The following is a 54642-nucleotide window of genomic DNA, read 5'->3' as shown; positions in this document are numbered from 1 at the left end:
CCTGGCCTGCGTGAACGCGCTGTCGCAGTGGTTGCGGCTGGACGTGTGGCGGGACGGCGCGCACCACAGCGAGTCGTTCGCCCGAGGCTCGATCGAGACCCCGCTCAAGCGGGTCGGCGACAGCAGCCGCCGCGGCACCCGGGTGTGGTTCCACCCGGACCCGGAGATCTTCTCCTCCTGCGTGCTCGACGCGGACCTGGTGCACGCCCGGCTGCTCGACATCGCGTATCTGCACCCGGGCCTGCGGGTCGATCTCATCGACCACCGCACCGGGCGGCACGAGTCGCTGTGCGAGACGACCGGGGTGCGGGGCCTGCTCGCGTACCGCGCCCGGGACGCCGAGAAGGTGCACGCCGAGCCGACCACCATCACCTGGGCCGGGGACGGGTGCGTGATCGACGCCGCCGTCCAGTGGACCGAGGGGTACGCGGAACAGGTCTTCAGCTACGTCAACACCATCCGCACCGACCTGGGCGGGTCGCACGTGGACGCCCTGCGCGGCGCACTGGCCGGGGTGGTGGCCGATCACCTCGGCCCGTCCGCGGAGAAGATGACCGTGGTCGACATCCTGGAGGGGTTGACCGCGGTGATCGCGATCCGGATCCCGGACGCGCGGTTCGACGGCCAGACCAAGCGCACCCTGCGCAACGACGACGCGGGCGCCCGCGTGTTCGACGTCGTCACCGATCAGGTGCGGCAGGCGCTCGCGGCCGACCCGGAGCTGGCCCGCCGCATCGCCGAACGGGCCATCGACGCCAGTCGGGCCCGGCTCGCCGCGCGGTTGGCCGGGCGGACGGCCCGCTCCCGGACCCGGGCCGTCGAGGTCGACTACGCGGTCTACCAACGACAGTTCGGAATCCGCTCGAAGGACTGGCACGACTCGTGCTCCTGGCTCACCGACGAGGACCTGCTCGGCAAGCACGCGGAGCTGTGCGAGGTGCCGCCGGACGCGCGGATGCTGGACGTGTGCTGCGGCAGCGGTGTCGTCGGCGGCGCGTTCCGCGGCCGGGTCGGCGAGATGGTCGGGCTGGACCTCACCCCGGAGATGGCCGCGCTCGCCGCGACCCGGCTGGACGTCGTGCACCAGGGCACCGTCTACGACCTGCCGTTCCCCGACGCCAGTTTCGACCTTGTGGTCACCCGGGAGGTGCTGCACCTGCTGCCCCAGCCGGAGCGGCCGGTGTCGGAGATCTTCCGGGTGCTGCGGCCGGGCGGGCAGTTCATCGTCGGGCAGATCGTGCCGTACGCGGACGTGGACGCCTTCTGGATGTTCCGCGTGTTCAAGAAGAAGCAGCCACTGCTGTACCAGATGTTCCGCGAGGAGGACTTCCGGGCGTTGCTCACCGGCGGCGGGTTCACCGACGTGCGGATGGAGGAGTACTTCCTGTGGGAGTCGATCGACCGGTGGATCGACACCCACGAGACGACACCGGCGAACCGGCAGGAGATCTACCGCCTCTACTACGACGCGCCGCGCGAGGTGCGCGCCGTGCACCCCTTCGAGGTGCTGCCGGACGGCTCGGTGCGCGACCGGTGGCGTTGGTGCGTGTACTCGGTGCGGAAGCCCGACCATGCCTAGCCGCACCGTGGATCACCCGGCCGCCGAAGTCGTGCGCGGGCTGGAGGTGCTGCGACCGCTGCGGGGCACGCCGGTGCCGCACTTCTGCGCGAAGGTGCGTGACCTCGTCGTCGTCGCGTCGAGTTCGCGGGGCGGGTCGAGCATGCTCGCCGAGCTGCTGCGGTCCTCGCCGCACCTGCTGCACCTGCGCGGTGAGCTGAACCCGTTGCTGCGGCTGGTCGGCCTCGACCACCCGCACAGCGGCACCGGATCCGACGTGCTGGACGCGGCGCACTGGCACGGGCTCCACCCGCGGTCCCGGGCGTTGTTCGAGGCGGAACTGGCACTGGACGCGGGCTCTCCCGGCACCGGCGTGGAGAACCTGGCGGTGGACGCGGCGTGGCGGCTGGTGATGCAGTGGCCGGGGCTGGACCTCGACCCCGTCGACCTGGTGCGGACCGCCGAGGCGGTACTGGACCGTGATCTCCCCCGGTTCATGCGGGCGTTGATCGGCATGGCCGGTGTGAACCCCTGGTACTACGACCTTCCCGGGCAGTCACCGGGACCACGACCGGCCGGGCCGCCCGGTGACGTGCTGCTCGAAGAGCCGCCCTTCGTCCTCCCCCGCCCGTGGCGGCCCGCGGACGAACACGACCTCGCCACGAAACCACTGGTGATCAAGACGCCGGGCAACGCCTACCGGCTCGACTTCCTGCGGGCGGTGTTCCCCAACGCGCGCCTGCGGGTGCTGCACCTGACCAGGAACCCGGCCGCGTCGATCAACGGCCTGGTCGACGGATGGCTGCACCACGGGTTCCACGCGTACCGGCTGGACGAACCGCTGCGCATCGCCGGATACGCCGACGTGCGGCCGGCCGACCGGCACTGGTGGAAGTTCGACCTACCACCCTGCTGGCCCGCGTACACCGCCGCCGCCCTGCCCCGGGTCTGCGCCCACCAGTGGGTGTCGAGCCACCGTGCGGTGCTCGCGCACGGGGCGGATCACACGGTGCGGTTCGAGGACCTGATCAGCGGTCCGCACGCCCGCGCGGACGCCGTCGAGCAGATCACGGACTGGCTGGGGGTCCCGTTCGACGGGCCGCTGAAGCGGGCCGCGACCGACGGCATCGCCGCCACCGTGGCCACCGCCGCACCACGCCCCGGCCGGTGGCGGGCGCGGGAAGAGGAGATCCGGTCCGCACTGAGCGCCGACGTGCTCGCGATGGCAGAGAGGCTTGGCTATGCCCGTGACGACCACTGGATCTGAGCTGAGCACCCACGGCGGCCCGGGGTGGGTCCCCCGGGTGGCGTCGCACGTGGACGACGTCGCGGCCGGGGAGGTCTGGACGCCGTGCGGGTACCGGTCGGAGACGGCCGCGCTCCGGTCGGTGCTGCTGGTCCGCCCGCCGGACAGCATCGCCGCGGTGCGACGGCCGGACGACTCGCTCATGCTCGGGTCGGTGGACCTCCCGGCGATGCGGGCGCAGTGCGACGCGCTGGCGGACCGCCTGCGGGACAACGGGGTCGAGGTGCACCTGACGTCCCCCGCGGCGACGCCGAACGTGGTGTTCGCGCGGGACCTGTTCTGGATGACCCCGGCCGGGGCGGTGCTGGCGCGGATGGCGTCGGCGCAGCGGGCCGGCGAGGAACGGCACGCCGCGCTCGCGCTGGCCGAGGCCGGGTTCCCGATCCTGCGCACGGTGTCCGGCACCGCCGTGTTCGAGGGCGCCGACGCGCTGTGGATCGACCCGTCGACGGTGCTCGTCGGAACCGGGTTCCGCACGAACGCGGCCGGCGCGGCCGAGGTCGCCTCGGCGGTCGCGGAACTGGGGGCGCGGGTGGTGACGGTGCCGCTGGCAGAGGGCGTACAGCACCTGCTGGGGACGGTGATGTTCCTCGACCCGTCCACCGCCGCCGTCCACCGGGCCGCGTGCACGCCGGAGTTGGCCGCGCTGCTCGCCGAGTACGGCTATCGGGTGATCGCGCTGCCGCCGGACGAGGAACTGCTGGTGCGGCGCGGGATGAACCTGCTGGTGCTCGCGCCGGGGCGGGTGCTGATGCCCGCGGGCTGCCCGGGAATCCGGCGGACGCTGGAGCGGGCGGGGGTGGCCGTCGACGAGATCGACATCGGCGAGTACCTGCGGGCGGCCGGCGGGATCGGCTGTGTGGCCGGGGTGGTGCGCCGTGAGCACTGAGAGCCGGTCGCGCGGCCGATCACTGGGGCGGGTACACCGTGGGGTCGTCCAGCGGCACCTTCAGCCAGGAGATCATCTGCCGGAGCTGGTGGTACGCCGCGAGCCGCTGCTCGTCGGAATCGGCCTCCTCCGCCGCCGCGATCGGCTCCCACAGGCGCGGCACCATCACCGGCCCGAGTTCGAGCAGTCCGCCGCTGCCGCCGGTGGCCCACTTCGCCAGTACGTACCGGGCGATCGCACCGACCGGGATGTCCAGGTTCCGGGACATCCCGCGCACGGTCTCCAGCGGATCGAGGAGCCCGTAGTCGACCACCTCGGCCTTGAAGTTGGCATGCGGGTCGTCCGCCGGCCAGCACCGTTCCCACCGGCGCAGCCGGACTGTCGGCGTACCGGTCGCGTCGTAGGCCAGGTCATCCATGTCGCCGTCCATACCGCCACCCTAAGGGCGGCACCGAGCTTGTCCCACCGGGCAAGGATGAACACCGAAATGAGGAGAGGAGTACCAGTGAACGAGACCCTTCGTGAGGAGCAAGTCGCCCTCGTTCCGGCCGACTCGACCGCCGCGACCAGCGGCACCGTCACGGTCGACGACGAGGCGATCCGCCGGCAGCTGCGCAGCCTCGGCTACCGCATCTGACCCAACCGCCCCGGCCCTCCCAACGGGGGGCCGGGGCGTCCCCACGAAGGAGGTCGAGCAGACCCGCGACGCAGCCGCAGTCGGTGTGCCTCGGGCGGCTCGTACGGTCGTCCACCCCAGTCGTCCCGGTCCTCCCGGTGGTCCCGGAAGCGGGCCGCGTCCCGCTCGGAGCGGACGGTCGCCTGGAGCGTCACGACCTCGCCGTCTTCCGCGCCCGAACAGCCGAACATTGGCCGGGGGGACGCTGGTTCGAGGCCGCGGGCCTGCGTACGTTTGCTGTCGGCCGCGCGGGGCCGTCGATAGGGGTGGCGTGTGCCGGGGCGTCGTGAAGTGCCGGTGGATCCGCAAGCGGGCCCGGTGCAGGGGTTCGCGTGCGAGTTGCGCAAACTCCGCGCGACGTCCGGGATGACCTACCGCGCGCTCGCCGCCCGCGCCGGGTACGGGGTGACGACGCTCTCGCAAGCGGCGGCCGGTGAGCAACTGCCGACCCTGCCGGTCGTCCTGGCCTACGTGGTGGCATGCGGAGGTGACCCCGGGGAGTGGGAGGCCCGCTGGCGGAACGTCGTCAGTGACGTCGCCGACCTGGATGCCGGAGGTGACGTGGACGGCGCGGAGGCGCCGTACCGAGGGCTGGCGCGATTCGAAACCGGGGACGGTGCGCGCTTCTTCGGCCGTGAGCGGCTCACCGCCGAACTGCTGGAGCTGATGCACCGCCGCAGGTTCGCAGCGGTGTTCGGCCCGTCGGGGAGCGGCAAGTCCTCCCTGCTGCGCGCGGGGCTGATCCCCGCGCTCCGCCATCCCGGGGCCGGAACCCCGCGACCGACCGCGATCCGCATCCTCACCCCCGGCCCGCGCCCGGCTCACACACATGCCCGCCTGTTCGACTGCGGCGGGCACTCTCCCCGCGGCGACCGTGGCGACGTCGACCGTGCCGACGTCGAAGCCCCCGAGACCGTGGTGATCGTCGACCAGTTCGAGGAGGTGTTCACGCTCTGCCACGACCCGGCTGAGCGCGTTCGCTTCCTCGACCTGCTGCTCGCCGCGCGGCGGCGTACGAGTGGATTACGGGTGCTCCTCGCCGTGCGGGCCGACTTCTACGGTCGCATCGCCGAACACCGCGACCTCACCGACGCGCTCCGGGACGCCCAGTTGCTCGTCGGCCCGATGAACCCGGCGGAGCTGCGCGAAGTCATCGTCCGGCCGGCCGCGGCCCAAGGGATGACCGTGGAACGCGTGCTGACCTCTCGCCTGGTCGAGGAGGTCGCCGACGCTCCGGGCGGGCTGCCGCTGCTCTCCCACGTGCTGATGGAGACCTGGCGCCGTCGCCGGGGCAAGACGATGACGCTGGCCGGGTACGAAGCCGCCGGCGGCGTGGGAGGCGCGGTCGCCAAGACCGCCGAGTCCGTCTATCGGCGATTCACCGATGCCGAGGCCGCCGAGGCCCGCCGCGTGCTGCTGCGGATGGTCGCTCCGGGCGAGGGGACCCCCGACACCCGTCGCCCCGCGGACCGGAGGGAACTCCAGGCCCACGGCCGTCGGACGACCGAGACCGAGAAGGTCCTGGAGGCATTCGTCCGCGCGCGACTGCTCACCCGCGACGGCGACACGGTCGACCTGGCCCATGAGGCCCTGTTGACCGCCTGGCCCCGGCTACTCGGCTGGATCGAGCAGGATCGGGAACGGCTGCGCGTTCACCAGGCGTTGACCGAGGCCGCCCATGCCTGGGAGAAGCTGGGCCGCGACACCGGCGCGCTGTATCGGGGCACCCGGCTGGCCACCGCCGAGGAGTCCTTTCCACCCGAGCAACAAGCCCACCTCACGGCGCTGGAGCACGCCTTCCTCGCCGCGAGTCTCCAACTCCGCCGCCGGGAACGGCGGGCCGCCGCGCGCACCACCCGGCGACTGCGCCTGCTCACCGTGACCCTGCTGGTGCTCGTGGTCGTCGCGAGCGCGCTCGCCTGGCGGGAGCGGCGGTCGGTCCAGGAGGTCTCCCGGGCACGCGACTCGTTCGACCAGAGTCTCCTGGCCCAGGAGCTGGCCAGTGAGTCCAACCATCTCATCGGGGCCAACTCCGACCTCGCCACGTCCCTCGCCGATTGGCAGCACCCCGGCCACGAAGGGTCGGCCTCGTTCAGCCCGGACGGCGGTCTGCTGGCGACGGCCCATCGCAAGGAACGGACCGTCCAACTGTGGGACCCCCGCACCGGCCGCGCCCGCACCACCCTCGACGGGCACGCCCGTGGTGTCACCTCGATCACCTTCAGCCCGGAGGGTGACCTGCTGGCGACCGCCAGCCGCGCGGACGGCACCGTACGGCTCTGGGGCCCCGACACCGGCCGACTGCACGCCGCCCTGGGCGGCCACACCCATGGCGTCACCTCGGTCACCTTCAGCCCGCGGGGCGACCTGGTGGCGACCGCCAGCAATGAGGAGCCCGTCGTACGGATCTGGGAGGTCCTCACCGGCCGACTGCACACCACCCTCGGCGCACAGCCCGACACCGTGCTCTCGGTGGCGTTCAGCACCGACTCCTCAGTCCTGGCCGTCGCCGGGGCCCGAGGCGGGGTGAACCTGTGGGACCTGGCCGACCGCCGCGTGCGTACGAGCCTCGTCAACCACACCACGCCCGCCTTCGCGATGAAGTTCAACGACGACGGTCAGGGCCTGCTGGCCGTCGCCACCACCGATCAGGCGATCGCGCTGTGGGACGCGGAGACGGGTCGGCCCGCCGGCATCGTCTTTCTGGGCCTCCTCAGGGTCCCTCCGGCGACGAACACCGCGTTGCCCTGAGGTCACCGGCACGGCCCGCGGCCCGGCCCAGCCGGCGCACGACGACCCCCAGCACCTCGTCGGCCGAGTAGTAGCCGAACCGACGCGAGTCGGAGCTTCGCTCCGGATTGTCCCCGAGGAGCACCAATTTGCCTGCCGGGACGGTGGTCTCCGGTACGTTCCGCAGGGACGGGACGCTGTCGCGCGGCACCGCGTCACCGGAGCGCGCGGCGACCCGTTTGATGATCCACTCGAAGAACTCCGGTTCGTCGGGACCCATCACCGCCCGACCGAGCACCACCAGTTCTCCGCTGGCCCGCACGGGGCCTCGCCGGACGAGAACCCGGTCTCCGTCGTGGAGCGTGGGCTGCATGCTCGCTCCCCTGACCGTCACGGCCACCCAACGGTCGCGCAGCAGAGCTCGGCCCAAGGCGGCGAGGGTCGAAAGGGGTGAAAGGGGTGAAAGGGGCATGGTCATGAGTCCTCAGTCGTGGGCGGCGGTTGATAGCCGGATGCCTGCAGGCCGAACAGCCGGGCGTAGGTGCCGTCGCGCGCGAGCAACTCTTCATGGCTGCCCTCCTCGGCGATGACACCGTCCTCCAGCACGACGATCCGGTCGGCGCCCCGTAGTGCGCCGAGCCGGTGCGAGATGAGCAGACTGGTCCGACCCGTGCGAGTGCGCCGCAGCGATTCATGGATCTCGGCCTCGGCCTCGGCGTCGAGCCCGGCCGAGGGCTCGTCGAGGACCAACAGCTCGCAGTCCTCGCGCAGCAGCGCCCGGGCGAGTGCCAGCCGTTGGAACTGCCCTCCCGACAGGACGACCCCGACCGTCGGGTCCTCCTTGTCGCTCTCCATCATGAAGGTCCGTGACAGCAGCGTCTCGTAGCCGTGCGGCAGACGGCTGAGGACCTCGTGGATGCCCGCGGTACGCGCTGCGCGCGTCAGGCGTCCGGGGTCGTCCAGGGCGCTCAGATCGCCCAGTGCGATGCTCTCGGCTGCGGTGAGGTCGTAGTTCATGTAGTCCTGGAACACGACGCCGATCCTGCGGCGCAGTTCGGCGGGGTCCACCTCACGCAGGTCCACGCCGTCCCAGCGGATCGCGCCCGCCACCGGGTCGTAGAGGCGGCACAGGAGTTTCACCAGGGTGGACTTCCCGGCCCCGTTGAGGCCGACCAGTCCCACGGACTGTCCGTGCGGGACCTGGAGGCTGATGCCCCGCAGGATCCAGGGATGGTCCGGCGCATAGCGGAACCACACGTCGTCGAACTCGATCGTCCCGCTCAGCGGCGGCAGTGAACGGGGCCGTGCGGGGACGGGCAGATCCGGAGTCGCCGTGGTGACGGCGAGGAAGTGGGCGAACATCAGCAGCGAGTGGTGGGTTCCGGCAAAGGCCCCGGCGAGGCCGCCCAGTGAGGACTGCACGGCCACTACGGCGGTGAGGAACATCGCCACGTCCCCCAGTGACAACTCGCCCCGGCCCGCCGCCGCCACGGCCCAGAGCAGACCGCCGCCCGAGACGACGGTGCCCAACATGCCCAATCCGGCCTGCCAGGCGACTTCCCTGCGGTCCATGGTTCTGCGCTCGGCATTGGCCGCCCGGCGCTCTGCCAGCATCCTGCCCCGCAAGAAGCCGTCCGTTCCGAACAGCCGGATCTCCTTGGCCGCCGCCACGCTCGACAGCAGGTGGCTGTAGAACATCTCCCGGCGCTCGATGGGGCCGATCGTGACGGCGACCCTGGCGCGCTGCCGGGACAGCGCGAGCTCGGTGAGCAGGGTGGGGACGCCGGCGCAGAGGACCAGCACCGTCATGCCCGGGCTCAGGGTCCACAGGGACGCCAGGAACCCCGCGAGCACCAGAGCGGACTGGCCGATCCGCAGCAGGCCGTCCACCGCCTGGAGGGGCATGCCCCGCCCGGCCTGCTCGGCCAGCCGAAGCCGGTCGAGGAAGGCGGGGTCCTCGAAGCGGGCGAGGCCCACGAACCGTTCGACCGCACGGTAGAGCTGGTCCTGGGCCCGCAGCCCCACCGCGCGGTCGAGTTCCGTGCGGAGGTACTCGGCGCCCTGAGGGCCGACGACGAGCACGACCCCGGTCAGGGCGAACCCCAGCGCAGACCACATCGGATGCCACGCGGGGGTCGGGCTCGACAGGCCGTCGAGGATGAGCTTCGTCAGCCAGGCGGCCGCCACGGGCAGGACACCGCCGACCACGGTCGTGATCACCACATAGCTGGAGAAGGTGCCGGGCGCCGCGGCGAAGGCCAACCGCCAGGCCGTCCACAGGGCCGCTCCGGTTCCCTTCCCCTGGGAGTTCTCCGCCGGAGGACGGGCCCGGCGATGTCCCTTGCTGGTGCGCAACGCCGTTTCGGGGGCGGCACGATCAGGGATCGCCGGGGCGAGGGGCGACTCGTCGGTGGTGCCGTGAGTCCCTTTCGATCCGTTGCGGCCCGTCCGCCCGCCCTGGGCCGTGTCCGGCTCGGGCGCGGCCATCAGAGCACGGCGTCCGCGGGCCGGTCCAGGTCCACGGAGTTGGCGCTGACCCGCACCTGACCGAGTTCGTCCCGTGCGACCCGCAGCATCGTCGGGAAGGTCGAGACCTTGAACGCCCCCGCGACCGGGCCCATGCCATTGGTCACCACGACCCGCGCGACCGGCGCCAGCGCCTCGGCGAACTCCCGCTCCCCGCCGTCGTCCTCCGCGACCAGGACGAACGTCTGCTCCCGCCCACGCGGCAGAGAACGAGCGAACTCCATGAAACGCGGCACCTTCTCCTGGCAGGGCAGACAGTCGTGCATGAAGAAGGCGACGACGCTGTCGTCCGGGAGATCGTCGCGTTCGATCAACTCACCGTCGAGGGTGATGGCGGAGAACTCGCCGACCGCCAACCCGACGGGTACGTTCGACTCGCTCGCACCTCCCTGCTTGGCGAGCAGCTCGCCGTGTTCACGCAGGCGCTTGACCACGCCGACGGTCAGCAGGATGTTCAGGCAGCACAGCAGCCCGAGGAACAGAACGAGCACGGTGATCAGAGCACTCATGTCTTCGACTCCTTGTGTCAGATGCGGGCGGTGTTCAGATGCGGTGACGGACGGGGGGCTCAGAGGGCGACGGCACGGGGGCGGAGCCCGCGGAGGGCCGGCGAGCGGCGTCAGGTTCCGTGCGGCCGGATGCGTCCCCCCTCAGCGGCCGGAACAGCGCGACGACGTCGTCCAGCACGGTGACAAGACCGCCCAGCGCGGCTCCGATGCCGAGCACGACCACCACCCCGGGCCACGTCAAGGGCCGCCCGTGCGACTCCGCCGACGCGAAGGCACCCACGGCGGCGGCCACCGCGAGCAGCGCGTTGCGCAGGACATGGCGTCGCGCGAGGACGTCCGACGACGACCCGAAGCAACGGCACGACGTGCCGCCGCCACGCCGCAACAGCACGACGATCGCGCCGCTGAAGACGAGCAGGAGAAGACCCGCCGTGGTGAAGCCGACCACGGCCGGGCGGCCCTGCGAAGGCGTGGCGAGAAGGCCGACCACGGCGACTTCAGCAACCACCACACAGACAGCGACGGGTGCGACGAGGCTTTCCGGTAGCAGCCTCATGGCGCGCAAGGACGCCCGGAACTCCCGATGGGACGCCCCGGTGACCTTGCTCAGGGACGAGATGAGAAACACGGTGCCGACGAAGGAACGCACGCCGATGACCAGGTAGTCCATGGAAAGTCATCCACTTCCGCGGGAAGGGAGCGGCGCCCTGCACGGACGCCGCCCCCGCTTCAGGTTCGGTCAGCAGGAACGCGCACCACACCAGGTGCTACGCACCACGCAGCCCTGTCCGTCACAGCAGTACGCCTTGCACTGCTGGTTCCTCGGGCACTGCCAGCACTCCCTGAACCACTTGCAGCCGCACTGCGCCGCGGACGCCTCGATGCTGGGCACGAAGCGCTCCAGCAGACGTGCGCCGATGTTCTCCAGGTTCTTCAGCAACGGGATCTCCCCTCCACTGGGTCGGGTCGCTCGGCCCGTTCACGAGCCGAGCCAGAACCCACATCACCGGCCGAAGCATTGTTCGGCACCGCAGATCGGGCCGCCGAACAATGCCCGCGAGCCGCGCTGCACGATGAGGCCCCGGTCGGGCGGCTCCGACCGCGCGACGACGAACCGGTGGTCACCGCCCCAGCGGGAAGGGGATCACGCGTTTGACCGTCGGCCGCCCATCCGCGCACCGAGCGCGCGCACCGCCCTGAGGCAGCTTCGCCTCACGCCGTCAAGCCGCCGATCAGTCCACGCTTTCCTGAATTCAGGTTTTTATGTACTGTCAGAGGGTGCTGACTGTAGCCTCCGACATCGAGGTGCTGGCCCGGTTCGGCCGCGCGCTCGCCGACCCGATCCGCTGCCGCATCCTGCTCGCACTGCGCGACGCCCCCGCCTACCCGGCCGACCTCGCCGACGCGCTCGGCGTTTCGCGGACCCGGCTCTCCAACCATCTGGCGTGCCTGCGCGACTGCGGCCTGGTCGTCACCGCCCCGGACGGGCGCCGCACCCGATACGAGCTGGCCGACGAACGCCTCGGTCACGCCCTGGACGATCTGCGCACCGCCGTGGTGGCCGTCGAGAGCGACCGCACGTGCGCCGACGCCGCAGCCGAGGGGTGCTGCTGATGACCGCCGGGGCATCCCTGCCCCTGGGGCCGTCACCCGCCCGACGCGAAGCACTGGCCGCTCGGATACGTCTGCTGCTCGCCACGACCATCGCCTACAACGTCGTCGAGGCGGTCGTCGCGATCACCGCCGGGACCATCGCCTCTTCCACGGCCCTGATCGGCTTCGGCCTCGACTCGATCATCGAGGTCTCCTCCGCCGCCGCGGTCGCCTGGCAGTTCTCCGCCCGCGACCACGCCGTCCGCGAGGCGCGCGAGCAGCGCGCCCTGCGGATCATCGCGGTGTCGTTCTTCGCACTGGCCGCGTACGTCGCCGTCGACGCCGTCCGCGCACTGGCCGGCACCGGAGAGGCGGAGCGGTCGGTCCCCGGCATCGTCATCGCCGCACTGTCGCTCGCGATCATGCCGTTCCTGTCCGCCGCTCAGCGCAGGGCCGGTCGCGAACTCGGCTCCGCCAGCGCGGTCGCGGACTCCCAGCAGACGCTGCTGTGCACGTACCTGTCCGCCGTGCTGCTGCTCGGCCTGGTCCTCAATGCCACCCTCGGCTGGTCCTGGGCCGATCCCATCGCCGCACTCGCCATCGCCGCCGTCGCGGCCAAGGAAGGCCGTGACGCCTGGCAGGGCAAGGGCTGCTGTGCGGTCCCGACCCCCGTGACCGCACCGCCAGCCGGCGCCGAGACCGATGCGTGCGGCTGCCACGCCGGGGGCGACTGCTGCACCTGACCGCCATCGACGGGCCCCGGCCCGGATCGCCGTCACAGGACGTTGACGCGCGCTCCGGGCGAGGGCGGGAACGCCCCGGCCGGTGACGTGTCAACCATCGATTTACACTGACCGGCATGAACGAGACACCGCGCTGGCTCAGCCCCGAGGAGCAGGACGCGTGGCGCAGTTTCGTCACCCTGCAGGAGAAGCTGGTCGCGCGGCTGTCCCGTCAGGTGCAGACGGAGTCCGATCTCTCCGCGGCCGACTACATGGTCCTCGTGAAGCTGACGGACGTCCCGGACGGGCGGTTGCGCTTTCTCGATCTGGCCAGGGCCGCCCAGTGGGAGAAGAGCCGGATGTCCCACCACGTCGCGCGCATGCTCAAGCGCGGACTGGTGACCAAGGAGGAGTGCGCCGACGACGGTCGGGCGTCGATCGTCGCCGTCAGCCCCGCCGGGCGGGAGGCCATCGCCGTCGCGGCGCCCCACCACGTCGAGGCGGTGCGCCGGATGTTCATCGACCCGCTGACCCCCGAGGAGTTGGCGACCTTCGCGCGGTTGGCGAAGCGCATTCTGGCGCGGGTCGAGCAAGAGCCCTGCTGAGCACCCCTCCCCCGGAGCGGACGCGCCCTACATCGACATGATCAGCGTGGCCGCGGTGGCGGCGGCGAAGAGGGTGAGCACGACCGAGACCATGGCGCTGCCACGGGTCTCGGGGTTGGCGTAGTCGCCCGCCCTGGCGTGGAAGGCGACCGCCCCGACCATGACGAGGGCGAACCCGATGGCCGCGGCGATGCCGAGCGGCGGCCAGAAGAGCCCGACGGCCAGACCGCCGGCGGCTGCGACCTCGGCCAGCCCCACGAAGCGGACCAGTCCGGCGCCCAGCCCCATCTCGGACTGGAGCTTCGCCGGGACGTCGCCCTTGAGCAGGGCCTTGGGTGCGCCCGCGCCGAGCGAGACGAGTGCCAGAACCACGCTGAGAACGGCGGCGGCGATGTCCATGAGGGCTTCCTTTCGACCCGCTCGACCCCCTTCGGGGTGAACACGAGACGCACTAGTTGATGCATCAACCGCAGACCGTACAAGGCGCCGGTTGACACGTCAATAAACCCCGGAGCCGCTACCCCACGACGGCCGGGACAGCCAGGCCGTGTCGGTGACACGAATCCCCGTTTGTCATCGAAACGACGGGCCGCTATCGTCGATAGCGTGGATACGAGATCGGCGATAATCGAGGCTGCTGCGACCCTGTTGGCACGCTCACCGAGCGGCGACGTGTCCACCCGCGCCGTCTGCGAGGCGGCCGGTGTTCAACAACCCGTGCTGTACCGGTTCTTCAACGACAAGGACGATCTGCTCGCGGCCACGATCGACCACGTCTGGGACCAGTACCTGGCGGTCAAGCGGGCCGCCAAGAAGTCCGAGGATCCGCTGTTCGACCTGCGGGCGGGCTGGGACAGCCACACGGCGTTCGCGCTGGCCAACCCCAATGCGTACAAGCTGATGTTCTCGCCGACCCTGCGCTCCGAGCCCACGGCGGCGGCGGAGGCCATGCGGCTGCTGCGCGAAGTCCTTGAGCGGCTGGCCGTGCAGGGGCGCCTGCGCGTCCTCCCCGAGGAGGCCGCCCGCATGGTGATGGCCGGGAACACGGGCGTCGCGCTCGCCCTGATCTCCCGCCCCTCGCAGTATCCGGACGTCAGCCTGTCGCCCCTGGTCCGCGACGCAATCCACCGGGCCATCCTGATCGACCTGCCCGCCGACGGCTCACCCGCGGACGACGCGCGGAAGGCGGCGGCAACCACGCTGGCGTCGTCCCTGGGCGCGCTCACTCCCCGGCCCTTCACGTCCGCCGAGTCGGCCCTGCTCGGGCAGTGGTTGGCGCAGATCGCGGAGACCCGGCCCGCCGACTGACGGCGCCCACGGGCCGCGTCGCCCGTACCACCGCCGCACCAGCCCCGGTGGTACCGGACCCATCCCTGCCGCGCACCTTCACCCCCGCACGCAAGGGAGACCACATGGCTACGCACCTGCACGACTTCTTCTCGCAGGACCTGGTGCTGGAGAAGGAAGCCACCGGAATCGACGGCGACACCTGGATGTACCACTTACCGGACGAACGGTTCGGCATCATCACACCGTTACAGGGGTCGTGCCAGATAGAGGGCCGGGACGGTCACGGCCGGCGGAGCGCCACGCTCGTGCCGGGCGAGATCTGCCGGATCGCCCCCGACCACCACGTCCGGCTGGCGCCGATGCCGCCCCGGCGACTGCCGTTCAAGGTGGTCTGCATACAACTCCCCCTGACCATCCTTCAACGCACCCTCGACGCACACCCGGCCGCCCCGGTCCGCGACGTCGCGGAACTCCACACGCTGCGCGCCTTCGACCCGCACATCGCCTCCATGGCGCCCGTGCTGCTGCACGCCTGGCAGACCGGCGCGGGGAAGCCGTACGCCGTGGCAGCCGCCCACTACCTGGCCGAGTACCTGCTGCATCCGCCCCGGGCCGCCGCACCGGGCGGCGGAGGTCTCAGCGCGGAGCAACTGTGCACCGTGCGGGCCTACATGGAGCGGCGGTTGGCCGAGAACATCACGCTGAACCAGCTGGCCGGCGAAGCGCATCTCAGCCGCTACCACTTCCTGCGACGCTTCACCGCCGCCACGGGGAGGACGCCCATGCGGTACCTCACCGGGCTGCGCATCGACGCCGCCCGCCATCTGCTGGCCGCGGGCAGGGACCCCGTGGCCCAGGTCGGCAGGGCCTGCGGCTTTCCGAATCCGGCGAACTTCGCCCGGGCGTTCAGGAAGCACGTGGGCTGCTCGCCCTCGGAGTACCGGCAGCGGGGGTACGGGGACCCGCTGCCGCTGGCGGCGGACCGTCGCTGACGCGCGCGACGCCGGGCGTCAGCGACCGGGGTCGAAGTCCTCCACGAAGTAGCTGTCGTGCCGGACGCGGAACTCCTTCAGCTCCTCACCGCCGCGCTGCGACATCTCCGCGACCCGCTCGAAGTACTCCTCGCGCGGGGCGCCCGGGGAGAAGAGCATCAACATGGACATGGGCTCGTCGGTGACGTTCTTGAAGGCGTGCAGACCCCCGACCGGCACGTACAGGAAGTCGCCGGCACGGCCCGTGACCCACTGCTCGCCGTCGTACAGCTCCAGCTCGCCGGAGAGGACGTAGAAGGACTCCGAGATGGTCTTGTGGAAATGGGTCCTGGCTCCGGCGGACCGCGGGCCCAGGACCGCCTTGTACAGGCCGAATTCACCGCCGGTGGACTCGTGGGTGGCGAGGTAGTGGGTGGAGCCGCCGGGCGAGGACACCTCCGGCGGGGCGTCGGCGCGGCGGAAGACCGCGTTCACGTCGCCCCGGTCTCCGTGGTAGCGCGGCTGAGGGTAGTCGAGGTCAGGCAGGTACGACATCGTGTGCTCCTTCCGTCGGGGTCTTCACCGCATGGTGTCCCGCGTCGCCGGGCGGCGGCTACGGACTTCAGGAGGGACTTGGACGGCCCGGGGACTACGGCCGAAGACCTAGGGTGCCGGGCGAACGCGCCGGTCACCGCGGCTCGTTGAGGCACCGTGCAGCAACTGACGCCGGGTGGCCTCACGCCCCGTGCGGCCGGGGTCGGTGCACGGCGAGCAGGGCGGTGTCGTCGGTGGCCAGGCCGCCGGAGAAGCGGCGCACGTCGTCGACGAGAGTGCTCAGGAGCCGGGCCGGGGTCGGGAACTCCCGGCCCGTCAGCCAGTCGGCGGGGTCGTAGAAGGCGCCGGCGGCGTTGCGCGCCTCCGAGATGCCGTCGGTGTACAGCAGCAGCGTGGCGCCCGGCGGAAGGTCCCAGATGTCGGGCGCATGGTGCGCGGGCGCGAGGTCCGGCATGCCCAGCGGCAGCCGGAAGGACCCGGGCGTGAGGGTCGTGACCCGGCCGTCGACGCCGAGGAGGAGCGGGGCGGGGTGGCCGCAGTTGAGGACCCGTACGACGCCGTGGTCGACGGGGATCTCCACGAGGACGCAGGTGACGAAGTCCTCCGGGTCGTCGGCGCCCGCCCGCCCCAGGCGCTCCCGGGTGAGCGCGCCCTCCAGGCGCCGCGCCACGGCGGGCAGCGTCTCCTCCTGGTCCGCCGCCTCCCGGAAGGCGCCCAGGACGACGGAGACGGTCGCGTCCGCGGCGCACCACGACGCTGAGGAGGACGGCGATGACGGTGACGAAGACGATCGTGGTCAGCTGGGTCACCGAGTTCCGCAGGGCGGCCTCCTCCCCGCCCACCCGGGCGATCACCCGCAGGACCACGGCGGCGACGAAGGCGAGGCCCCCGATGGCCACGGTCCGCCCCGTGCTGAAGAGCGGCGCGGCCATCAGCGGGGCGGCGACGAAGAAGGGGGTGCCGCTGAGCTGAGCGGGTGTGGCGAGCTGGAACGCGACCCCGAGCACGACGAGGAGGAAGGGCAGCAGTCGCGACACCCGGGACAGGTGCGGCAGCCGCGACGCGGGCTCCTCCCACACCAGGCGGCCGACGCCCCTGCCCTTCACCGCCGGGCGCGGCGTCGGGCGATGAGCAGACCGAGCACGATGCCCACGACCAGGGTGACCGTGAGGACGCTCCAGAGCGGGAGGGTGACCGTCGGGATCCAGAGCCTGATGGTGACGGATCCGGTGTTGGCGGCGATGAACCAGATCGCCAGGGCGGCGAGCACCACGAAGCCGATGGTGCGCAGCCGCACGTCCCGACCCTTGACCGTGAGGGTGGACGGTCCGTGTGAGCCATCGAAGTTTTTCGACATAGTTCACATTATTGATGAGAGCCGACATATGGGCCCTCGGGGCGACCGGCCCGCTCAGGGCGTGAGGTCGTCCGAGCGCCCGGCTTCGATGCGGGACCAGTGGGGGATCGGGCGTCCGTCGCTGCGCAGCCGGATGTGCTCATCGGGCACTTCGCCCCGGCGGCGCGGCCAGCCGTCGGGCGAGTCCTCCCACAGCTCCTGGCGTCCGTACGCGGTGAGGTCCATGAGCGCGTAGCTGTAGTCCATCACCTCCACGCCGCGCCACGTCGTCCAGTACGTCTCGTACACGCGGTCGCCGTCGCGCAGGTAGCAGACCAGATGCATCATGCCGGCCCGGCGTCCGACGAGGAGTTCGCGCTGCGACGGGAGGGCCGAGTACCACGGCACCTGCCAGCCCATGAAGTCCCGGTAGCGGCGGCTCTCCCCGTACGGGCCCTGGCAGAAGACGGCGTAGGTGATGTCGCGGGAGTGCAGATAGGACAGCTCCTGCACCTGGGAGCCGATCCAGGTGCAGCCGTCGCACTGCCCGGCCGCGTCGTGGCCCTCATGCCACATGTAGTAGTACGCGATGAGCTGCCGGCGCCCTTCGAAGGCGTCGAGCAGGGTGACCGGGCCGTCGGGGCCGGTCAGTTCGAGGTCGGCCGCGACCTCGACCATGGGCAGCCGTCGACGGGCCGCGGCGATCGCGTCACCCTCCCGGGTGTGCGCCTTCTCGCGGATCCGCAGTTCGTCCAGTCGGGCCTGGAAGGCGGCCCGGTCGGCGACCGGCGGCAGCGCCGGCGCGCCCTCGCGTGTGTCGTCGGCGGTGTGCATGACGTCTCCTCTCGGACGGTCCACCAGCAACCTGCAACCCGACGATTGCACATTCACGGAGCTACTGCAACCAAAAGGTTGCAGTAGCTCCGTCCCGTCGGGCGTCGCCCTAATCGACGGGTGCCACGGCGCGGCCCTCGTCCTGAAGGGCCAGGTGGCCGTTGCGGTGGAGGGCGGCGACCGCTGCCGCGCAGGCCGCGCCGGTCGCGGCTAGCACGGCCCACGGGAGCCACCCCACCCCGAGGTCGAACAGCGCGCCCACCGCCAGGTTGCCCAGCCAGACCGCGACGCCCGATGCGGTGCTGTACGCGCCGTAGTGGGTGGCGACCAGGCGGCCCTTCGCCAGCCGTACGACGGTGTCCATCTCGAAGGGGTAGAGCAGCGCGCCGCCCCAGGCCAGCAGCGCGGCGCAGAGCACGAGCGCGGTCACGGCCACCGCACGCCCTGTCGTCCCCGTACCCACGGGTACGAGGAGGGGGAGGAACGCGGTGCCCATCACCAGCAGCCCGACGGCGATCGCCCGCGGGCCGGCGAAGGTGCGCTTCGCCCACTCCGTCAGCCGCAGCTGCCCGAGGACGGCGGCGAGCGCCGAGGCGGCGAAGACGGCCCCGGTCACCCGGCCCGCGTCCGCGCCGAAGACCTCCCTCGCCCGCAGCGGCAGCGCCAGATAGACCTGGAAGGCGAGGACGTACGAGCCGCTCATGGCGATGGCGAACAGCAGGAACGGCCGGTTGGCGGCGATGGCGCGCCAGTCGGCCGCCACCGCCCGCCAGCCCGGCCGGGCGCCCCGGTCCGCCACCTGCCGGCCGGGGAGCGTCCGGATCTGCACCGCCGCCAGCACCCCGAAGACGACCGCGGCGACGGCGCAGACCACCCGGAAGTCCCAGGCCAGCAGCGCGAGGCCGACGACGGGGCCGGCCAGGATGCCGGCCTGGTAGAAGACGTTGAAGAGGGCGAACGCCTCCACCCGGCGCTCCTCGCCGGCCTCCGCCGCGAGTAGGGCACGGACGGCGGGGTTGAAGAGCGCCCCGGCGAAGCCGGTGAGCAGCAGGGCGACGATCAGCAGGGGCAGGGTGTCGGCCACGGCGAGCAGGGCGAAGGCGACCGTGCGCAGCACGCAGCCCGCGACGATCAGCGGTTTGCAGCCGTAGCGGTCGGCGAGCGCGCCGCCGACCAGGAACAGTCCCTGCTGGGACAGGTTCCGGGCGCCCAGGACCAGCCCGACGGTCCACGCCGCCATGCCCAGGCCGTGGGCGAGGTGGTCGGCGAGGTACGGCATCAGCATGTAGAAGCCGAGGTTGATGCCGAACTGGTTGACCATCAGCAGCCGTACGGCGGGGGCGAAGGAAGCGAGCCCGGCCCGCCCCGGCGTCCCGGCCCGTGCGGGGCTCATCGAGGGCCGGCCTCGACCGGCGCGGACGCGGGGGTGCGCCCCAGCGGGTCCCGGACCCGCCGGCACCGCGTCCACCGCTGCACGACTCGTTCGTCCGGCTCGGCGATCTCGTCCGGTTCGAGCGCGGGCGGACCGTCCAGGAGACCGCGCTCACGGCACCAGTCGTCGTCGTAGACGGTGTCCAGATAGCGGTGGGGCCCGTCGGGGAAGATGGCCGCGATCCTGGTTCCGACCGGCAGCGTCCGGGCCGCCCAGCCGGCGACCAGTGCCACCGCGCCCACGCTCCACCCGCCAAAGGCGTAGTGCCGGCGGGCCAGGAGTCGGCAGGCCCACACGGCTTCCGCGGCGGCAATCCAGTGCACTTCGGCGAAGGTCGCGTAGTCGACGTTGCGGGGGTGGATGCTGGAGCCCAGGCCGCGCATCAGCCGGGGGCCGGCGGGCTGTCCGAAGATCTTCGAGCCGACCGCGTCGACGCCGATCACCGTCAGCGCCGGGTTCGCCGCCCGAAGCGCGGCGGAGACGCCCGCCGAGTGCCCGCCCGTGCCGACGGCGGCCACCAGGACGTCGACCCGGCCGAGTTGGGCGAGCAGTTCGGCGGCGAGCGGACCGTAGGCGGCGACGTTGTCGGGGTTGCCGTACTGGTCGGGGCAGTACGCCTGCGGGTGGCGCGCCAGGTGCTCGGCGACCCGTAGCCGGCGGGCCTCCTGCCAGCCGCCCGCGGGGTGCGGCTCCGTCACCAGGTCCACCCGGGCGCCCAGCGAGGTGAGCAGCTTCGCCACGGCGGGCTCCATCCCGGGGTCGCTGACGACCGTCACGGGGTGGCCGTAGGTCCGCCCGGCCAGCGCCAGCCCGAGGCCGAGGGTTCCGCTGGACGACTCCACGATGGTGGCGCCGGGCAGGAGTTCACCCCGTCGACGGGCCTCGCCGACCATGTGCAGGGCGGGCCGGTCCTTGATGCCGCCGGGGTTGGCCCCCTCCAGCTTGGCGTGGAATCCGCACCCGGGCGGCGCGAAGGGTTCGTCGATCCACAGGACGGGGGTGTCGCCGACCAGGTGCGCGGGGCGGCGCGCGGACACGGGCACGGGCACGGGTGCGGGGGCGGGGGCCCCGGGGGCGTGCGGCGCCAGCAGAAAGCGGTTCATGTGCATGACTCCTGCGCACCGCGGCAACGGCGCGGGTGCGCATGGGCAGTAGGTGTGGGGGCGCGGGGGCGCACCGCACCGCCGGTGCGAGGACCGGAAGGGGTGGGGTGCGCGGCGCCGCCTACTGACGCAGCACGCAGTGGCGTACGAGTCTCGTCCGGCCGTCGGCGGCCTCGGACGGCGCGGGCCGGCACGGCCCGCAGCGCACGACGTGGTCGAGCGCCGCGTCCGGCTGCGGCAGCGCGGTCACGTCCTGGGCCGGTGCGTCGGCGTCCTGGGCGCGGGGCCGGTCGACCCCGTGGTCGATGTGCTCGCCCCCGTCGTCGCCCTCGTGCCCGGGCGCGGAGGCGCCGGCGGCCTCGTGATGGCAGGGAGCGCCGGCGACCGTGAAGTGCGGGCCGGTGGTGCCGGAGCGGTGCACCGCCCCGGCGAGGTGCGCGACGACGAGCACCGCAAGGCCCACCAGCAGGACGAGGCGTCCCAGGGGCCTGCGGGCGTACCCGCCCAGCCGCGAACCGATCACCGGCCCAACATAAGCGATCAAGGACCCGTCGCCGGCACAAGCGCGGTGACCGCGTCCGTTTCAAGCCAGCCCGGTCAGTCCGTGCCGAACCACGCCTCCGCGAGCGCGGTCAGCGTGCCCTCCCGGGGTGCGCCCAGCTCCCTCAGGTACCAGGGCAGGTCGCTGTACACGTGCAGGAGGGCGTACGCGAGCAGTTCGGGCGGGGCGAAGGTGCGGCCGTACGCCGCGGCCAGCCGGGTCAGCAGGGTCCGGTCGCCGGCCGTGACGAAGACGCCGACGCCCACGAAGTCGTACGCGCCGTCCCCCGCCATCGCCGGCTCGAAGTCGAAGAGCCCGGTCAGTCGCCAACCGTCGGGGTCCACGAGGAAGTGCTCCCGCATGACCTCGGTGTGCAGCAGGGACCGGCGGGGCGCGGACGGCAGCGGGACGGCGGCGAGGAAGTCCGGGATCTGCTCCAGCCAGGCGTCCGACAGCCCGCGCGCCCGCTGCTGCGCCACGACCGCGGCCCGCCGGCGCTCCACGAAGGCGCCCCACTCCCCCGGTCCGAGCACGTCGTCGAGGGGAGCGGGGTCGAGGGAGTGCAGTGCGCCGAGGAGTTCGCCGACCTCGTGGGCGAGCCGTTCGCGGTCCGCCGGCGGCACGCGGTCCCAGCAACGGGCCAGGTTCTCGCCGCGGAGCCGGGACATCACCACGTACCGCCAGCCGTTCTCGTACGCCCCGAAGGCGTGCACCCGGGGCGTACGGACCGGCAGCCGGCCGTCGAGGTGGGTCAGCACCCTGCCCTCGACGAGGCCGCCCCCGGCCGCGGTTGCCGGGAAGAGTTTGAGCACGTGCTCGTCGCCGACCGCGTAGACGGGCTGCGAGCCCTCGGCGAACCGCGCCAGCGGTCGGCCGGCGAGCCCGAGCCGATTGCACAGGTCCTGCGCTCCGGGGCGCATCACGGACTCGTCGGGGACCGCGGCGTCCCATTGTTCGACCGTCTCCACCAGTGGCAGCATGCGCGCACCGTAGGGCCCGCCCTCGGGTGCGGGCAACGTGATTCCCCGGGGGGGCGCGCGCCGCGCCGCTCGTGAGCCGGCGTCAGTTCGGACGGGGCGGGGGAAGCAACCCGGTCGCAGCACACCGTGAAGCCATCTGGTCACCCCGTGTGGCAGGGTCTCCGGAACGCCCCTAGCTTCGGCCTCATGACGAAAACCCATAAAATCCACAGATTGCCCAGCCGTCGTCGACGGCGCGGCGGTGCGCTGGCCGTCGCCGCCGCCGCGTTGGTCTCCGGGGTGGCCGCGGTGCCGTCAGCCGCCGCGGGGCACCACGGCGTGCGGCACACGGTGCAGCCAGGCGAGTCCGTCCAGGCCGCGGTGGACGCCGCGAAGCCGGGGGACGTCGTCGTCCTCTCGCCCGGCACCTACCGGGAGAGCGTCCAGATCAAGACCTCGGACCTCACCCTGCGCGGCGCCGGGCCCGGCACGGTGCTCGCACCGCCCGCCGACGCCGAGCGGCGGGCCGAGCACGCCTGCGCGAAGGCCGGCAACGGCATCTGCGTCTCCGGTACGAAGGACGCGAAGGTCAGCGGGGTCACCATCCGCTCCCTGACGGTCTCGGGGTTCGCCAAGGGCGGGCTGTGGGCCTCCCACACGGACGGGCTGACCGTACGACAGGTGACGGCCGAGAAGAACGGCACCTGGGGCATGGGGCAGGAGCAGTCGACCCGGGGCGAGTTCCGCGACAACGTCGCCCGCGGCAACAAGGACGCCGGCATCATGCTGACGAACGTCGTCGGGCACGAGGCCGCGGCCCACGACAGCCTCCGCTCGGCCGTCGCGAACAACACGCTCACCGACAACCGGCTCGGGATCATGCTCAAGCGGATCAGGAACGTGTCCGCGCACGCCAACGAGATCTCCGCGAACTGTGCCGGGATCTTCGTCGTCAGCGACGAGTCGCGGCCGGGCTCCGGTGACATCACCATCCGCTCGAACGCCATCCACGAGAACAACAAGTACTGCGCCAAGACGCCCCGGCTGCCCGCGATCCAGGGCTCCGGCATCGTGCTCACCGGCTCCGACGCCACCGAGATCCGGGGCAACGTCGTCAAGGGCCACCACAGCACCACCCTGCTGGCCGGCGGCATCATCCTGGCCGAGAGCTACGTGGGCGCCACCAACACCAACAACGTCATCGAGCACAACACCGTGACGGACAACACCGCAGCGGACCTGGTCGACCGCGGCAACGGCTCGGGCAACACCTTCGCCCGCAACGAGTGCGCCTCGTCCAAGCCCAGCGGACTGTGCTGACGCCGGACCTCACCCCCCACCTCGGCCGGGCCGGGCGGACCCCGCGGTCGGCCCCGCCCGGCCCGCCCCCACGCGCCAGGAGAACGAAGCCATGACCACCCTGAGCACCAGACCCGACCACGCCGCCGCCGACCCCGCCGCCCCTCCCCCGGCGATGCGGCTGCGCGAACTCGCCTTCGGCGCGGCCTGCGCCGCCGCGGTGCGGGCCGCCGCCCGCCTCGGCGTCGCCGACGCCCTCGGCGACGAGCCCGCCACCGCGGAACAGCTCGCCGCCGCCGTCGCCGCCGAACCGAAGCCGCTGCGCCGACTGCTGCGGGCACTGGCGTGCTACGACGTCTTCACCGAGCGGCCGGACGGCACCTTCGCCCACACCGAGATGTCCCGGATGCTGCGCGAGGACCACCCGCGCAGCCTCAAGTACATCGCCCTGTGGTGCACCGAGCCGTGGACCTGGGCGGCGTGGCCGCGGCTGGACGACGCGGTCCGCTCCGGGGACACCGTCTTCGACGAGCTGTTCGGCAAGGGCTTCTTCCAGTACCTGCACCAGGACGCGCACGAGTCGGCACACGTCTTCAACCGCGCCATGACCACGTCGAGCCAGCAGTCCGCGCGGGAGGTCGCCGACGTGCTCGACCTGACGGGCGTCGCGTCGGTCGCCGACATCGGCGGCGGCCAGGGGCACGTGCTGGCCGGCCTGTTGGAGAAGCACCCCGACCTGCGGGGCACCCTGCTGGACCTGCCCGAGGTGGTGGCGAAGGCCGACGCCCGGCTGCGGGAGGGCGGGGAGCTGGCCGAGCGCGCCGAGATCGTCCCGGGCGACTGCCGGCAGGACATCCCCGTCGCCGCCGACCTCTACGTCATCAAGAACATCCTGGAGTGGGACGACCACAGCACCCTGCTCACGCTGCGGAACGTCATCGCCGCCGCCCGCCCCGGCGCCCGGGTCGTGGTCATCGAGAACCTGGTCGACGACACCCCGTCGATGAAGTTCACCACCGGCATGGACCTGATGCTGCTGCTGAACGTCGGCGGCGCCAAGCACACCAGGGAGAGCATGGTGGAGCGGATCACGCAGGCGGGCCTGCGGATCGACACGGTCCGACCGATCAACCCGTATCTGCACGCCTTCGAGGCCGTGGTCCCGGAAGTGGCCGCCCCGCACTGAGCCGCCGGCCCCGGTCCACGACCGGACGACGCCCCGCAGACTCCGGGTCCGCGGGGCGTCGTCCGTGTCGGGCGCGCCCGCGCTCAGCCGCCGCGCTCCCAGCTGTAGAAGCGGTGCGCCATCGCGTCCTTGGGGCTGCGCCAGGTCGCCGGGTCGTACGCGCTGACGTACGCCTTCAGGTCCTCGCTCAGCCGCTGGAAGTCGGGGTGCTCCGTCACCTTCGCGATCGCCGGGCCCGGCGGCCGGTCCGACTCGATCAGGTGCAGGTACACCTCGCCGAACTGGAACAGGCTGCGCCGGGTGACGCCGACGAGGTGCGGCAGTTCGCCCCGGTCGGACTCGGCGAACAGCTGCGCGATGCCGGGCGCCGCGTCCGGTGCCATCCGGGCGACGATCAGCGCCTGGTGGGTGACGGTCGCGACGGGGTCGGGGCTCATCGCCGCGCCCCCGCCCGCGCTTCGATCTTGTCTCTGATCAGCGCCATCTGGACCTTGGAGTTGCGGTTGATGTTGTCGGTCATCCACGCGTCGTCGACCGGCGCGTCCGGCTTCATCGCGAAGTCCTGCCGCCAGTGCAGCCGGGTGCCGCCGGGCACCTCCGAGTACTCCCAGTGGATGTCCATGTGCTCGAACGGGCCGGTCTCCACGCGGCGGGCGGAGACCTGCCGCTTCTGCCGGTCGGGGGTGCGCTCGGAGACCCAGCTCCACACCTTGCCGTTGTCGTCCGGGTGCATGGTCAGCCGGAAGGTGGTGGTGTCGCCGCGCCGCTGGAGGATCTCGACCGACGCGTACTCGCTGAACAGCTGCGGCCAGTTCTCCAGGTCGTTGGTGATCTCCCAGACCAGGTCCAGGGGGGCGGCGACGGTGATCTCGTTCTCGGTGTGTCCGGGCACGTCAGGCTCCGCTCTTCATCAGGGTGTCGTTGACGAGTTCGAGGAACTCGCGGGGCGTCTTGCAGCGCTCCGCGTCCTGCGGCATCGGATGGCCGAACTGGTTCTCCAGCGTGGCCACGATCCCGAGGAGGCCCAGCGAGTCCAGGCCGTACTCCTCGAAGGGGGTGGTGGGGTTGTCGACCAGCGCGGCGGGGTCGACGTTGATGCCGGCGTTCTTGCGCATCAGGTCGGCCAGTTCGCGGTGGGTGAGGCCGGTCGTGCTGTCCGTTTCGCTCATGGGTCGTACTCCTTCGTGCCCTCGATGCAGGGGTCGGCAGCGGTCAGCGGGGGTCGGCGGTGGTCACTCGGGCGCCGCGCTGCGCAGCACCAGGGCCGCGTTCGACCCCATCAGCCCGCGGCTGAGCACCAGCGCGGTGCGCAGCGGGGTGCGCCTGGCCCGGCCCGTCACCACGTCGATGTCGTGGCAGACGTCGAAGACGTTCGGCGTCGGCGGCACCAGCCCGTGCTCCATGGCCAGCACGGCTGCGGCCACGTCCAGCACCGGGCCGCCGCAGTACGCCCGGCCGATGCCGGTCTTGGGCGCGGTGACCGGGACGCGGCGGCCGTGCGCGCCCAGCGCGTCGACGAGGGCCAGGGCCTCCGCCCGGTCGGCCTCGGGGGTGCCCAGCGCGTCGGCGAAGACCACGTCGACCTCCTCCGGGGCGGCGTCGGCCGCCTCCAGCGCGCCGCGGATCGCCCGGGCCAGCCCCTCGCGGGACTCGGTCCACCGGGAGGGTCCGGTGAAGGTGGCGGCGTGGCCCGCGACGTACGCCCGCGGGCGCACCCCGCGCCGCAGCGCCGTGGACTCCTCCTCGGTGACCAGCATCGCGCCGCCCTCCGCGGGGGCGAAGCCGCAGGCGTCGGAGGTGAACGGCCGGTAGGCGCGGGTCGGGTCGTCGCCGCGGCTCAGCTCCGGGTATCCGAGTTGGCAGACGGCCGAGTAGGGCGCGAGGGGCGCTTCGGTGGAGCCCACGACGACGACGTCGGTGCCGCGGGCGACGGCCGCCGCGGACTGGGCGAGCGCGTCCAGGCCGCCGGCCTCGTCGCTGCACACCACCCCGCAGGGGCCCTTGAAGCCGCCGCGGATGGAGACCTGGCCGGTGGTGGCCGCGTAGAACCAGGCGATGGACTGGTACGGGCCGACGAAGCGGGAGCCGCGGCCCCACAGCTGTTGGAGCTCGCGCTGGCCGAACTCGCCGCCGCCGGAGCCGGAGGCGGTGACCACCCCGACGGAGTACGGCTGGTCCTGGTAGTCGGCGCGGCCGAGCCGGGCGTCGGCGAGGGCGAGTTCGACGGCGGCCATCGCGAAGTGCGTGAAGCGGTCGGTCTGGACCACGAAGCGGTCCTCGATGACCGAACTCGCCTCGAAGTTGCGCACCTCGCCGCCGACGCGCAGCGGCAGCGGCTCGCAGCCGTCGCGGGTGATCCGGTCGAGGACGCTGATGCCCTCCTGGGTCGCCTTCCAGAAGACGTCGGCGCCGATGCCGTTGGGCGCGACGACCCCGATGCCGGTGATGACGGTGCGTCTGTCGGGCCTTGCGCCCGTGGAACTGCCCATCAGGTCCTCCCTCCGGGCCGGGTCATGACGACCGCGGACTGGAATCCGCCGAACCCGCTGCCGACGGAGAGCACGGTGCGCAGCTTCCGCGGGCGGGCGGTGCGCGGCACGTAGTCCAGGTCGCACTCGGGGTCCGGGGTCTCGTAGTTGGCCGTCGGCGGCACCACCTGGCGGTCCATCGCCAGCACGCAGGCCACCAGCTCTATCGCGCCGATCGCCCCGAGCGAGTGCCCCACCATGGACTTGATGGAGCTCATGGGCGTGCGGTGGGCGTGGTCGCCCAGGGAGCGCTTCACGGCCGCCGTCTCGTGACGGTCGTTCTGTTTGGTGCCGGAGCCGTGTGCGTTGACGTAGTCGACGGCGGTGCGGTCGAGCCGGGCGTGGTCGAGGGCTTCCTCGATGGCGCGGGCCATCTCCAGGCCCTCCCTGGTGAGCCCGGTCATGTGGTAGGCGTTGCCGAAGGTGGCGTAGCCGCCGATCTCGCAGTACACGGTGGCGCCGCGGGCCCGGGCGCGTTCCAGCTCTTCGAGCACGAGGACCGCGCCGCCCTCTCCCATGACGAAACCGTCGCGGTCGGCGTCGAAGGGCCGGGACGCGTGCTCGGGGTCGTCGTTGTTGGGGGAGGTGGCCTTGATGGCGTCGAAGCAGGCCACCGTGATCGGGGATATCGGGGAGTCAGACGCGCCCGCCACGACGACGTCCGCGCGGCCCTCCTCGATGGTCTGGAAGGCGTATCCGACGGCGTCCAGGCCCGAGGTGCAGCCCGTGGAGACGGTCTGTACGGGGCCCTTGGCGCCGACCTGTTCGGCCACCGCCGAGGCGAGGGTGGCCGGGGTGAAGGCGCGGTGCAGATGGGGGCCCGCCGGGCGGTGGTCGACCGCCCAGCGGGTGCCGGAGGCGGACACGGCGACGTAGTCGTGCTCCAGTCGCGTGGTGCCGCCGACGGCGCTGCCCAGGGAGACCCCGATGCGCCAGGGGTCCTCGGTGCCGGGGTCTATCCCGGCGTCGCGTATCGCCTCCCGGGCCGCGACCAGGGCGAACTGGATGTACCGGTCCTGGCGGGCGACGTCCTCCCGGTCGAGGCCGTGCTCCGAGGGGTCGAAGTCGACTTCGGCGGCGATCCGGGAACGGAAGCCCGTCGGGTCGAAGAGCGTGATGCCGCGCGTGGCGGTGCGCCCGTTCTCCAGCAGGTCCCAGAACGCCGGGGCGCCGACACCGCCCGGGGCCACGATGCCCACCCCGGTGACCGCCACCCGCCGCCTCATGAAACGGCCCCAGACCGCTGCGGCGGGCTGCCGTGCGGCGCCGCGGCGGGGGTCTCCTCGGTGTCGACGTGGCCGAGTTCGGGCCGGGGGGCGAGCGGGCCGAGGTGGAAGACCATCCGGGCCTCGACGTCGCCGACGTTGCGGAACCGGTGCCGCACGTTCTTGGGGATCAGCAGCCCCTGGTCGGGGCGGATCGGGTGGGTGACGTCGTCCAGGTCCACCTCCAGGAGGCCGCTGACGACGTACACGAACTCCTCCGAGTACGGGTGGTAGTGCTCGCCGATGCGGTCGCCGGGCTGCACGATGGCGAGTCCCATGAACCCGCTGGTCGCCCCGACCGCGGTGGGGGTGAGCAGGGCGCGCAGGTCGCCGCCGCGCCGGGTGTTGGGCTTGCTCTCGCTGAGGTCCACGATGCGTGGGCTGTGCGTGGTCATGCTGGCTTCTTCCTCCGTCTGTGGGTACCGGTCCCGTGCGCCCGGTGGGCGGGTCGCACGGGGCCGGGGCCCGGGGCGTGCCGAGCGGGCGCGGGGTCAGTTCTCTTCCGGTGCCAGCCGGTCGGTGATGAGCTGCATGTCGACGCGGCTGACGTAGCGGGCCACCGTCGCGTCGCCCGGTCGGACGTCCAGGGTGGTGGGGAGCTCGTCGCCGTCGACCAGCAGCCGGGCGAGTGCGGCGGCCTTGCGGGGGCCCTGGACGCCGAGGGCGGCGACCGCGTGGTCCTCGATCGGGCCGCTGACGTCGACCAGTCGGACGACGAGGTCCTCCCGGTGGAAGACGGTGCTGCTGACGATCGGGTACTCGGGGTGCGCCGCGGCGGCCTCGTCCTGTTCGGACAGGAGCCGGGCGACGGCCAGGCCGCAGCCCTCCTTGGCCTCGTAGAAGAGGGCGTGCCGGTTGACCTCGCGCGGCCGGCGGCCCTCCCCGGAGACGTGGTGCACCGCGGGCAGTGCGGCGCGGGTGAAGAAGATCCGGGCGGAGTTGGGGTCGTCCAGGTCCCGGTCCTGCTCCAGATAGGGGTTGATGGCCTCTTCTACGGCCCGCACCTCGGGCTGCCGGGCGACGTGCCGCAGTGCGGCCATCAGGTCGCCCTGCACCTCGATGGCCCGCACGACGCGGTTGCCGTGCATGAAGAGCGAGGTGCGTTGCAGTCGGGTGTGGTCGTCGACGCGGGCGGCCGGTGCGCTGTAGCCGGCGAGGATCTTGGCGACGGTCTCCTCGCTGCCGGGTCGCACCGTGAAGGTGAGGGCGTGGCGCACGACGCCGTCGCCGACGCGCACCGAGGCGCGGGCGTCGGCCGGCGGCCTGCGCTGCTGTTCGGGGGCGACGCTGAACGCCTGTCCGGTCTCCCGCAGCACGTTGAACTTCAGCGACCGGGTGTCCCGCACGCAGGAGTGCAGCGGCTGGACGGTCTGCACGTGCTCCTCGCTGTTGACCCAGGCGAGGAAGGGCGGTGCGCTCTCCCACTCGCTGGTGATCAGCCACTGCGAGGGGTTCTCGATGGACTGGCAGAGCTGGTCGCTGATGTGGCCGGGCACCGAGGCGACGCTGTTGCGCATGTGCTCGTACGCCTCAAGGAACTCCCTCTGGGCGCCTTCGTGCAGGTCCAGCAGCAGGATCACCCGCAGCCGGGAGCCGTCGAAGACGGACTGCGATATGCGTTCCGACAAGGTGGTCATCGGTGTTCACACTCCTTCGCGACCACGCCCGTCGGGCTGCGGGCCCACCCGCTCGTCCGTCGTCCGTCCGTCGCTTGCGTGTTCGGGTCCCTCGTTGGTGTCGGGGTGGTCCGCGCGCCGGCGGCGGGGCGGTGCCCCTCGGCCGGGCGCGGTCGCCCCGACGTGCCGGGGCGCTCCCGTGATCCGATCGTGATCCGCCGGCGCGGGCGGCGCGAGAGATGGACACCATGCGGGTGAATGGGCGGGGGAACCGTTCCTGCACCGGGCACACAGAAGCCATGGAAGAGCCCACGAACGCCATGGACGAACCCACGAAGCAGCCGACGACCGCATCCGCCGCACCGACCGACGAAGCGCCCGCGCACCGGGTGCCGGTGTTGGTCGTGGGCGGGTCCCTGGTGGGCCTGGCCACGTCCCTTTTCCTGAGCCGGCACGGCATTCCGCACCTGCTGGTCGAGAAGCACTCGGGCACCTCCGCGCATCCGCGCGGACGGGGGATGAACCTGCGCACGATGGAGCTGTTCCGGGTCGCCGGGGTGGAGCGGGAGATCCGTGCGGCGTCGGCGGTGCTCGCCGACAACCACGGGATCCTCCAGGCGCGTTCCCTGACGGGGGACGGCGAGGAGTGGCTGTTCCGGGAGATCGACCCGGGCGGCGGCCACACCAGGATCAGCCCCAGCGGCTGGTGCCTGTGCAGCCAGAACGACATCGAGCCGGTGCTGGACGCGCGGTCCCGTCAGTACGGGGCCGATCTGCGCTTCTCCCACGAACTGCTCTCCTTCGAGCAGGACGAGCAGGGCGTGACGGGCGTCGTGGAGGACCGGGAGACCGGGGGGCGCTTCCGGGTGCGGGCGGACTACCTGGTCGCGGCGGACGGGCCGCGCAGCCCGGTGCGCTCACAGCTCGGCATCGGGCAGAGCGGGAACGGCGAGCTGTTCCACAACGTGAGCATGACCTTCACCTCGCACGGGCTGGCCGAGGTCGTCGGCGACCGGCGCTTCATCGTCTGCTACCTCACCAGCCCGGGCGCGGACGGGGCCCTGCTGCCGGTGAACAACCGGGAGCTGTGGGTCTTCCACGCGCCGTGGCACCCCGAGGAGGGCGAGCCGCTCTCCGCCTTCACCGACGAGCGGTGCAGCGACCACGTCCGGGCCGCCGTCGGCGTCCCGGACCTCGACGTGGAGATCACCGGCAAGGCGCCCTGGCACGCGGCCGAAAGGGTCGCCGAGCGCTACTCGTCCGGACGGGTCTTCCTCGCCGGGGACTCCGCGCACGAGATGTCGCCCACGGGCGCCTTCGGCTCCAACACCGGCATCCAGGACGCGCACAACCTGGCGTGGAAGCTGGCGGCCGTCCTGCGCGGCTGGGCGGGACCCGGTCTGCTGGAGACGTACGGCACCGAGCGCCTCCCGGTCGCCCGGGCCACCAGCGCCCGTGCCTCCGCCCGTTCGGCGGAGCACAGCCACCCGGGGTACGCGCCCACCACGTCCGCGAACACCCGTCAGGGCGACGTCCTCACGGTCGCCATGGGCTACTGCTATCCCGAGGGCGCGGTGTTCGGCGCGGACGCGGAGATGCCGGTCGTCCCGGACCGGATGCGGATCACGGCCGAGCCGGGCACCCGGGCGCCGCACCTGTGGGTGACCCGCGCGGGCGAGCGGATCTCCACGCTCGACCTGTACGAGCGGGTGCCGGTGCTGCTGTGCGGGGAGGGGTCCGTGTGGTGCGAGGCGGCCCGCCACGACGCGGCCCGGCTGTCGGTGCCGCTGGAGGTGCTGGCCTTCGGCCACGGCCCGGGTGCGGACCTGGTGCCCCAGGACGAGGTGGACTGGGCCGCGGTGCACGGCGTGGAGCCCGGCGGGGCGCTGCTCGTACGGCCGGACGGTTTCGTCGCCTGGCGTGCGGCCGGTCCCGTACCGGCTCCGGAGGCGGCGGTGGCCGAAGCCCTGACCGCGGTGTTCAGCCTGGACACGCGGAGCCCGGACCAGGAGGTCAGGATGCTCGCCGGGGAGGTGAACGACCCCAGCAGCTCCCGCGTCTGAGCCGGCGGCGCCGACCCGCGGGGCCCGCCCGGGCCGCGCGGGTCCCTCCCCGGCCGCCGCCGAGTGGCCCGTGCGTGCGACGTCCGACCCCACCGTGCGCGGCTGGCCCGCCCCCTGAGGGAGGTGTAGAAAGAGGACATGACCGTACGATCCGGTCGCCCACGCCTACGTGCGCTGCTGGGGATGCTCACCGTGCGCTCCGTCGCGGGCCAGGTCTTCCTCCTCCAGGTCCTGATCGTCGTCCTGCTCGTCGCCGCGGGCATCACCGCGCTCTTCTTCAACGCGCAGTCGGACGGCGACCGCGAGGCGCAGCGCCGGGCCCTCGCCGTCGCGGAGACCTTCGCCAACGCGCCCGGCATGGAGGCGGCGCTGGGGAGCCCCGACCCCACCGCCGTGCTCCAGCCGCGCGCCGAAGCCGCCCGGAAGCCGGCGGGCGTGGACTTCATCACGGTCATGAACACCGAGGGCGTGCGGTACACCAACCCCATCCCGGACCTCATCGGGAAGAAGTTCACCGGCCCGATCGAGCCGGTGCTGAAGGGGGGCACCACCATCGAGCACCTCGACGGTGCCTTCGCCCCGTACGTGCGGGCCACCGTGCCGGTCCACGCCTCCGACGGCACCGTCATCGGACTGGTGGCGGCCGGAGTGCGGCTGGAGCGGGTGAGAGGGGTCGTCGAGGAGCAGTTCCCGCTGCTGCTCGGCGTCGCCGCCGGCGTGCTGCTGCTCGCCACCGTCGGCACGGCCCTGGTCACCGGGCGGCTGCGGCGTCAGACCCACGGTCTGGGTCCCGAGGAGATGACCCGGATGTACGAACACCACGACGCGGTGCTGCACGCGGTGCGGGAGGGCGTGCTCATCCTCGACGAGGACCGGCGGATCCTCCTCGTCAACGACGAGGCCCGGCGGCTGCTGGGGCTGCCCGCCGAGGTGGAGGGCCGCACCGTCGACGAGTTGGACCTGGACCCGCACACCGCCCGGCTGCTGGCGGACGGTCGGATCGCGAACGACGAGGTGTACCGGGTCGGCCAGCGGCTGCTCGCGGTGAACCAGCGCACCACGGACCAGGCCGGCGGCCCGCCCGGCACGGTCGCCACCATCCGGGACTCCACGGAGCTGGAGGCGCTCAGCGGCCGGGTGGACGTGGCCCGCGAACGGCTGCGGCTGCTGTACGACGCCGGCGAGGAGATCGGCACCACGCTGGACGTGGTGCGCACCTGCGAGGAGCTGACGGGTTTCGCCGCGGCCCGGTTCGCGGACTACGCGACCGTCGATCTGGTGGAGGCGGTGCTGCGGGGCGAGGAGCCGACGTCGACGGGGGCGGAGGCGGACATGCGGCGCACCGCCCTCAGCGGGCCGCGCGACGACACGGCGCTGTTCGCGCTGGGCACCACCATCCGCTTCCTGCCCTCGACGGCGCTGGGCGCGGGCATCATCAACGGCGAGGGCGTCCTCGAAGCGGACCTCGCCGGGTACGGCGGGTGGGAGCAGCAGTCCCAGTCCCGGGCGCGCCGGCTGGTCGCCGCCGGCTTCCACTCGATGGTCGCGGTGCCGCTGCGGGCCCGCGGGGCGATCCTCGGGGTGGCGATGTTCTGGCGCGCCGACCGGCCCCAGCCCTTCGACGAGGACGACCTCTCCCTCGCGGAGGAGTTGGTGGCGCGGGCCGCGGTGAGCGTGGACAACGCCCGCCGCTACTCCCGGGAGCACACCATGGCGGTCACGCTCCAGCGGAGCCTGCTGCCGCGCGGCCTGCCCGAGCAGAACGCGCTGGACGCGGCGTACCGCTACCGCCCGGCGCAGGCGGGCCTCGGCGGGGTCGGCGGCGACTGGTACGACATCATCCCGCTGCCGGGGTCCCGGGTGGCGCTGGTGGTCGGCGACGTGGTGGGGCACGGGCTGCACGCCGCCGCCACGATGGGCCGGCTGCGCACGGCGGTGCACAACTTCTCCACCCTCGATCTGCCGCCGGACGAGTTGTTGTGGCACCTGGACGAGTTGGTGGCCCGGCTCGACCAGGAGGAGACGGAGGGCCTCCCGGAGTCCGCGGGGTCGGCGGGCGACGCGGGCGCCGAGCCGGGGCTGGTGGTCCAGCCGGAGGCCGGGATCACCGGCGCGACCTGTCTGATCGCCATCTACGACCCGGCCACCGGCGCCTGCACGATGGCCCGCGCCGGCCACGTGCTGCCGCTGGTGGTCCACCCGGACGGCACGGCCGCGTTCGCCGCGGTGCCCGGTGGGCCGCCGCTGGGGCTGGGCGGGCTCCCCTTCGAGACGCTGGAGATGGTGCTGCCCGAGGGCAGCACGCTGGTGCTGTACACGGACGGGCTCGTCGAGGACCGCGACCACGACATCGACGAGCGGCTCGCCCTGCTGCGCGACGTCCTGTCCGGTCACGGCGACCGCCCGCCCGAGGAGACCTGCGACGCGGTGCTCACGGCCCTGGTGCCCGAGAAGCCCCGCGACGACATCGCGCTGCTGGTCGGCCGCACCCGGCTGCTGAGCCCCTCCCAGGTCGCCGAGTGGGCCGTGCCGTCGGATCCGTCGGCGGTGGGCGACGTACGGGCCCGGGTGGCCCGTACGCTCACCGACTGGGGCCTGGAGGAGGAGGCGTTCACGACGGAGCTGATCCTCAGCGAACTGGTCACCAACGCCATCCGCTACGCCGTCGGCCCGATCCGGGTGCGGCTCATCCGGGACCGGGCCCTGATCTGCGAGGTGTCCGACCACAGCAGCACCTCCCCGCATCTGCGCCAGGCGGCGAACACGGACGAGGGCGGCCGTGGGCTGTTCCTGGTGGCGCAGTTCGCGGACCGCTGGGGCACCCGCTACACGACGGACGGCAAGGTCATCTGGACCGAGCAGCCGCTGTCCCGGGACGAGCCGCCGGACGACTGAACCGCCGTGCCCCTAGGGTCTTTCGTTCGGATCAGGCTGGAGCCCAGCAAGATCCGTGAGACAGGCCCCGGCGTCAGGAAGCGGTGTCGCGGCGGCGCTTGACGTACCAGAGCGCGCCGCCGGCGCCGGCCGCCACGACGAGCACGCCGGCCGTGACCGCGACGAGCGCCCCGTTGCCGTCGTCGTCGCCGCCGTCGGCGTTCGCCTTCGGCTGTGCCGCCGAGCCGGCCGCGTCCGACGGGCTCGTGGCCGCGGCGGAGCCCGAGGGCACCGAGGTCGGCGAGTCCGTGCCGCGGTCGGGGCCGGCGGATGTCGCGGGCTGCCCGGGAACGTTCGACGGCGGGGCGGTGGGGCGGAAGGGGACGGGCCTGGCGTCGGGGGCCTTGGGCTTCAGCGCCAGCACCGGCGCCGGGTTCTCGGACTTCGCGCCGCCTTCGGGGACCTCGATCCAGCGGGCGACCTGGCCGTCCGCGTAGGTCTCCATCACCTTGAACACCAGTTTCCTGACGTCCGGCAGTTGGTGGACGACGACGCTGTGCACGGCGTCGGTGCCGATCGCCAGGGGTTTGCCGCTGACGAGGTATCCGCCTTGGTTCTGGGCGAACCGCCAGCCCTTGGGCGCCTGCTTCAGGCTGACCGTGCCGGGCGACATGCCCTCGGGGAGCACGACCTGGATCGCGCTGAGGCCCGCCTTGCGCGACTCGGCCTCGGAGGTGAACGTCACGGTCACGTTGGTGGCGAGGGCGCGCGCCTCGGACGCCTCGACGTGGGCGTGGGCCGCTGCCGACGGGGCGAGGGCGAGCACGGCGACGAGCACGGCGGCAGCCGCGGGCACCGTGCGCCGGGCGGCGCGGGACAGTCGGGACGTCCTCATGGTTCTCCTCGGATCGTGCGGTGCGCGAGCGACGCCGTTGGTGCCGCGTCCTGGGGGTGACGGGAACATCATTCCCGAACGCACCCTGGAATCGGGCCTGTTCGATCATCGACCTCAAGATGCCGATACCCCCATGGGGTATATTGGGAGGCGTCCGAATGCCCTTGGGCGCAGAGGAGTTCGTCATGGCGACCCAGCAGACCCCGCAGGCTGTCGACGGCACCACCGCCGAGGGATACGAAGCGGTGCGCCGCGTCTTCCAGGAGCTGGTGGACGAGGGCCAGGAGACCGGCGCGGGCCTCTCCGTCTGGCGCAACGGAGAGGAGGTGGTCCGGCTCGGCGGCGGCTGGGCGGACGCGGGCCGCACCCGGCCCTGGCGCCACGACACCCTCGTCCAGCCGTACTCGGTGTCCAAGCCCTTCACCGCGCTCGCCGCGCTGGTGGCCGTCCGCGCCGGATCGCTGGAGCTGGACCGCCCGCTCGCCGACACCTGGCGGGAGTACGCCGGCAACGGCAAGGACCGGGTCACCCTGCGGCACGTCCTCACCCATCAGGCCGGACAGCCCCGCTTCCCCGCGTCGGCGGCGGGCCTCGACCCGTTGGACGATGCCGCGCTGCGCGCGAGCCTGGCCGCCGCGCCGCTGGAGTACGCGCCCGGCACCCGCATCGGCGAGCACGCGCTGACCTACGGCCATCTGATCGACGGCGCCCTGCGCGCCGGCGCCGGGACCACCCTGGGCGAGCTGTTCAACGAGGAGGTGCGGCCGGCCCTCGGGCTCGACGCCTGGTTCGGGGTGCCGGACGACGCCCTGGGGCGCGTCGCCGACCTGGAGCACGCGCATCCGGCGTGGCGTGCCGAACTCCCCTCGGCCCCCTGGCTCCAGGTCCCCGCCGGCCCGCTCGACCCCGCCGTGACGAACTCGGCCGACTGGCGGCGGTCGGTGTTCGGCGCGGTGAACCTGCACGCCGACGCCTCGTCCGTGGCCCGGTTCTTCTCCCGGCTCACGGACGCGGGCGGACCGCTGCGGCAGTTGCTGGGCCGGGAGCTGCACCAGGCGTACGTCACCCCCCAGGTCACCGGCCACGACGACCTCTTCGACACCGAGCTGACCTGGACCCTGGGGCTGCTCGTCGACCGGCACAAGATCGCCAAGGGCGGCATCGGCGGTTCGGCGGGCTGGTGGTCGCCGGGGCAGGGCCACGCCGTCGCCTATCTGACCCGCCGACTGGGCGACCACGGGCGCGCGGCGCGCATCGCGGCGGCCCTCGGCGACGACCTGACCGTGACCCCGATGGAGAGCTGAGCGCCGCCCCGGGGGTCCTGGCTCAGATCGCGTACCGCCAGACCGTGACCATGTACGCGCCGTACCAACTGCCGAAGAGCGTCGCCCCCACCAGGACGAGCACGGCCGTACGGGGCCGGGCCCGGCCCAGTGCCCGGGCGAAGGGCAGCAGGAAGATCAGTGCGGGCACGAGGAGCCGCAGCTTGGAGTGGTAGTAGTTGCTCTGCGCCAGGGTCAGGACGACCACCGTCGTGCCGTACACCAGCAGCGGGGGCCAGGCGTCGCGGCGCCAGGCCACCGCGGTGGCGACGACCGCGCCGACGAGGAGCACCGCGGTGCTCACCGGCACCCAGCCGTCACCGCGCTCGAAGGTGTCCCGGAGGAAGGAGAAGAAGCCCGCGCCGTTGTCCCAGGCGGTTCCCCAACCGGCTTCCTGGATCAGGAACCAGGCGTCCCACTGGCCGGCGCGCACGCCCACCCACAGCAGGTACGCGGGGGTTCCGACGCAGGCCAGCGCCACCGCCGCGAGGGGGCGCCACTCCAGGCGCCCGGCGCGGCGCAGGGCGAGCAGGGCGGCCAGGGCGAGCGCCACCGCGAGGGCGAAGGCGGCGGGGCGAGTCAGCCCGGCCAGCAGTCCGGCGAAGCCCGCGGTCAGCCAGGCGCCGCGGTGCGCGGCGAGCAGGGCGGCGGCGGCCAGGGCGACGAACAGGGCCTCGCTGTAGCCCATCAGGAACGTGAGGGCCATCGGCTGGGCGCCGGCGAGGAGCACGATCCCCACCGTCGCGGTGCGCTGGTCGTACAGCCGGGTCAGCAGGGCGTGGACGGCGAACATCGCGCCCACCAGCGACAGATGCGCGATCACCAGGGCCGCGGCGCCCGCGTCGAGGCCGGTGGCGCGGTGCAGTCCCCCGGTGAGCAGGGGGAAGAGCGGGAAGAACGCGAGGTTGTTGCCGCCGATCTCGCCCGTCTCGGTACGGGTGAAGCCCTCGGGGTACCCGTCGGTGGCTATGTCCAGGTACAGCAGCGCGTCCCAGGCCAGCAGCCGGTCGCGTATGCCGGGGCCGCCGGGCGGGATCATCACGGCCAGCACCGCGAGGTGGACGAGGGTGCTCGACACGTACGTGCCGAGGACGGTCCGCACGACGCGCCCGCCGGCGCCGGGACGCCCGTCGGGGGCCGACGCCGTGGGCCCTTCCGCGTCCGCTTCCCCGTCCGCCGCTGACGGGGTCTTCTTCGACGGCCCGGGCTGCGCGGGCACCAGGGAGGTGCCGGCGGCGGACGTCGGGGCGTCGGTCAGGATCGGATCGGCCATCGTGCTCCTCGCAGGTCGGACTTCGCCGTCCTTACGTTCCTCGACGGCACTCTGGTTGACATGGCGTGACGCGCATCACGTCGCGCGGGTTCCCGGTTCCTCGCGGCCCGGTCGCGGGCCGGGCTCAGCCGCCCGAAGGCGTGGCGCCCCGCGGCAGTTCGGGGGAGGTCGGCGACGCGGTCGGCGCGTTGCCCGGGAAGGTGGCGGGCGGCGCGGTCGGGTCGCCCGTGGGACCGGTGCGCGTGGGGTCGGCCGTGGGCGTCGGGTCCGTGGTGGCCGGCGCGGGCGGGCTCACGTCGACCGACGGCACGGCGGGCGGCGCCGGTTCGCCGCCGCGGCCCGTCACCAACAGCGCCACCACCGACGCCGCCGCGCACAGCAGGCCCGCGCCCGTCACCGCGGTCGCCCTGCGGCGTCTGCGACGCCGGCCGCGGGCCTCGATGGTGCGGGCGTCCACGGGCCTGGCGCGGCGCGCGGCCAGCTCCGCCGCGGTGCGGAGCCGGTCCGCCACCAACTCGTCGTGGTCAGGCATCGCGGCTCTCCCCGGTCGGTACGTGCTGGGCGCGGTCGATGAGGTGGGCGGCGAGCTTGCCGCGCGCCCTGGAGAGATGGGTCTTGACGGTCCCCGTGGACCGTCGGGTCTCGGCGGCGATCCGATCCACGGACAGGTCGCACACGTAGTACAGCGCGGCGCACAGCCGCTGGCGGGCGGGCAGCTCGCGCAGCGCCCGCTCCAGGTCGACCGCGGACGGGTCGGGTCCCGCGCTGACCGTCGCATCGGCCCGGCGCCGCCAGGCCCGCTGCCCCCGCAGCACCCGCCGCCAGCGGCTCACCGCGAGCCGCCACGCGACCGTGCGCACCCACGCCTCCGGCCCGAGGTCCTCCGCCAGCTTGCCGCGGTGCCCCCACGCCCGTACGAACGCCTCCTGCACCACGTCCTGCGCCTCGTGGAAGTCACCGGTCATGACGTACAGCTGCCCGGTGAGCCGGTGGACGGAGCGTGCGTAGAAGTCCTCGAACTCCTCCTCGGTCAAACGTCGGCTCTCCTCACAGATGTACGGGGCAGGTGTACGGGTACCCGCTGACGTTACGCGGCGGTGCGGCGGGTGGGACGGCGGGTCGCCGGGTACGCGTACGGGCGCGCGCCCGGTGCCGGGGGTGGGGACTCCCGCGCCTCGCGGCGGCGTTCGACGCCCGGGGTGCGGGCCGGCCCGCGTCCGGCCGCGCCGCGGGTGTGGGCGAGATCACGCGCCCAGGCGCAGGTTCCAACGGCCGGATCGTCCGGACAGCTCCGTCACCGCCAACGGCCGTACGTCCAGCCGCCAGAACACCGGCGGCGGCAGGCGCAGCGCGTGCACGACCGCGGCGCGCACGACGGCGGGCTCGGCGACGGCGAGCACCCGCCCTGCGTGGGCGAGCCCGTCCAGCCAGCCGCCGACGCGCTCGCACAGCGCGAGCAGCGACTCGCCGCCGTGCGGCACCGCCGCGGGGTCCCCGAGCCATGCGGCAACGGCGTCGGGCTCCCCCGCGGCGACGTCCGCGAGGGTGCGCCCGCGCCACCGCCCCATGTCCCAGTCGCCGAGGGCGTCTTCGACGGCGGCGGTTCGCCCGAGGACGTCGGCGGTCTCCCGACAGCGCTTCGACGGCCCGGTGTACGTGGTGCCCGCTCGCGCCACGCGCCCCGCGACCCCGCGAACGGCGACCTCTTCGCGGCCCCCCACCCCGCCCTCGCCCCCGAACACCGCGTCCGCCCCGTCCAGGGCGCCCCCGGTCGCCAACAACATCACCCGCAAGGTCATCCCGTTCCCCCTTGGCATACCCGCCGTTTCTCGACGAGAGCGTTGGCCCCGACGCTCCGGTGGGGCTTGTTCGCGCAGTTCCCCGCGCCCCTGAATGCCACGCCCTGCGGGCGTTGGCAAGCCCACTCCGCCCACGGATGAGCGACGTGCCCAGGCCCCTCACCTCACACGCTCGGTACGCCCAGGCAACCCAGGGGCGCTGGGGGTACCACCACGCCCTCTGGGCGTAGGGGGTGGAACCGCGCGAGAAACCCACCACCGGGGCGTCGGGGCCAACGCTCCCGCGGGGGAACGGCGATGGCGCCGCATCGCCCGAGCTCCCCCGAGCCCCCAACCCCGTCTGGCTTGGGCGAGTCTTGACCAAGGGGTGCCCTCGGGGTTGCCTCAGGGCGTGGCGGCGACGGGGTCGCACGCGGTACGGTCACGTGTACATGACGAAGGTGTGACGGAAGTCCGGTGGGAATCCGGCACGGTCGCGCCACTGTGAACCCGCCCCGAGCAACACGCACCGCAGGGGACGGGCAGTCAGACCCCACACCTTCGCCGAGGCACTCTCAAGGCACCACGAACGGGACGCGTCGCTCCCCACTGGAGGTTCTGCCATGGCCCACTCCATCACCCCTGCCGCCGCACCCGTCACCGGTTCCGCAACCGCACCGGGCGCCGCGGTCACGCCCATCTCGCTGAAGGCCGTCGCCCCGTGGGCCGCGTTCTTCGGCGTGTTGATGCTGGTGCTGCTCTACTTCGTCGGCGCCGAACAGGGCGCCGTCGCCGTCATCTCCGGGGAGACCGTGCACGAATGGGTGCACGACGGCCGTCATCTGCTCGGCTTCCCCTGCCACTGACGACCGCCGATGAACTCGACATCCGTCAGGGCCCTGCTCGTGCGGGGCATGCTCGCGGGCCTGATCGCCGGGGCGTTCGCACTGGTCGTGGCGTACTTCCTCGGTGAGGGGCCGGTCGATGCGGCCATCGCCTTCGAGGAGGCGCACAGCGAGGGCCACCACGAGGGCGGCGAGGAACTCGTCAGCCGCACCGTGCAGTCCACCGCCGGGCTCGCCACCGGCGTCCTCGTCTTCGGGGTCGCCGTCGGCGGCATCGCGGGGCTCGCGTACTGCGTGGCGCTCGGCCGCATCGGTCGGTTCGGGCCGCGCGCCACCGCCGCGCTGGTCGCGGGCGGCGCCCTGCTCGGCGCGTACGTCGTGCCGTATCTGAAGTACCCGCCGAACCCGCCCGCCGTCGGCGACCCCGACACCATCGGGGAGCGCACCACGCTCTACTTCCTGATGATCGTGTTGAGCGTGCTGCTCACGGTCGCCGCGATCCTCGTCGGCCAGCGGCTGGCGCCCCGCCTCGGCAACTGGAACGCCACCGTCGCGGCGGCGGCCGGGTTCGTCGTCGCGGTCGGGCTGGCCTTCGCCTTCCTGCCGTCCTTCGACGAGGTGCCCGAGGGCTTCCCGGCGGCCGTGGTCTGGGAGTTCCGGCTGGCGACGCTGGCGATCCACGCCACCTTGTGGACCGTCTTCGGGCTGGTCTTCGGCGAGTTGGCCGAGCGGCTGCTGACACCCCGCAGGGCCGACCGCCGCACCCCCGCGGCAAGGACCTCCGCACCGGTCGGCTGAGCCGACCGACCACAGCCGTGCGCCCCCACCGGATGCGATCGGATGCCCGGTGGGGGCGCACAGACCAAGCCCGCTCAGCCGCCGTAGGAGACGGTGATCTGCTGCGGTGCGCGGTCGGCCGCGCCCACGCAGCGCGCACGGGTCGCGGGCTGGTCGGGCGTGGCGGTGAGCTTGCCGACGACCTCCGTCAGGCAGTGGCTGAGCGCCTGCTGCCCGTAGTAGTTGGGGTGCAGCACCTCCCGCGCCTCGTCGGCGGGCAGCTGCACCCGCGCCCGGGGTACGTAGCGGGCCCACTGCGCCTGCGCGGCGGTCGGCGACGTCACGGTGCCGTCGGCCGCGAACGACGTCTGGAGCGGCTGGCTGCCGCACACCTGGTGGCCCTCCAGCAGCCGGCCCAGTTCCACGAAGTCCGCGCCCTCGGCCTTCGCGGCCTTCTTGATCTCGGCGTTGAGCGCCCGCCCGATGTCCTTGGCGAGCCACTGGAGGTCACGGTTGTAGAAGGGGCAGCCGTACGCGCTCCAGCGGTCCCAGCTGTTCTCGTCGTGCGCGTCGGTCGCGGGCGCCTCGCCCGACGCCAGCGGCAGCGGGTAGGACTGGAGGACGATCCGCGGCGCGGACCCGGTGCCCTCCACCGCGGCGCGCACCGCCCGCACGGCCTTGGCGACCTTCTCCCCCACCGCCGCGGTGCGTTCGCCGGCCGGGCCGGTGATCGCCGGGTCGGTGGAGCAGTAACGGTTGTCCTTCCAGGCGTCGGCGCAGGTCGCCATGGTGTCCGTCAACCGGACGTCCGTCCCGCCGACCGAGACGACCACGGCGCTCACGTCGTTCTCGGTGGCCAGCTTCCGCAACTGCTCCAGCTGGGCCTCCTGGGTCTCCACCGGTCGCGACAACTGCTCGGTCGCCGCCCCCGAACAGGCGATGTTGAGGTGGCGGCCGGCGTCGCCGGCGGCCAACACCACGGCGTCCGAGCGCCGGCAGTCGGCGGTGTAGATCTTCTCCAGGGCGACGCCCGCGGACCGGGTGCGGTCGGTGGCGTCCCTCAGCTCCTGGGGCACGCCGCCGTTGTTCTTCAGCCCCTCCGCGTTGCCCGCCCACCGGGCGCCCTCCCCCGCCAGGAAGCCGTCGCCGACGGTCACCACCACCCGGGGCCGCGCGGGCGTCGGCTTGGGGTCCGTCTGGTGAGTGATGTCGGGCTGGGGGACGCCCTCGCCGGGCGTGCCCGGGTGGGGCGTGGCCGGCGCCGGCTCGGCGGGCTCCGTCGCCAGGGGCCGCGGGGCGGCGGCGGTCGCCGCGGGCGAGCCGAGGGCGACGGCCGCGGGGACGACGGCCAGCGCGCACAGGGCGACCAGGGCGGTGCGGGTGCGGCGGGTCCTGCGGCCTTGACGGGGCGGGGCCGCGGGGGCCCCGGTGGGGAGTTCGGTCATCGGTGGAGTCCTCGGTCGGTGTTTTCCGTGGGGTCGGGTCGTTCCGTGGCCCCCCTGGGTCCTCATTGAGTGGCCCGGTGCGCGCCCGGGACGGCTGGCCACGCCCGTGGCGCCGGGAGATCACCCGTTCGGATCGGCCGCAGGGCCGCCGCCGCGCCGTCGACTCCGGGGGGTGTCCGATTCGTTCAAGACCTGCCGCGCGGCCCGCTCCTACGGTGGGGACATGACCGTACGACTCGACGCGATCAGCATCGTGGCCGCCGACATGGCCGCCTCCCTCTCCTTCTACCGCCGCCTCGGGCTGGACCTGCCCGCCGACGCGGACGCCGCTGCGCACGTGGAGGCCGTCCTCCCGGGCGGGCTGCGCGTCCTGTGGGACACCGAGGACGTGGTGCGCACCTACGACCCCGCCTGGACCCGCCCGCAGGGCGGCGACCGGCTCGGCCTCGCCTTCCGCTGCGAGGGCCCCGAAGCCGTCGACGCGCTGCACGCGGAGCTCGTCGACGCCGGCTACCGCAGCCATCTGGCGCCGTGGGACGCCGTGTGGGGGCAGCGCTACGCCGTCGTGCTCGACCCCGACGGCGCGGGCGTCTCGCTCTTCGCCGACGCGCAGTAGTCGCCGAGCGTCATGCCGGCCAGGGCCCGCACCTCCCGCGCGAAGTGCGCCTGGTCGGCGTAGCCCGCGGCGAGCGCGGCCCCCGCGTACGGCGCGCCGCGCCAGACGAGCGCGAGCGCCCGCTGGAGCCGTAGCACCCGGGCCAGGGTCTTGGGTCCGTAGCCGAAGCCCACCAGGGCGCGGCGGTGGAGCTGGCGCGCCCCGAGGCCCACCGCACCGGCCGCCGCGGCGACACTCGCCCCGTCGTCCAGCAGCCGGGCGACCTCGCGCAGCAGCGGGTCGAAGGGCGCGTCGGCCGCGCGGGCGAGCACGACGTCCTCCAGGGCGGCGGCCGGGTCGGGCGCGGCGTCGATCCGCTCCGTCAGCCGGCGCGCGGCCCGGGCGCCCCACAGGTCGGCCAGGTCCACCCGGCGGTCCAGGAGTTCGTGCGCGGGCACCTTGAGGACGGCGGGCGCGGTGCCCGGCGCGAAGCGCACGCCCGCGTGCCGGCGCGGACCGCCCTCCCCCGGTGCGTACGCCCGGGTGTCCGGGCCGGCCACGAAGAGCCGGCCCGGGGTCCACAACAGGTCCATGCAGCCGTCGGGCAGCACCGGCCGCGCCGGCGCGTCGGCCGTCTGCTCCCGCGTCCACAGCACCGCGCCGTCCACGGCGGCGCTGGGGCGTTCCTGGTACATGGTTCCGAGGTTACGTAAGGGGCCTCAGGGGCCGTCCGTGGGGCGGTTGCGCCCGTTGACCTCGGGCGGGGGGCCCGGCTTGCTCTGGGCGTCGGGGCGGTCCGTCTTGGCCGGGTGCAGGATGCGGGACTTCACGTCGTCCGGGGGCAGGAAGCGGGACCAGCGCTCGGGGAACTCCGACGGCATGTCGCCGGAGCCGCCGTCCGCGTCGGCGGCGTCAGCGTCGTCCGCGTCGTCTGCGTATCCCTCGTACAGCCGGGCCGCTTGCGCCCGGGCCAGCACCTCCACCGCCTGCGCCTCGCGCAGCCGCTCGTTGGCGGCGCGCGCCGCCGCGGTGGCGACGGACGGCCAGACGCGGTCGATCGCCGCGTTCACGGCCGCGCCGACGAGCACGGCGAAGGCGGAGATGCCGATCCACAGCAGCACCGCGATGGGCGCGGCCAGGGAGCCGTAGATCGTGGGGCCCTCGACGGTGCTGGTGAGGTAGATCCGGAGCAGGAAGCTGCCGAGGACCCACATGCCGAGGGCGACGAGCGCGCCGGGCACGTCCTCGATCCAGGGCGAGCGCACCGGCACGGAGACGTGGTAGAGCGTCGTCAGGAAGGCGACGGAGAGCAGGATCACCACCGGCCAGTACAGGACGGTGACGACGGTGTTGCCCCAGGGCACCAGCTCCACCACCCGGTCGGGGCCGACGACCGCGAGCGGCAGCACGACCGCGCCGATGAGCAGGGCGACCAGGTAGAGCAGGAACGCCAGCAGCCGGGTGGCGACGATGCCGCGGTGGCCGTCGAGGCCGTACATGACGGTGATGGTGTCGATGAAGACGTTCACCGCCCGGGAACCGGACCACAGGGCGATCGCGAAGCCGATGGAGATCAGGTCGGGCCGGCCGCCGTGGGTGACGTCGGACAGCAGGGGCTTGGCGATGTCGTTGACGCCCCGGTCGGACAGCACGGTGCCGACCGCGCCGAGGATGTTCTGCTCGATGGAGGCGACCGTGGTGGTGTCGGTCCAGGAGTCGATGTAGCCGAGGAGCCCGAGCAGACCCATCATCAGCGGCGGCAGCGACAGCAGGGTGAAGAACGCCGCCTCCGCCGCGAGGCCGAGGATGCGGTACTCGATGCAGGAGTTGACGGTGTCCTTCAGCAGCAACCAGGCCATCCTCCGCTTGGAGACGTTCCGGTAGAGGACGCGGGCCCTGTGGAGCCGGCCCGATGACCGTTCGGGTGTTTCTTTTGCTGCCTGCACCTCCTTACCGTATCGGCATGGCGACTAGCACCCACACAGTGACCAACCAGGCTCCGCCCCTGGTGGGGTACGACGTCTACGCGTCCGACCGTGCGCTGACCGAGGCCGTCGAGCGCCATGTGGCGCCGGAGCTGAGCGAGGTCGTACGGGAGGAGCTGAGCGGGCTGGGTCGTACCGCGGGGTCGGCGCAGGCCCAGGAGTGGGGGGCGCTGGCCAATGAGAACCCCCCGAAGCTGCGGACCCACGACCGGTACGGCAACCGGATCGACGAGGTCGAGTTCCATCCCTCCTGGCACCGGCTGTTGGGGCACGCCGTGGGTGCGGGGCTCACCGACGCCTGGGGGCGGCCGGCGGGGCACGTGCGGCGCGCCGCCGGCTTCCTGGTCTGGACGCAGACGGAGGCCGGGCACGGCTGTCCGCTGTCGATGACGCACGCGGCGGTGCCGGCGCTGCGGACCGATCCGGAGCTGGCGGCCGAGTGGGAGCCCCGGCTGACCTCGCACGTGTACGCGAAGGAGCTGCTGCCGGCCGGCCGGAAGCCGGGCGCCCTGTTCGGCATGGGGATGACGGAGAAGCAGGGCGGCAGCGACGTCCGGGCGAACACGACGTCGGCGGTGCCGCTGGCGGGCGGGGCCGGGGAGTACGTCCTGACCGGGCACAAGTGGTTCTGTTCGGCCCCGATGTCGGACGGCTTCCTGGTGCTGGCGCAGGCCCCGGGAGGGCTCACCTGCTTCCTGGTGCCCCGGGTGCTGGCGGACGGCACGCGCAACGTCTTCCGCATCCAGCGGCTCAAGGACAAGCTGGGCAACCGCTCCAACGCGTCGAGCGAGGTGGAGTTCGAGGGCACGTGGGCGCGGCGGGTCGGCGAGGAGGGCCGGGGCGTGCGGACCATCATCGAGATGGTCGCGGCCACCCGGCTGGACTGCGTGGTGGGTTCGGCCGCGCAGATGCGTCAGGCGGTGGCGCAGGCGGTGCACCACGCGGCGTACCGCAGCGCCTTCGGCGGGCTGCTGATCGACAAGCCGCTGATGCGCAACGTGCTGGCGGACCTGGCACTGGAGTCGGAGGCGGCGACAGTGCTGGCCCTGCGGCTGGCGGCGGCGTACGACGCGGACACGGACCAGGAGCGGGCGCTGCTGCGGCTCGCGGTGCCGGCGGCGAAGTACTGGGTGACCAAGCGCTGCACGCCGACGGTGGGCGAGGCGCTGGAGTGCCTGGGCGGCAACGGGTACGTGGAGGAGTCCGGGATGCCGCGGCTGCTGCGCGAGGCGCCGCTGAACTCGATCTGGGAGGGCGCGGGCAACGTCCAGGCGCTGGACGTGCTGCGGGCGCTGCAAAAGGAGCCGGGGGCGCTGGACGCGTTCCTCCAGGAGGTCGGGCAGGCGCGCGGTGCGGACCACCGGCTGGACGGGGCGATCAAGGACCTGCTGACCGAGTTGGCCGACCTCGACGGCATCGAGGGGCGGGCGCGGCGGCTGGTGGAGCGCATGGCGCTGGTGCACCAGGGGTCGCTGTTGGTGCGCTGGGCCCCGTCGGAGGTGGCGGACGCGTTCTGTGCGTCGCGGCTGGGTGGGGAGTGGGGCGCGGCGTTCGGGACGCTGCCCGGCGGGCTGCCGACGGAGGCGATCGTGGAGCGGGCGCGGGCGGTGGTGTGACGGCGGCGCCGAACGGGCGTTTGGGGCGCGCCGCGCTTCTGCGGGCATCGCGATCAAAAGGGTTTGGCACCCGGTATTGCGGGCGCCGCCCACAAAGATGATCATGGTCGGGGTGGTGCTGCGCCGACACGGCACCACCCCTCGCGCTGTACACCTTCGTACACACGCACGCCCATTCGCGAGGGTTGCAGGGGGTTGCAGCCATTGCGAACTATCGCCGCATCACGGGTACGCCAGCCGTACCGCGGCCGAGGAGGACCTCCGCGTCGTGGCCACCAAGCCGATCGATCTGGCCCAGCTCGCCGCCATGGACCTGGCGGAGGCCACCAGACTGCTGAAGGGGGTGCGGGAGGCCACGCTCAGCGGGCGTCGTTCGCCGGTCGGACCCAGGGCGGACATCGAGGAGTCGTGGCAGCGGCTGCTGCGGACCGGGCTCGACCCCGACCGGGGGAGGCGGCCCGGGATGCTCCCCCGCGACGAGGTCGAACGGCGCCGCGGCGAGTCCCCGTTGCGCGAGGTCCTCCCGGTGCTGCGCGAGGGCCTGGTGTCCATCGCGGACGCGGCCCAGCACATCGTGACCGTCGCGGACGCGGACTGCCGCCTGCTGTGGCGCGAGGGCAAGGCCACGGTGCTGCGCAAGGGCGACACGCACGGCTTCGTCGTCGGCTCCGACTGGAGCGAGGAGCTGACCGGGACCAGCGGCATCGGCACGGTCCTGATCGCCCGTCGGCCGCTGCACGTGCACGCCGCGGAGCACTTCGTCGCCGCGTACCACTCCTGGACGTGCGCCGGCTCCCCGGTCACCGACCCGCGCGACGGCCGGCTGATCGGCGTCGTCAACGTCAGCGGTCCGCTCGCCACCGTGCACCCCACCACGCTGCCGCTGGTCACGGCCGTCGCCCGGCTCGCCGAGGCGGAGCTGCGCACCCGTCACCTCACGGCGCTGGAGCGGCTGCGGAGCGTCGCCCTGCCACTGCTGGGCAGGATGACCGGGCGGGCGGTGGTGGTGGACGCCAACGGCTGGCCCGCGGCCGTCATCGGCATGCCGCCTCCGCCGGGCCGACTGCAACTGCCCCGCCACCCCGCGGCCGGCCCGTGCTGGATCCCCTCCCTGGGCACGGCCACCGTCGAGCCGGTACCCGGCGGCTGGCTCGTCCGGGTCACCGGCCTCGGCGGCCCCGGCCCGGTCGCCAGGATCGCCCTCGACCTCAGCCGGCCCCGGCACGCGACCGCGACGGTCTCCGGGGAGGCCGGCAGCTGGGTGCAGGAGCTGAGCCCGCGCCACGCGGAGCTGCTGTGCACGCTCGCCGTCCACCGCGACGGCCGCAGCGCGGCCCAGCTCGCGGAGCACCTGTTCGGCGACCCGACGCGCACGGTCACCGTCCGCGCGGAGATGTCCCGGCTACGCCGCCAACTCCCCCACGTGCTCGCCAGCCGGCCCTATCGATTCGCGGACGGCATCGACGTGGAGGTGCTGCGCAGCCCGCACGCGGACCCCTACTCCTGTTGATCCGGGGACCGTTGACCCCGCCGGCGGCGCCATCACCGCGATAATCGTTCGCGCCCGCGAACGGCGGGCTGGTTGACTCCTGCGCCGTGACAGGACTCAACGATCCCGCCTTCTTCGACCGTTACGCAACCGACTACGACGAACGCAACTGGATCGATCCCGCCGGCCCCGTTGACGTACTGGCCGAGCTGACGCCCAAGGGCGGACGCGCCCTCGAACTCGCCATCGGCACGGGCCGCGTCGCCCTCCCCCTGACCGAGCGCGGAGTGCGGGTGGAGGGGATCGACGGCTCACCCGCGATGGTGGAGCAGCTGCGCGCCAAGCCGGGTGGCGCCGAGATCCCGGTCACGATCGGCGACATGGCCGACGTGGCGGTGGAGGGCCCCTTCCACCTCTCGTACCTCGTCTACAACACGCTCTACAACCTGCCGAGCCAGGAGCGCCAGATCGACTGCTTCCGCAACGTGGCGGCGGTGCTGGCGCCGGGCGGGGTCTTCGTGGTCGAGGGGTTCCTCGTCGACCTGGCGCAGTTCGACCGGCACCAGCGGGTGGCCACCCGCGGGCTGACCGAGGACTCGGTGCGGATGGAGTTCCTGGTCCACGACCCGGTGGAGCAGGCGATCACCTTCCAGCGGGTCGCCTTCAGCGAGGCCGGCACCCGGCTGAGCCCGCTGCGGCTGCGCTACGTCTGGCCGAGCGAGCTGGACCTGATGGCGCGGCTCGCCGGGCTGCGGCTGCGGCACCGCTGGGCCGGCTGGGACCGCTCCCCCTTCACCCGGGACAGCGGCAGCCACGTCTCGGTGTACGAGAAGGCGTGACCGGGGCGGCCGGGGAGCCACCCCGCTTGGGGGCGGGCGCGGACACGTGGTTCCCTGGCCGCATGAGCATCCGCGTCACCACCTGGTCCCTCGAACAGACCTCGCCCGCCGACCTGCGCCCCGCCCGGCCCGCCGGCGCGGACGTCACCGTCGTCCGGGCCGAGGTGCCCTCGCCCGAGTTCAGCCGGTTCCTGTACACGGCCGTCGGCGGGGACGTCACCTGGACGGACCGGCTCCCGATGACGTACGAGCAGTGGGAGCAGGCGCTGGCCCGGCCCGGCACCGAGACCTGGGTGGCGTACGAGAAGGGGACGCCCGCGGGGTACGCGGAGATCCAGGCGCAGGACGAGGGCTCGGTGGAGATCGTCTACTTCGGGCTGATCGCCGCCTTCCGCGGGCGCGGCATCGGCGGACACCTGCTCTCGTACGCCACCGCCCGCGCCTGGGACCTCGCGGACCGCTGGCCCGGGCTCGCGCCGACCAAGCGGGTGTGGCTGCACACCTGCTCCAAGGACGGTCCGCACGCCATGGACAACTACGTCCGGCGCGGCTTCACGCTCTTCACGACGGAAGAGACGGACGAGCCCGAGCAGCCCACCCCGGGCCCCTGGCCGGGCGCCCGGGGCTGAACGCCCCGCGCTCCGCACGACCCCTCATGACCCGACCCGGGTGCGCCGGCGCCCGGGTCGGGCGGTAGTGAACTGATCACACATCATCTCATCAGGCGAGACATCATTGTCCACTATTCGGATAATGGTGGACTCGCCTCGGATCGCCGTGCCACGCTTCCCCCATGTCTCGACCTGGAATCGCCTTGGTGAGTCGGCGGCACGTCGACCACGGCCGCATGTCCAGCGCCATCTGTCCCGCCGGCTGACGCTCACCGCACAGCCGTACCCGGTCGCACCAGCCGAGCATCTCCGCCGCCTGATCTGATCCGCCTGCCGCGTTTCACCTCTGCACGCACCTGCCTGCTCGCCTTCGCTTCGCCCCGCTTTCAGCGCTTTCGCACGCCCTGCTCCCCCCGCACACCGCACCCTGCGCACCGTCGCGCGTCCAGCGAGTGTGCAGCTCAGAGCCGCCCTCCTGCTGCCTCGAAGGACACCGCCATGGCCGCCACGCCTCCCGAGCCCGCCCCCGCCGCACCCCGCCGGAAAACCGGCCGGCACCGCGGCGAGGGTCAGTGGGCCGTGGGCCACATGACGCCCCTGAACGCCAACGAGCAGACCAAGAAGGACGACGACGGTCTCAACGTACGGACACGTATTGAGACGATCTACGCCCACCGGGGTTTTGACTCCATCGACGGCGCCGACCTGCGCGGACGGATGCGCTGGTGGGGTCTGTACACCCAGCGCAAGCCCGGGATCGACGGCGGAAAGACGGCGATCCTGGAGCCGGAGGAGCTGGACGACAAGTACTTCATGCTCCGGGTCCGGATCGACGGCGGTCGGCTGACCACCCGCCAACTGCGGGTGATCGGCGAGATCTCCCAGGAGTTCGCCCGCGGCACCGCCGACATCACCGACCGGCAGAACGTCCAGTACCACTGGATCCGCATCGAGGACGTCCCCGAGATCTGGCGGCGCCTGGAGGCCGTCGGCCTGTCGACGACGGAGGCGTGCGGCGACACCCCCCGCGTGATCCTCGGCTCGCCCGTCGCCGGCATCGCCGAGGACGAGATCGTCGACGGCACCCCGGCGATCGAGGAGATCCAACGCCGCGTGATCGGCAACAAGGACTTCTCCAACCTGCCCCGCAAGTTCAAGTCGGCGATCTCCGGCTCCCCGCTGCTGGACGTGGCGCACGAGATCAACGACGTCTCGTTCGTCGGCGTGCACCACCCGGAACTCGGCCCCGGCTTCGACGTCTGGGTCGGCGGCGGCCTCTCCACCAACCCCAAGCTCGGCGTCCGGCTCGGCACCTGGGTGCCGCTGGAGGACGTGCCCGACGTCTACGAGGGCGTCATCGCCATCTTCCGCGACTACGGCTACCGCCGGCTGCGCAACCGCGCCCGGCTGAAGTTCCTCGTCGCGGACTGGGGCCCGGAGAAGTTCCGCCAGGTCCTGGAGGACCAGTACCTGCTGCGCAAGCTCGCCGACGGGCCGGCGCCCGAGGTGCCCCAGCAGCAGTGGCGCGACCACGTCGGCGTGCACCGGCAGAAGGACGGCCGCTTCTACGTCGGCTTCGCACCCCGCGTCGGCCGGGTGGACGGCACCGTCCTCACCAAGATCGCCGAACTGGCCGAGGAGCACGGCTCCGGCCGGGTGCGGACCACCGCCGAGCAGAAGATGATCGTGCTCGACGTCGCGGAGCCCCAGGTCGAATCGCTGGTCGCCGGGTTGGAGGCGCTGGACCTGCGGGTGACGCCCTCGCCGTTCCGCCGCGGCACGATGGCCTGCACCGGCATCGAGTTCTGCAAGCTCGCCATCGTCGAGACCAAGGCCCGGGGCGCCTCCCTCATCGACGAACTGGAGCGCCGCATCCCGGAGTTCGACCAGCCCATCACGATCAACCTCAACGGCTGCCCGAACGCCTGCGCGCGCATCCAGGTCGCGGACATCGGTCTCAAGGGCCAACTCGTCCTCGACGACGACGGCAACCAGGTCGAGGGCTACCAGGTCCACCTCGGCGGCGCGCTGGGCCTGGACCCCGGCTTCGGCCGCAAGGTCCGGGGCCTGAAGGTCACCGCGGACGAGCTCCCGGACTACGTGGAGCGCGTGCTGCGCCGCTTCCAGCAGCAGCGCACCGAGGGCGAGCGCTTCGCCACCTGGGCGGCCAGGGCCGCCGAGGAGGCGCTCAGGTGAGCGTCCCCCCGCAGTACTGCACCACCCTCTCCACCACCCCCACCAGGACGTCGACGAACAGGAGGACGGCATGAGCGAGCGGGCCGCGCCGTTCTACTGCCCCTACTGCGGGGACGAGGACCTGCGCCCCAGCGAAGAAGGACACGGCGCATGGGAATGCGCGGCGTGCAGTCGAGCCTTCCAACTGAAGTTCCTCGGGCTGCTGGCTCGTGGACTTCAGCGCAACGACAGTGGAGAGAACGACATATGACGGTCACTCAGACTGCCGAACGACTACGCGGCCTCGCCGAGCGCGCCGGTCGCGACCTGGAGGACGCGCCCGCACTCGCCGTCCTGACCTGGGCTGCCGAGACCTTCGGCCCGCGCTTTTGCGTCACCTCCTCCATGGAGGACGCGGTCGTCGCCCACCTCGCGTCCCGGGCCCTGCCGGGCGTGGACGTGGTCTTCCTCGACACCGGCTACCACTTCCCCGAGACGATCGGGACGCGGGACGCCGTCGAGGCCGTGATGGACGTCAACGTCATCACGATCACGCCGCGCCAGACCGTGGCGGAGCAGGACGCCGAGCACGGGCCGAGACTGCACGACCGCGACCCGGACCTGTGCTGCGCCCTGCGCAAGGTCGGCCCCCTGGAGCAGGGGCTGGCCGGGTACGACGCCTGGGCGACCGGCCTGCGCCGCGACGAGTCCCCGACCCGGGCGAACACCCCGGTCGTCGGCTGGGACGAGAAGCGGCAGAAGGTGAAGGTGTCGCCGATCGCCCGGTGGACCCAGGACGACGTGGACGCGTACGTCGCCGAGCACGGCGTCCTCACCAACCCCCTGTTGATGGACGGGTACGCCTCCGTAGGCTGTGCGCCCTGCACCCGCAGGGTCCTGGCGGGCGAGGACGCCCGCGCCGGCCGTTGGGCCGGACGGGGCAAGACCGAATGCGGGCTGCACGGCTGATGACGACTCAGGAGACTGCCATGACCGGAGCCACCATCTGGCTGACTGGCCTGCCCAGCGCCGGGAAGACCACCATCGCGTACGCCCTGGCCGAACAGCTCGGCTCGGCCGGCCACCGCACCGAGGTGCTGGACGGCGACGAGATACGCGAGTTCCTCTCCGCGGGCCTGGGCTTCGACCGCAAGGACCGCCACACCAACGTCCAGCGCATCGGCTTCGTGGCCGAACTGCTCGCCTCGCACGGCGTGCACGTGCTCGTCCCGGTGATCGCGCCGTACGCGGACAGCCGGGAGGCCGTCCGCAAGCGCCACGAGACCGCGGGCACCCCGTACGTCGAGGTGCACATCGCGACACCGGTGGAGGTGTGCTCGGAGCGCGACGTGAAGGGGCTCTACGCCAAGCAGGCGGCGGGCGAGATCAGCGGACTGACCGGAGTGGACGACCCGTACGAGGAGCCCGTCTCCCCGGACCTGCGCGTCCGGTCCCAGGACCAGACCGTGGCGGAGTCCGCGGACGCGGTGTTCGCGCTGTTGACCGAGAGGGGCCTGGTGTGAGCCTGGTGACCGGCGTGCGCGCCGACGTGGAGGACAGTCCGTACGCCTTGTCGCATTTGGATGCGTTGGAGTCGGAGTCGGTTCATGTGGTGCGGGAGGTGGCGGGGGAGTTCGAGCGTCCGGTGGTGTTGTTTTCCGGGGGCAAGGACTCGATCGTGATGTTGCATGTGGCGGTGAAGGCGTTTGCGCCGGCGCGGGTGCCGTTTGCGTTGTTGCATGTGGACACGGGGCACAACTTTCCTGAGGTGTTGGAGTTCCGTGACCGGACGGTGGAGCGGTTCGGGTTGACGTTGCATGTGGCGTCGGTGCAGGAGTACATCGATCGTGGGGTGCTCACGGAGCGGGCGGACGGGACGCGGAATCCGTTGCAGACGTTGCCGTTGACGGAGGCGATTGCCGGGCATCGGTTTGACGCGGTGTTCGGTGGGGGGCGTCGGGACGAGGAGAAGGCGCGGGCGAAGGAGCGGGTGTTCTCGTTGCGGGACGCGTTCTCGCAGTGGGATCCGCG

At 72.9% G+C, this 54642-nt stretch carries 59 protein-coding genes (1 of these 59 only partly in view); 28 read left to right on the top strand and 31 right to left on the bottom strand.

Annotation, left to right across the window (positions count from 1 at the left end):
* The 3 genes in view from AB0E05_RS19120 to AB0E05_RS19110 are tightly spaced (each overlapping or abutting the next) and all read left to right on the top strand, a layout consistent with a single transcriptional unit that may run on beyond the window.
* Positions 1–1579 carry the 3' portion of a methyltransferase domain-containing protein gene (locus tag AB0E05_RS19120; protein ID WP_361964843.1) on the top strand. It extends 353 nt beyond the left edge of the window, so only the last 1579 of its 1932 coding nucleotides appear in the window; its start codon lies off the left edge, out of view; it ends in the stop codon at positions 1577–1579.
* Positions 1572–2825, top strand: a complete 1254-nt coding sequence (locus tag AB0E05_RS19115; RefSeq protein ID WP_361964841.1) for a sulfotransferase — start codon at positions 1572–1574, stop codon at positions 2823–2825. Before AB0E05_RS19120 ends, AB0E05_RS19115 begins: the two co-directional genes overlap by 8 nt.
* Positions 2806–3753: an arginine deiminase family protein gene (locus tag AB0E05_RS19110; protein WP_361964839.1), complete on the top strand. Its 948-nt coding sequence runs from the start codon at positions 2806–2808 to the stop codon at positions 3751–3753. Before AB0E05_RS19115 ends, AB0E05_RS19110 begins: the two co-directional genes overlap by 20 nt.
* A gap of 19 nt (positions 3754–3772) precedes the next feature.
* Here the strand turns inward: AB0E05_RS19110 and AB0E05_RS19105 are convergent, their stop codons facing one another.
* A complete protein-coding gene (locus AB0E05_RS19105) occupies positions 3773–4183 on the bottom strand; it encodes a DUF6027 family protein (RefSeq protein ID WP_358827727.1) in 411 nt (136 codons plus the stop codon).
* A 75-nt stretch (positions 4184–4258) separates the two neighbouring features.
* Here AB0E05_RS19105 and AB0E05_RS19100 point away from each other — a divergent pair, with 75 nt between their 5' ends.
* Positions 4259–4390, top strand: a complete 132-nt coding sequence (locus tag AB0E05_RS19100) for a hypothetical protein (protein WP_361964837.1) — start codon at positions 4259–4261, stop codon at positions 4388–4390.
* 336 nt (positions 4391–4726) lie between these two features.
* Complete coding sequence (locus AB0E05_RS19095; protein WP_361964835.1) at positions 4727–7180, top strand: helix-turn-helix domain-containing protein; 2454 nt, start codon at positions 4727–4729, stop codon at positions 7178–7180.
* Here AB0E05_RS19095 and AB0E05_RS19090 read toward each other — a convergent pair.
* From AB0E05_RS19090 to AB0E05_RS19070, 5 genes are all read right to left on the bottom strand, one after another.
* Positions 7143–7631, bottom strand: a complete 489-nt coding sequence (locus AB0E05_RS19090) for a S26 family signal peptidase (RefSeq protein ID WP_361964833.1) — start codon at positions 7629–7631, stop codon at positions 7143–7145. The genes AB0E05_RS19095 and AB0E05_RS19090 overlap by 38 nt on opposite strands.
* Positions 7632–7633: 2 nt before the next feature.
* Complete coding sequence (locus AB0E05_RS19085) at positions 7634–9646, bottom strand: ABC transporter ATP-binding protein (protein ID WP_361964831.1); 2013 nt, start codon at positions 9644–9646, stop codon at positions 7634–7636.
* The gene (locus AB0E05_RS19080) at positions 9646–10194 is read right to left on the bottom strand and encodes a hypothetical protein (RefSeq protein WP_361964829.1); all 549 of its coding nucleotides are present in this window, start codon (positions 10192–10194) and stop codon (positions 9646–9648) included. The genes AB0E05_RS19085 and AB0E05_RS19080 overlap by 1 nt, the downstream gene beginning before the upstream one ends.
* A 34-nt stretch (positions 10195–10228) precedes the next feature.
* On the bottom strand, positions 10229–10864 hold the full coding sequence (locus AB0E05_RS19075) for a MauE/DoxX family redox-associated membrane protein (protein ID WP_361964827.1): 636 nt from the start codon (positions 10862–10864) through the stop codon (positions 10229–10231).
* Between the two features lie 69 nt (positions 10865–10933).
* Positions 10934–11134: a hypothetical protein gene (locus AB0E05_RS19070; protein WP_361964825.1), complete on the bottom strand. Its 201-nt coding sequence runs from the start codon at positions 11132–11134 to the stop codon at positions 10934–10936.
* Positions 11135–11472: 338 nt separating this feature from the next.
* On the opposite strand from AB0E05_RS19070, the gene AB0E05_RS19065 reads away from it, so the two are divergent.
* From AB0E05_RS19065 to AB0E05_RS19055, 3 genes are all read left to right on the top strand, one after another.
* Entirely contained in the window at positions 11473–11808 is a 336-nt protein-coding gene (locus AB0E05_RS19065; protein ID WP_361964823.1) for a metalloregulator ArsR/SmtB family transcription factor, read from the top strand.
* Complete coding sequence (locus AB0E05_RS19060; protein ID WP_361964821.1) at positions 11808–12530, top strand: cation transporter; 723 nt, start codon at positions 11808–11810, stop codon at positions 12528–12530. The genes AB0E05_RS19065 and AB0E05_RS19060 overlap by 1 nt, the downstream gene beginning before the upstream one ends.
* 116 nt (positions 12531–12646) lie before the next feature.
* Positions 12647–13114: a MarR family transcriptional regulator gene (locus tag AB0E05_RS19055; protein WP_361964819.1), complete on the top strand. Its 468-nt coding sequence runs from the start codon at positions 12647–12649 to the stop codon at positions 13112–13114.
* A gap of 27 nt (positions 13115–13141) precedes the next feature.
* Here AB0E05_RS19055 and AB0E05_RS19050 read toward each other — a convergent pair whose 3' ends face one another.
* Positions 13142–13513 (bottom strand): DoxX family protein, encoded by a 372-nt coding sequence (locus tag AB0E05_RS19050; RefSeq protein WP_361964817.1) that lies wholly within the window; start codon positions 13511–13513, stop codon positions 13142–13144.
* 207 nt (positions 13514–13720) lie between these two features.
* Here AB0E05_RS19050 and AB0E05_RS19045 point away from each other — a divergent pair, with 207 nt between their 5' ends.
* Both AB0E05_RS19045 and AB0E05_RS19040 read left to right on the top strand, forming a co-directional pair.
* Positions 13721–14422, top strand: coding sequence for a TetR/AcrR family transcriptional regulator (locus AB0E05_RS19045; RefSeq protein WP_361964815.1), 702 nt, complete (start codon positions 13721–13723; stop codon positions 14420–14422).
* Between the two features lie 104 nt (positions 14423–14526).
* Entirely contained in the window at positions 14527–15396 is an 870-nt protein-coding gene (locus tag AB0E05_RS19040; RefSeq protein ID WP_361964813.1) for an AraC family transcriptional regulator, read from the top strand.
* A gap of 18 nt (positions 15397–15414) precedes the next feature.
* Here the strand turns inward: AB0E05_RS19040 and AB0E05_RS19035 are convergent, their stop codons facing one another.
* The gene (locus AB0E05_RS19035; protein WP_361964811.1) at positions 15415–15930 is read right to left on the bottom strand and encodes a cupin domain-containing protein; all 516 of its coding nucleotides are present in this window, start codon (positions 15928–15930) and stop codon (positions 15415–15417) included.
* A gap of 181 nt (positions 15931–16111) precedes the next feature.
* Positions 16112–16648, bottom strand: coding sequence for a PP2C family protein-serine/threonine phosphatase (locus tag AB0E05_RS19030; protein WP_361965115.1), 537 nt, complete (start codon positions 16646–16648; stop codon positions 16112–16114).
* Positions 16649–16701: 53 nt separating this feature from the next.
* On the opposite strand from AB0E05_RS19030, the gene AB0E05_RS19025 reads away from it, so the two are divergent.
* Positions 16702–16902 carry a hypothetical protein gene (locus AB0E05_RS19025; protein ID WP_361964809.1) on the top strand — a complete coding sequence of 67 codons (201 nt, stop codon included), beginning with the start codon at positions 16702–16704 and terminating at the stop codon, positions 16900–16902.
* 130 nt (positions 16903–17032) lie between these two features.
* Here AB0E05_RS19025 and AB0E05_RS19020 read toward each other — a convergent pair whose 3' ends face one another.
* The 6 genes from AB0E05_RS19020 to AB0E05_RS18995 all read right to left on the bottom strand — a co-directional run bounded on the left by AB0E05_RS19020 (position 17033) and on the right by AB0E05_RS18995 (position 22156).
* Positions 17033–17287 carry a LapA family protein gene (locus tag AB0E05_RS19020; RefSeq protein ID WP_361964807.1) on the bottom strand — a complete coding sequence of 85 codons (255 nt, stop codon included), beginning with the start codon at positions 17285–17287 and terminating at the stop codon, positions 17033–17035.
* 54 nt (positions 17288–17341) lie between these two features.
* Positions 17342–18100: a DUF899 family protein gene (locus tag AB0E05_RS19015; protein WP_361964805.1), complete on the bottom strand. Its 759-nt coding sequence runs from the start codon at positions 18098–18100 to the stop codon at positions 17342–17344.
* Between the two features lie 109 nt (positions 18101–18209).
* Positions 18210–19493 carry an MFS transporter gene (locus AB0E05_RS19010; protein WP_361964802.1) on the bottom strand — a complete coding sequence of 428 codons (1284 nt, stop codon included), beginning with the start codon at positions 19491–19493 and terminating at the stop codon, positions 18210–18212.
* Positions 19490–20635, bottom strand: coding sequence for a pyridoxal-phosphate dependent enzyme (locus AB0E05_RS19005; protein WP_361964800.1), 1146 nt, complete (start codon positions 20633–20635; stop codon positions 19490–19492). The genes AB0E05_RS19010 and AB0E05_RS19005 overlap by 4 nt, the downstream gene beginning before the upstream one ends.
* A 121-nt stretch (positions 20636–20756) precedes the next feature.
* The gene (locus tag AB0E05_RS19000; protein WP_361964798.1) at positions 20757–21158 is read right to left on the bottom strand and encodes a hypothetical protein; all 402 of its coding nucleotides are present in this window, start codon (positions 21156–21158) and stop codon (positions 20757–20759) included.
* Positions 21159–21232: 74 nt separating this feature from the next.
* Positions 21233–22156: an aminoglycoside 3'-phosphotransferase/choline kinase family protein gene (locus tag AB0E05_RS18995; RefSeq protein WP_361964796.1), complete on the bottom strand. Its 924-nt coding sequence runs from the start codon at positions 22154–22156 to the stop codon at positions 21233–21235.
* A gap of 213 nt (positions 22157–22369) precedes the next feature.
* Here AB0E05_RS18995 and AB0E05_RS18990 point away from each other — a divergent pair, with 213 nt between their 5' ends.
* Together AB0E05_RS18990 and AB0E05_RS18985 are read left to right on the top strand one after the other, a co-directional pair.
* Positions 22370–23455 (top strand): right-handed parallel beta-helix repeat-containing protein, encoded by a 1086-nt coding sequence (locus AB0E05_RS18990; protein ID WP_361964794.1) that lies wholly within the window; start codon positions 22370–22372, stop codon positions 23453–23455.
* A gap of 91 nt (positions 23456–23546) precedes the next feature.
* The gene (locus AB0E05_RS18985; RefSeq protein ID WP_361964792.1) at positions 23547–24620 is read left to right on the top strand and encodes a methyltransferase; all 1074 of its coding nucleotides are present in this window, start codon (positions 23547–23549) and stop codon (positions 24618–24620) included.
* Positions 24621–24703: 83 nt separating this feature from the next.
* On the opposite strand, the gene AB0E05_RS18980 is transcribed toward AB0E05_RS18985, so the two are convergent.
* The 7 genes from AB0E05_RS18980 to AB0E05_RS18950 form a co-directional block, all read right to left on the bottom strand.
* Positions 24704–25057 (bottom strand): TcmI family type II polyketide cyclase, encoded by a 354-nt coding sequence (locus AB0E05_RS18980; RefSeq protein WP_361964790.1) that lies wholly within the window; start codon positions 25055–25057, stop codon positions 24704–24706.
* Complete coding sequence (locus tag AB0E05_RS18975; RefSeq protein WP_361964788.1) at positions 25054–25512, bottom strand: SRPBCC family protein; 459 nt, start codon at positions 25510–25512, stop codon at positions 25054–25056. Before AB0E05_RS18975 ends, AB0E05_RS18980 begins: the two co-directional genes overlap by 4 nt.
* A 1-nt stretch (position 25513) precedes the next feature.
* Positions 25514–25789 carry an acyl carrier protein gene (locus tag AB0E05_RS18970; protein WP_361964786.1) on the bottom strand — a complete coding sequence of 92 codons (276 nt, stop codon included), beginning with the start codon at positions 25787–25789 and terminating at the stop codon, positions 25514–25516.
* Positions 25790–25852: 63 nt separating this feature from the next.
* Positions 25853–27109, bottom strand: a complete 1257-nt coding sequence (locus AB0E05_RS18965) for a ketosynthase chain-length factor (protein ID WP_361964784.1) — start codon at positions 27107–27109, stop codon at positions 25853–25855.
* The gene (locus AB0E05_RS18960; protein ID WP_361964782.1) at positions 27109–28374 is read right to left on the bottom strand and encodes a beta-ketoacyl-[acyl-carrier-protein] synthase family protein; all 1266 of its coding nucleotides are present in this window, start codon (positions 28372–28374) and stop codon (positions 27109–27111) included. The genes AB0E05_RS18965 and AB0E05_RS18960 overlap by 1 nt, the downstream gene beginning before the upstream one ends.
* Complete coding sequence (locus tag AB0E05_RS18955) at positions 28371–28808, bottom strand: cupin domain-containing protein (protein ID WP_361964780.1); 438 nt, start codon at positions 28806–28808, stop codon at positions 28371–28373. Before AB0E05_RS18955 ends, AB0E05_RS18960 begins: the two co-directional genes overlap by 4 nt.
* A 96-nt stretch (positions 28809–28904) precedes the next feature.
* Positions 28905–30050, bottom strand: a complete 1146-nt coding sequence (locus tag AB0E05_RS18950; protein ID WP_361964778.1) for a SchA/CurD-like domain-containing protein — start codon at positions 30048–30050, stop codon at positions 28905–28907.
* 278 nt (positions 30051–30328) lie between these two features.
* Here AB0E05_RS18950 and AB0E05_RS18945 point away from each other — a divergent pair, with 278 nt between their 5' ends.
* Both AB0E05_RS18945 and AB0E05_RS18940 read left to right on the top strand, forming a co-directional pair.
* The gene (locus AB0E05_RS18945) at positions 30329–32092 is read left to right on the top strand and encodes an FAD-dependent monooxygenase (protein ID WP_361964776.1); all 1764 of its coding nucleotides are present in this window, start codon (positions 30329–30331) and stop codon (positions 32090–32092) included.
* Between the two features lie 138 nt (positions 32093–32230).
* Positions 32231–34987, top strand: coding sequence for a SpoIIE family protein phosphatase (locus AB0E05_RS18940; protein ID WP_361964774.1), 2757 nt, complete (start codon positions 32231–32233; stop codon positions 34985–34987).
* A gap of 73 nt (positions 34988–35060) precedes the next feature.
* On the opposite strand, the gene AB0E05_RS18935 is transcribed toward AB0E05_RS18940, so the two are convergent.
* The gene (locus tag AB0E05_RS18935; protein WP_361964772.1) at positions 35061–35861 is read right to left on the bottom strand and encodes a DUF1775 domain-containing protein; all 801 of its coding nucleotides are present in this window, start codon (positions 35859–35861) and stop codon (positions 35061–35063) included.
* Positions 35862–36046: 185 nt separating this feature from the next.
* Here AB0E05_RS18935 and AB0E05_RS18930 point away from each other — a divergent pair, with 185 nt between their 5' ends.
* Complete coding sequence (locus tag AB0E05_RS18930) at positions 36047–37165, top strand: serine hydrolase domain-containing protein (RefSeq protein ID WP_361964769.1); 1119 nt, start codon at positions 36047–36049, stop codon at positions 37163–37165.
* A gap of 22 nt (positions 37166–37187) precedes the next feature.
* Here AB0E05_RS18930 and AB0E05_RS18925 read toward each other — a convergent pair whose 3' ends face one another.
* The 4 genes from AB0E05_RS18925 to AB0E05_RS18910 form a co-directional block, all read right to left on the bottom strand.
* Positions 37188–38456 (bottom strand): hypothetical protein, encoded by a 1269-nt coding sequence (locus AB0E05_RS18925; protein ID WP_361964767.1) that lies wholly within the window; start codon positions 38454–38456, stop codon positions 37188–37190.
* A 124-nt stretch (positions 38457–38580) separates the two neighbouring features.
* Positions 38581–38988 carry a hypothetical protein gene (locus AB0E05_RS18920; RefSeq protein WP_361964765.1) on the bottom strand — a complete coding sequence of 136 codons (408 nt, stop codon included), beginning with the start codon at positions 38986–38988 and terminating at the stop codon, positions 38581–38583.
* On the bottom strand, positions 38981–39490 hold the full coding sequence (locus AB0E05_RS18915; protein WP_361964763.1) for a SigE family RNA polymerase sigma factor: 510 nt from the start codon (positions 39488–39490) through the stop codon (positions 38981–38983). Before AB0E05_RS18915 ends, AB0E05_RS18920 begins: the two co-directional genes overlap by 8 nt.
* 210 nt (positions 39491–39700) lie before the next feature.
* The gene (locus AB0E05_RS18910; RefSeq protein ID WP_361964760.1) at positions 39701–40255 is read right to left on the bottom strand and encodes a histidine phosphatase family protein; all 555 of its coding nucleotides are present in this window, start codon (positions 40253–40255) and stop codon (positions 39701–39703) included.
* A gap of 614 nt (positions 40256–40869) precedes the next feature.
* On the opposite strand from AB0E05_RS18910, the gene AB0E05_RS18905 reads away from it, so the two are divergent.
* Together AB0E05_RS18905 and AB0E05_RS18900 are read left to right on the top strand one after the other, a co-directional pair.
* Positions 40870–41100 (top strand): CbtB-domain containing protein, encoded by a 231-nt coding sequence (locus AB0E05_RS18905; RefSeq protein ID WP_361965113.1) that lies wholly within the window; start codon positions 40870–40872, stop codon positions 41098–41100.
* Between the two features lie 9 nt (positions 41101–41109).
* The gene (locus AB0E05_RS18900) at positions 41110–41877 is read left to right on the top strand and encodes a CbtA family protein (protein WP_361964758.1); all 768 of its coding nucleotides are present in this window, start codon (positions 41110–41112) and stop codon (positions 41875–41877) included.
* A gap of 74 nt (positions 41878–41951) precedes the next feature.
* Here the strand turns inward: AB0E05_RS18900 and AB0E05_RS18895 are convergent, their stop codons facing one another.
* A complete protein-coding gene (locus AB0E05_RS18895) occupies positions 41952–43301 on the bottom strand; it encodes a GDSL-type esterase/lipase family protein (protein ID WP_361964756.1) in 1350 nt (449 codons plus the stop codon).
* Positions 43302–43524: 223 nt separating this feature from the next.
* Between AB0E05_RS18895 and AB0E05_RS18890 the strand changes: the two genes are divergently transcribed.
* On the top strand, positions 43525–43917 hold the full coding sequence (locus tag AB0E05_RS18890; protein WP_361964754.1) for a VOC family protein: 393 nt from the start codon (positions 43525–43527) through the stop codon (positions 43915–43917).
* Here AB0E05_RS18890 and AB0E05_RS18885 read toward each other — a convergent pair.
* Together AB0E05_RS18885 and AB0E05_RS18880 are read right to left on the bottom strand one after the other, a co-directional pair.
* Complete coding sequence (locus AB0E05_RS18885) at positions 43857–44591, bottom strand: helix-turn-helix domain-containing protein (RefSeq protein ID WP_361964752.1); 735 nt, start codon at positions 44589–44591, stop codon at positions 43857–43859. The genes AB0E05_RS18890 and AB0E05_RS18885 overlap by 61 nt on opposite strands.
* Before the next feature lie 24 nt (positions 44592–44615).
* Positions 44616–45842 carry a YihY/virulence factor BrkB family protein gene (locus tag AB0E05_RS18880; protein ID WP_361964749.1) on the bottom strand — a complete coding sequence of 409 codons (1227 nt, stop codon included), beginning with the start codon at positions 45840–45842 and terminating at the stop codon, positions 44616–44618.
* A gap of 17 nt (positions 45843–45859) precedes the next feature.
* On the opposite strand from AB0E05_RS18880, the gene AB0E05_RS18875 reads away from it, so the two are divergent.
* From AB0E05_RS18875 to AB0E05_RS18855, 5 genes are all read left to right on the top strand, one after another.
* Positions 45860–47497 (top strand): acyl-CoA dehydrogenase family protein, encoded by a 1638-nt coding sequence (locus AB0E05_RS18875; RefSeq protein WP_361964747.1) that lies wholly within the window; start codon positions 45860–45862, stop codon positions 47495–47497.
* 268 nt (positions 47498–47765) lie between these two features.
* Positions 47766–49007 (top strand): GAF domain-containing protein, encoded by a 1242-nt coding sequence (locus tag AB0E05_RS18870; RefSeq protein WP_361964745.1) that lies wholly within the window; start codon positions 47766–47768, stop codon positions 49005–49007.
* A gap of 86 nt (positions 49008–49093) precedes the next feature.
* Positions 49094–49825 (top strand): class I SAM-dependent methyltransferase, encoded by a 732-nt coding sequence (locus AB0E05_RS18865; protein WP_361964743.1) that lies wholly within the window; start codon positions 49094–49096, stop codon positions 49823–49825.
* 62 nt (positions 49826–49887) lie between these two features.
* Positions 49888–50454, top strand: a complete 567-nt coding sequence (locus tag AB0E05_RS18860; RefSeq protein ID WP_361964741.1) for a GNAT family N-acetyltransferase — start codon at positions 49888–49890, stop codon at positions 50452–50454.
* Between the two features lie 480 nt (positions 50455–50934).
* Positions 50935–52632 carry a nitrite/sulfite reductase gene (locus tag AB0E05_RS18855; protein ID WP_361964739.1) on the top strand — a complete coding sequence of 566 codons (1698 nt, stop codon included), beginning with the start codon at positions 50935–50937 and terminating at the stop codon, positions 52630–52632.
* Here the strand turns inward: AB0E05_RS18855 and AB0E05_RS18850 are convergent.
* Complete coding sequence (locus AB0E05_RS18850; protein WP_361965130.1) at positions 52625–52777, bottom strand: hypothetical protein; 153 nt, start codon at positions 52775–52777, stop codon at positions 52625–52627. The two genes, AB0E05_RS18855 and AB0E05_RS18850, sit on opposite strands and share 8 nt — an antisense overlap.
* Here AB0E05_RS18850 and AB0E05_RS18845 point away from each other — a divergent pair.
* The 4 genes from AB0E05_RS18845 to cysD all read left to right on the top strand — a co-directional run.
* A complete protein-coding gene (locus tag AB0E05_RS18845; protein ID WP_361534319.1) occupies positions 52703–52882 on the top strand; it encodes a hypothetical protein in 180 nt (59 codons plus the stop codon). The two genes, AB0E05_RS18850 and AB0E05_RS18845, sit on opposite strands and share 75 nt — an antisense overlap.
* Positions 52879–53580 carry a phosphoadenylyl-sulfate reductase gene (locus AB0E05_RS18840; RefSeq protein ID WP_361964736.1) on the top strand — a complete coding sequence of 234 codons (702 nt, stop codon included), beginning with the start codon at positions 52879–52881 and terminating at the stop codon, positions 53578–53580. Before AB0E05_RS18845 ends, AB0E05_RS18840 begins: the two co-directional genes overlap by 4 nt.
* Positions 53581–53600: 20 nt before the next feature.
* Positions 53601–54134 (top strand): adenylyl-sulfate kinase, encoded by a 534-nt coding sequence (cysC, locus tag AB0E05_RS18835; RefSeq protein WP_361964734.1) that lies wholly within the window; start codon positions 53601–53603, stop codon positions 54132–54134.
* Between the two features lie 2 nt (positions 54135–54136).
* Positions 54137–54642: sulfate adenylyltransferase subunit CysD (gene cysD / locus AB0E05_RS18830; RefSeq protein WP_361965111.1), on the top strand; the 506-nt coding region annotated here is incomplete at its 3' end.

The organism is Streptomyces sp. NPDC048057 (assembly GCF_040653095.1).
Lineage (GTDB): Bacteria > Actinomycetota > Actinomycetes > Streptomycetales > Streptomycetaceae > Streptomyces.
Note: the sequence above shows the minus strand (reverse complement) of the source record. Positions and strands in the feature narration are given on the sequence as shown.

Coding starts and splice junctions, on each gene's coding strand:
- AB0E05_RS19085 (WP_361964831.1), bottom strand. CDS start 9,646: ATGGCCGCGCCCGAGCCGGACACGGCCCAGGGCGGGCGGACGGGCCGC.
- AB0E05_RS18985 (WP_361964792.1), top strand. CDS start 23,547: ATGACCACCCTGAGCACCAGACCCGACCACGCCGCCGCCGACCCCGCC.
- AB0E05_RS18925 (WP_361964767.1), bottom strand. CDS start 38,456: ATGGCCGATCCGATCCTGACCGACGCCCCGACGTCCGCCGCCGGCACC.
- AB0E05_RS18860 (WP_361964741.1), top strand. CDS start 49,888: ATGAGCATCCGCGTCACCACCTGGTCCCTCGAACAGACCTCGCCCGCC.
- AB0E05_RS19090 (WP_361964833.1), bottom strand. CDS start 7,631: ATGCCCCTTTCACCCCTTTCACCCCTTTCGACCCTCGCCGCCTTGGGC.
- AB0E05_RS18965 (WP_361964784.1), bottom strand. CDS start 27,109: ATGGGCAGTTCCACGGGCGCAAGGCCCGACAGACGCACCGTCATCACC.
- AB0E05_RS19010 (WP_361964802.1), bottom strand. CDS start 19,493: ATGAGCCCCGCACGGGCCGGGACGCCGGGGCGGGCCGGGCTCGCTTCC.
- AB0E05_RS19075 (WP_361964827.1), bottom strand. CDS start 10,864: ATGGACTACCTGGTCATCGGCGTGCGTTCCTTCGTCGGCACCGTGTTT.
- AB0E05_RS19005 (WP_361964800.1), bottom strand. CDS start 20,635: ATGAACCGCTTTCTGCTGGCGCCGCACGCCCCCGGGGCCCCCGCCCCC.
- AB0E05_RS19080 (WP_361964829.1), bottom strand. CDS start 10,194: ATGAGTGCTCTGATCACCGTGCTCGTTCTGTTCCTCGGGCTGCTGTGC.
- AB0E05_RS19015 (WP_361964805.1), bottom strand. CDS start 18,100: ATGCACACCGCCGACGACACACGCGAGGGCGCGCCGGCGCTGCCGCCG.
- AB0E05_RS19055 (WP_361964819.1), top strand. CDS start 12,647: ATGAACGAGACACCGCGCTGGCTCAGCCCCGAGGAGCAGGACGCGTGG.
- AB0E05_RS18955 (WP_361964780.1), bottom strand. CDS start 28,808: ATGACCACGCACAGCCCACGCATCGTGGACCTCAGCGAGAGCAAGCCC.
- AB0E05_RS19040 (WP_361964813.1), top strand. CDS start 14,527: ATGGCTACGCACCTGCACGACTTCTTCTCGCAGGACCTGGTGCTGGAG.
- AB0E05_RS18940 (WP_361964774.1), top strand. CDS start 32,231: ATGACCGTACGATCCGGTCGCCCACGCCTACGTGCGCTGCTGGGGATG.
- AB0E05_RS18960 (WP_361964782.1), bottom strand. CDS start 28,374: ATGAGGCGGCGGGTGGCGGTCACCGGGGTGGGCATCGTGGCCCCGGGC.
- AB0E05_RS18875 (WP_361964747.1), top strand. CDS start 45,860: ATGGCGACTAGCACCCACACAGTGACCAACCAGGCTCCGCCCCTGGTG.
- AB0E05_RS18930 (WP_361964769.1), top strand. CDS start 36,047: ATGGCGACCCAGCAGACCCCGCAGGCTGTCGACGGCACCACCGCCGAG.
- AB0E05_RS18995 (WP_361964796.1), bottom strand. CDS start 22,156: ATGCTGCCACTGGTGGAGACGGTCGAACAATGGGACGCCGCGGTCCCC.
- AB0E05_RS18935 (WP_361964772.1), bottom strand. CDS start 35,861: ATGAGGACGTCCCGACTGTCCCGCGCCGCCCGGCGCACGGTGCCCGCG.
- AB0E05_RS18980 (WP_361964790.1), bottom strand. CDS start 25,057: ATGAGCCCCGACCCCGTCGCGACCGTCACCCACCAGGCGCTGATCGTC.
- cysC (WP_361964734.1), top strand. CDS start 53,601: ATGACCGGAGCCACCATCTGGCTGACTGGCCTGCCCAGCGCCGGGAAG.
- AB0E05_RS18910 (WP_361964760.1), bottom strand. CDS start 40,255: ATGACCTTGCGGGTGATGTTGTTGGCGACCGGGGGCGCCCTGGACGGG.
- AB0E05_RS18970 (WP_361964786.1), bottom strand. CDS start 25,789: ATGAGCGAAACGGACAGCACGACCGGCCTCACCCACCGCGAACTGGCC.
- AB0E05_RS19105 (WP_358827727.1), bottom strand. CDS start 4,183: ATGGACGGCGACATGGATGACCTGGCCTACGACGCGACCGGTACGCCG.
- AB0E05_RS19115 (WP_361964841.1), top strand. CDS start 1,572: ATGCCTAGCCGCACCGTGGATCACCCGGCCGCCGAAGTCGTGCGCGGG.
- AB0E05_RS18890 (WP_361964754.1), top strand. CDS start 43,525: ATGACCGTACGACTCGACGCGATCAGCATCGTGGCCGCCGACATGGCC.
- AB0E05_RS19020 (WP_361964807.1), bottom strand. CDS start 17,287: ATGTCGAAAAACTTCGATGGCTCACACGGACCGTCCACCCTCACGGTC.
- AB0E05_RS18945 (WP_361964776.1), top strand. CDS start 30,329: ATGGAAGAGCCCACGAACGCCATGGACGAACCCACGAAGCAGCCGACG.
- AB0E05_RS18900 (WP_361964758.1), top strand. CDS start 41,110: ATGAACTCGACATCCGTCAGGGCCCTGCTCGTGCGGGGCATGCTCGCG.
- AB0E05_RS19035 (WP_361964811.1), bottom strand. CDS start 15,930: ATGTCGTACCTGCCTGACCTCGACTACCCTCAGCCGCGCTACCACGGA.
- AB0E05_RS18840 (WP_361964736.1), top strand. CDS start 52,879: ATGACGGTCACTCAGACTGCCGAACGACTACGCGGCCTCGCCGAGCGC.
- AB0E05_RS18855 (WP_361964739.1), top strand. CDS start 50,935: ATGGCCGCCACGCCTCCCGAGCCCGCCCCCGCCGCACCCCGCCGGAAA.
- AB0E05_RS18895 (WP_361964756.1), bottom strand. CDS start 43,301: ATGACCGAACTCCCCACCGGGGCCCCCGCGGCCCCGCCCCGTCAAGGC.
- AB0E05_RS19025 (WP_361964809.1), top strand. CDS start 16,702: ATGACGGTGACGAAGACGATCGTGGTCAGCTGGGTCACCGAGTTCCGC.
- AB0E05_RS18920 (WP_361964765.1), bottom strand. CDS start 38,988: ATGCCTGACCACGACGAGTTGGTGGCGGACCGGCTCCGCACCGCGGCG.
- AB0E05_RS18845 (WP_361534319.1), top strand. CDS start 52,703: ATGAGCGAGCGGGCCGCGCCGTTCTACTGCCCCTACTGCGGGGACGAG.
- AB0E05_RS19050 (WP_361964817.1), bottom strand. CDS start 13,513: ATGGACATCGCCGCCGCCGTTCTCAGCGTGGTTCTGGCACTCGTCTCG.
- AB0E05_RS18885 (WP_361964752.1), bottom strand. CDS start 44,591: ATGTACCAGGAACGCCCCAGCGCCGCCGTGGACGGCGCGGTGCTGTGG.
- AB0E05_RS18950 (WP_361964778.1), bottom strand. CDS start 30,050: ATGACCACCTTGTCGGAACGCATATCGCAGTCCGTCTTCGACGGCTCC.
- AB0E05_RS19060 (WP_361964821.1), top strand. CDS start 11,808: ATGACCGCCGGGGCATCCCTGCCCCTGGGGCCGTCACCCGCCCGACGC.